This window comes from Metabacillus indicus, from assembly GCF_046603695.1.
In the GTDB taxonomy this organism is placed as follows: domain Bacteria; phylum Bacillota; class Bacilli; order Bacillales; family Bacillaceae; genus Bacillus_P; species Bacillus_P indicus.
Window position 1 is genome coordinate 1893383 of sequence record NZ_CP176757.1, and the last position, 57671, is coordinate 1951053.

Annotated in this window: 54 protein-coding genes (2 of these 54 running past the window's edge); all 54 read left to right on the forward strand. The window is 44.8% G+C overall.

Going from position 1 to position 57671, the window contains the following annotated elements:
- Positions 1 to 106 carry the 3' portion of a flagellar motor switch phosphatase FliY gene (gene fliY, locus ACK1LH_RS09480; protein ID WP_035206634.1) on the forward strand. It extends 983 nt beyond the left edge of the window, so only the last 106 of its 1089 coding nucleotides appear in the window; the start codon falls outside the window, past its left edge; its stop codon occupies positions 104 to 106.
- Positions 107 to 125: 19 nt separating this feature from the next.
- The gene (locus ACK1LH_RS09485; protein ID WP_029281312.1) at positions 126 to 488 is read left to right on the forward strand and encodes a response regulator; all 363 of its coding nucleotides are present in this window, start codon (positions 126 to 128) and stop codon (positions 486 to 488) included.
- Between the two features lie 17 nt (positions 489 to 505).
- The gene (locus tag ACK1LH_RS09490) at positions 506 to 1129 is read left to right on the forward strand and encodes a flagellar biosynthetic protein FliO (RefSeq protein ID WP_035319106.1); all 624 of its coding nucleotides are present in this window, start codon (positions 506 to 508) and stop codon (positions 1127 to 1129) included.
- Complete coding sequence (gene fliP, locus ACK1LH_RS09495) at positions 1126 to 1791, forward strand: flagellar type III secretion system pore protein FliP (protein WP_029281308.1); 666 nt, start codon at positions 1126 to 1128, stop codon at positions 1789 to 1791. The genes ACK1LH_RS09490 and fliP overlap by 4 nt, the downstream gene beginning before the upstream one ends.
- Positions 1792 to 1805: 14 nt before the next feature.
- The gene (gene fliQ / locus ACK1LH_RS09500) at positions 1806 to 2075 is read left to right on the forward strand and encodes a flagellar biosynthesis protein FliQ (RefSeq protein ID WP_029281306.1); all 270 of its coding nucleotides are present in this window, start codon (positions 1806 to 1808) and stop codon (positions 2073 to 2075) included.
- Between the two features lie 4 nt (positions 2076 to 2079).
- Positions 2080 to 2853: a flagellar biosynthetic protein FliR gene (fliR, locus tag ACK1LH_RS09505; protein WP_411334988.1), complete on the forward strand. Its 774-nt coding sequence runs from the start codon at positions 2080 to 2082 to the stop codon at positions 2851 to 2853.
- Position 2854: 1 nt separating this feature from the next.
- Positions 2855 to 3937, forward strand: a complete 1083-nt coding sequence (gene flhB, locus ACK1LH_RS09510) for a flagellar biosynthesis protein FlhB (RefSeq protein WP_411334989.1) — start codon at positions 2855 to 2857, stop codon at positions 3935 to 3937.
- A 42-nt stretch (positions 3938 to 3979) separates the two neighbouring features.
- Positions 3980 to 6010 carry a flagellar biosynthesis protein FlhA gene (gene flhA / locus ACK1LH_RS09515; protein WP_411334990.1) on the forward strand — a complete coding sequence of 677 codons (2031 nt, stop codon included), beginning with the start codon at positions 3980 to 3982 and terminating at the stop codon, positions 6008 to 6010.
- The gene (locus ACK1LH_RS09520; RefSeq protein WP_411334991.1) at positions 6007 to 7059 is read left to right on the forward strand and encodes a flagellar biosynthesis protein FlhF; all 1053 of its coding nucleotides are present in this window, start codon (positions 6007 to 6009) and stop codon (positions 7057 to 7059) included. Before flhA ends, ACK1LH_RS09520 begins: the two co-directional genes overlap by 4 nt.
- A gap of 3 nt (positions 7060 to 7062) precedes the next feature.
- Positions 7063 to 7926: a MinD/ParA family protein gene (locus ACK1LH_RS09525; RefSeq protein ID WP_411334992.1), complete on the forward strand. Its 864-nt coding sequence runs from the start codon at positions 7063 to 7065 to the stop codon at positions 7924 to 7926.
- Positions 7927 to 8973: a protein-glutamate methylesterase/protein-glutamine glutaminase gene (locus tag ACK1LH_RS09530; protein WP_411334993.1), complete on the forward strand. Its 1047-nt coding sequence runs from the start codon at positions 7927 to 7929 to the stop codon at positions 8971 to 8973. It begins immediately after the preceding gene.
- Between the two features lie 37 nt (positions 8974 to 9010).
- On the forward strand, positions 9011 to 10975 hold the full coding sequence (locus ACK1LH_RS09535) for a chemotaxis protein CheW (RefSeq protein WP_411334994.1): 1965 nt from the start codon (positions 9011 to 9013) through the stop codon (positions 10973 to 10975).
- A 41-nt stretch (positions 10976 to 11016) separates the two neighbouring features.
- A complete protein-coding gene (locus ACK1LH_RS09540) occupies positions 11017 to 11469 on the forward strand; it encodes a chemotaxis protein CheW (RefSeq protein WP_411335086.1) in 453 nt (150 codons plus the stop codon).
- A 21-nt stretch (positions 11470 to 11490) separates the two neighbouring features.
- Entirely contained in the window at positions 11491 to 11985 is a 495-nt protein-coding gene (locus ACK1LH_RS09545; RefSeq protein ID WP_411334995.1) for a chemotaxis protein CheD, read from the forward strand.
- A 36-nt stretch (positions 11986 to 12021) separates the two neighbouring features.
- Positions 12022 to 12789: a FliA/WhiG family RNA polymerase sigma factor gene (locus tag ACK1LH_RS09550; protein WP_029281286.1), complete on the forward strand. Its 768-nt coding sequence runs from the start codon at positions 12022 to 12024 to the stop codon at positions 12787 to 12789.
- A gap of 50 nt (positions 12790 to 12839) precedes the next feature.
- Positions 12840 to 13283, forward strand: coding sequence for a DUF6115 domain-containing protein (locus ACK1LH_RS09555; RefSeq protein WP_411334996.1), 444 nt, complete (start codon positions 12840 to 12842; stop codon positions 13281 to 13283).
- A 150-nt stretch (positions 13284 to 13433) separates the two neighbouring features.
- A complete protein-coding gene (rpsB, locus tag ACK1LH_RS09560; RefSeq protein WP_029281282.1) occupies positions 13434 to 14132 on the forward strand; it encodes a 30S ribosomal protein S2 in 699 nt (232 codons plus the stop codon).
- A 161-nt stretch (positions 14133 to 14293) separates the two neighbouring features.
- A complete protein-coding gene (gene tsf, locus ACK1LH_RS09565; protein WP_029281280.1) occupies positions 14294 to 15175 on the forward strand; it encodes a translation elongation factor Ts in 882 nt (293 codons plus the stop codon).
- 173 nt (positions 15176 to 15348) lie between these two features.
- On the forward strand, positions 15349 to 16071 hold the full coding sequence (gene pyrH, locus ACK1LH_RS09570) for a UMP kinase (protein WP_203290172.1): 723 nt from the start codon (positions 15349 to 15351) through the stop codon (positions 16069 to 16071).
- Positions 16072 to 16073: 2 nt separating this feature from the next.
- The gene (frr, locus tag ACK1LH_RS09575) at positions 16074 to 16631 is read left to right on the forward strand and encodes a ribosome recycling factor (RefSeq protein WP_029281276.1); all 558 of its coding nucleotides are present in this window, start codon (positions 16074 to 16076) and stop codon (positions 16629 to 16631) included.
- 130 nt (positions 16632 to 16761) lie between these two features.
- The gene (locus tag ACK1LH_RS09580) at positions 16762 to 17535 is read left to right on the forward strand and encodes an isoprenyl transferase (protein WP_203290173.1); all 774 of its coding nucleotides are present in this window, start codon (positions 16762 to 16764) and stop codon (positions 17533 to 17535) included.
- Positions 17536 to 17650: 115 nt separating this feature from the next.
- Positions 17651 to 18796 (forward strand): 1-deoxy-D-xylulose-5-phosphate reductoisomerase, encoded by a 1146-nt coding sequence (gene dxr / locus ACK1LH_RS09585; RefSeq protein WP_411334997.1) that lies wholly within the window; start codon positions 17651 to 17653, stop codon positions 18794 to 18796.
- 15 nt (positions 18797 to 18811) lie between these two features.
- Complete coding sequence (rseP, locus tag ACK1LH_RS09590) at positions 18812 to 20074, forward strand: RIP metalloprotease RseP (protein ID WP_411334998.1); 1263 nt, start codon at positions 18812 to 18814, stop codon at positions 20072 to 20074.
- A gap of 58 nt (positions 20075 to 20132) precedes the next feature.
- Positions 20133 to 21836: a proline--tRNA ligase gene (locus ACK1LH_RS09595; protein WP_411334999.1), complete on the forward strand. Its 1704-nt coding sequence runs from the start codon at positions 20133 to 20135 to the stop codon at positions 21834 to 21836.
- Between the two features lie 129 nt (positions 21837 to 21965).
- Complete coding sequence (locus ACK1LH_RS09600) at positions 21966 to 26273, forward strand: PolC-type DNA polymerase III (protein ID WP_411335000.1); 4308 nt, start codon at positions 21966 to 21968, stop codon at positions 26271 to 26273.
- Between the two features lie 312 nt (positions 26274 to 26585).
- On the forward strand, positions 26586 to 27059 hold the full coding sequence (gene rimP / locus ACK1LH_RS09605; protein ID WP_029281263.1) for a ribosome maturation factor RimP: 474 nt from the start codon (positions 26586 to 26588) through the stop codon (positions 27057 to 27059).
- Between the two features lie 69 nt (positions 27060 to 27128).
- Entirely contained in the window at positions 27129 to 28262 is a 1134-nt protein-coding gene (gene nusA, locus ACK1LH_RS09610; protein ID WP_282034544.1) for a transcription termination factor NusA, read from the forward strand.
- Positions 28263 to 28275: 13 nt separating this feature from the next.
- Positions 28276 to 28551 carry an RNase P modulator RnpM gene (rnpM, locus tag ACK1LH_RS09615; RefSeq protein ID WP_029281259.1) on the forward strand — a complete coding sequence of 92 codons (276 nt, stop codon included), beginning with the start codon at positions 28276 to 28278 and terminating at the stop codon, positions 28549 to 28551.
- Positions 28551 to 28853, forward strand: coding sequence for a YlxQ family RNA-binding protein (locus tag ACK1LH_RS09620; RefSeq protein WP_029281257.1), 303 nt, complete (start codon positions 28551 to 28553; stop codon positions 28851 to 28853). The genes rnpM and ACK1LH_RS09620 overlap by 1 nt, the downstream gene beginning before the upstream one ends.
- Before the next feature lie 18 nt (positions 28854 to 28871).
- Positions 28872 to 31025, forward strand: coding sequence for a translation initiation factor IF-2 (gene infB, locus ACK1LH_RS09625; protein WP_282034545.1), 2154 nt, complete (start codon positions 28872 to 28874; stop codon positions 31023 to 31025).
- The gene (locus ACK1LH_RS09630; RefSeq protein WP_282034546.1) at positions 31022 to 31300 is read left to right on the forward strand and encodes a DUF503 domain-containing protein; all 279 of its coding nucleotides are present in this window, start codon (positions 31022 to 31024) and stop codon (positions 31298 to 31300) included. The genes infB and ACK1LH_RS09630 overlap by 4 nt, the downstream gene beginning before the upstream one ends.
- A 19-nt stretch (positions 31301 to 31319) precedes the next feature.
- Positions 31320 to 31676 (forward strand): 30S ribosome-binding factor RbfA, encoded by a 357-nt coding sequence (rbfA, locus tag ACK1LH_RS09635; protein ID WP_029281251.1) that lies wholly within the window; start codon positions 31320 to 31322, stop codon positions 31674 to 31676.
- 66 nt (positions 31677 to 31742) lie between these two features.
- On the forward strand, positions 31743 to 32654 hold the full coding sequence (truB, locus tag ACK1LH_RS09640; protein ID WP_411335001.1) for a tRNA pseudouridine(55) synthase TruB: 912 nt from the start codon (positions 31743 to 31745) through the stop codon (positions 32652 to 32654).
- A 36-nt stretch (positions 32655 to 32690) separates the two neighbouring features.
- Complete coding sequence (gene ribF, locus ACK1LH_RS09645; RefSeq protein ID WP_029565626.1) at positions 32691 to 33641, forward strand: bifunctional riboflavin kinase/FAD synthetase; 951 nt, start codon at positions 32691 to 32693, stop codon at positions 33639 to 33641.
- 124 nt (positions 33642 to 33765) lie between these two features.
- Positions 33766 to 34035, forward strand: a complete 270-nt coding sequence (gene rpsO / locus ACK1LH_RS09650; RefSeq protein WP_029281245.1) for a 30S ribosomal protein S15 — start codon at positions 33766 to 33768, stop codon at positions 34033 to 34035.
- Positions 34036 to 34209: 174 nt separating this feature from the next.
- Positions 34210 to 36327: a polyribonucleotide nucleotidyltransferase gene (gene pnp / locus ACK1LH_RS09655; protein WP_029565627.1), complete on the forward strand. Its 2118-nt coding sequence runs from the start codon at positions 34210 to 34212 to the stop codon at positions 36325 to 36327.
- Positions 36328 to 36704: 377 nt separating this feature from the next.
- Positions 36705 to 37664 carry a polysaccharide deacetylase family protein gene (locus ACK1LH_RS09660; protein ID WP_029565628.1) on the forward strand — a complete coding sequence of 320 codons (960 nt, stop codon included), beginning with the start codon at positions 36705 to 36707 and terminating at the stop codon, positions 37662 to 37664.
- Positions 37665 to 37718: 54 nt separating this feature from the next.
- On the forward strand, positions 37719 to 38957 hold the full coding sequence (locus ACK1LH_RS09665) for a M16 family metallopeptidase (RefSeq protein ID WP_029281240.1): 1239 nt from the start codon (positions 37719 to 37721) through the stop codon (positions 38955 to 38957).
- 77 nt (positions 38958 to 39034) lie between these two features.
- Entirely contained in the window at positions 39035 to 39292 is a 258-nt protein-coding gene (locus ACK1LH_RS09670) for a YlmC/YmxH family sporulation protein (protein WP_411335002.1), read from the forward strand.
- Between the two features lie 155 nt (positions 39293 to 39447).
- On the forward strand, positions 39448 to 40350 hold the full coding sequence (gene dpaA / locus ACK1LH_RS09675) for a dipicolinic acid synthetase subunit A (RefSeq protein ID WP_029281236.1): 903 nt from the start codon (positions 39448 to 39450) through the stop codon (positions 40348 to 40350).
- Positions 40347 to 40946 (forward strand): dipicolinate synthase subunit B, encoded by a 600-nt coding sequence (gene dpaB, locus ACK1LH_RS09680; RefSeq protein WP_411335003.1) that lies wholly within the window; start codon positions 40347 to 40349, stop codon positions 40944 to 40946. The genes dpaA and dpaB overlap by 4 nt, the downstream gene beginning before the upstream one ends.
- A 138-nt stretch (positions 40947 to 41084) precedes the next feature.
- Positions 41085 to 42128, forward strand: a complete 1044-nt coding sequence (gene asd / locus ACK1LH_RS09685) for an aspartate-semialdehyde dehydrogenase (protein ID WP_029281232.1) — start codon at positions 41085 to 41087, stop codon at positions 42126 to 42128.
- A gap of 71 nt (positions 42129 to 42199) precedes the next feature.
- Entirely contained in the window at positions 42200 to 43414 is a 1215-nt protein-coding gene (dapG, locus tag ACK1LH_RS09690) for an aspartate kinase (RefSeq protein ID WP_029281231.1), read from the forward strand.
- A gap of 40 nt (positions 43415 to 43454) precedes the next feature.
- Entirely contained in the window at positions 43455 to 44327 is an 873-nt protein-coding gene (dapA, locus tag ACK1LH_RS09695; protein ID WP_029281228.1) for a 4-hydroxy-tetrahydrodipicolinate synthase, read from the forward strand.
- A 155-nt stretch (positions 44328 to 44482) separates the two neighbouring features.
- Positions 44483 to 46147: a ribonuclease J gene (locus tag ACK1LH_RS09700; RefSeq protein WP_029281226.1), complete on the forward strand. Its 1665-nt coding sequence runs from the start codon at positions 44483 to 44485 to the stop codon at positions 46145 to 46147.
- Between the two features lie 770 nt (positions 46148 to 46917).
- Positions 46918 to 47661 carry a ClpP family protease gene (locus ACK1LH_RS09705; RefSeq protein ID WP_029281224.1) on the forward strand — a complete coding sequence of 248 codons (744 nt, stop codon included), beginning with the start codon at positions 46918 to 46920 and terminating at the stop codon, positions 47659 to 47661.
- The gene (locus ACK1LH_RS09710) at positions 47658 to 47885 is read left to right on the forward strand and encodes a YlzJ-like family protein (protein ID WP_029281222.1); all 228 of its coding nucleotides are present in this window, start codon (positions 47658 to 47660) and stop codon (positions 47883 to 47885) included. Before ACK1LH_RS09705 ends, ACK1LH_RS09710 begins: the two co-directional genes overlap by 4 nt.
- A 110-nt stretch (positions 47886 to 47995) precedes the next feature.
- Positions 47996 to 50350 (forward strand): DNA translocase FtsK, encoded by a 2355-nt coding sequence (locus ACK1LH_RS09715; RefSeq protein WP_029281220.1) that lies wholly within the window; start codon positions 47996 to 47998, stop codon positions 50348 to 50350.
- A 330-nt stretch (positions 50351 to 50680) separates the two neighbouring features.
- Positions 50681 to 51406 (forward strand): GntR family transcriptional regulator, encoded by a 726-nt coding sequence (locus ACK1LH_RS09720; RefSeq protein WP_029281218.1) that lies wholly within the window; start codon positions 50681 to 50683, stop codon positions 51404 to 51406.
- A 96-nt stretch (positions 51407 to 51502) separates the two neighbouring features.
- Entirely contained in the window at positions 51503 to 52549 is a 1047-nt protein-coding gene (locus ACK1LH_RS09725) for a BMP family protein (protein WP_051827088.1), read from the forward strand.
- 226 nt (positions 52550 to 52775) lie between these two features.
- Positions 52776 to 54305, forward strand: a complete 1530-nt coding sequence (locus tag ACK1LH_RS09730; protein ID WP_411335004.1) for an ABC transporter ATP-binding protein — start codon at positions 52776 to 52778, stop codon at positions 54303 to 54305.
- Positions 54302 to 55348: an ABC transporter permease gene (locus tag ACK1LH_RS09735; protein ID WP_029281213.1), complete on the forward strand. Its 1047-nt coding sequence runs from the start codon at positions 54302 to 54304 to the stop codon at positions 55346 to 55348. Before ACK1LH_RS09730 ends, ACK1LH_RS09735 begins: the two co-directional genes overlap by 4 nt.
- Positions 55349 to 55363: 15 nt before the next feature.
- Positions 55364 to 56308, forward strand: a complete 945-nt coding sequence (locus tag ACK1LH_RS09740; protein WP_406817977.1) for an ABC transporter permease — start codon at positions 55364 to 55366, stop codon at positions 56306 to 56308.
- A gap of 197 nt (positions 56309 to 56505) precedes the next feature.
- Positions 56506 to 57671, forward strand: partial view of an EF-P 5-aminopentanol modification-associated protein YfmF gene (gene yfmF / locus ACK1LH_RS09745; RefSeq protein WP_029281209.1) — the 5' portion only. It continues 115 nt past the right edge of the window; only the first 1166 of its 1281 coding nucleotides appear in the window; the start codon lies at positions 56506 to 56508; its stop codon lies beyond the right edge, outside the window.

The window sequence follows — 57671 nt, forward strand, 5'->3', positions numbered from 1 at the left end:
CAATAAAATTGTTGCTCAGGGAGAAGTCGTAGTCATCGAGGAAAACTTCGGTGTGCGGGTGACAGATATCCTGAGCCAGTCCGAACGCTTAAACAGAATTAAGTAATTTTTAGGGAGAGACGAACATGGCACATAAAATTATGATTGTGGATGACGCAGCTTTTATGAGAATGATGATCAAAGATATTTTGACAAAGAACGGGTTTGATGTGGTTGCAGAGGCTGCTGACGGGGCGCAGGCAGTAGAAAAATACAAAGAACACCATCCTGATCTTGTCACAATGGATATCACGATGCCTGAGATGGACGGAATAACGGCTTTAAAGGAAATTAAAAAAATGAATCCTCATGCACGGGTTATCATGTGTTCTGCCATGGGTCAGCAGGCAATGGTCATTGATGCGATTCAGGCTGGCGCGAAGGATTTTATCGTGAAGCCGTTTCAGGCAGACCGGGTGCTTGAAGCAATCAATAAAACATTAAGCTAAAGGGAGAATATCAGCACGTGAATACAAAATGGCTATGGTTTTTGCTGTCCTTCTGTTTCTGTCTGCTTGTTAATGAGCCCGTTCAAGTTTTTGCCGGACAGGAATCAGGCACCGTTTCTGACTGGGTGAAAAACGACCGGCCTTCAAGTCCTGAAGACCAGAAGGAAGTCGCGGCTGCTCCCGGGGTATCAGCATGGGATTTTATTAAAATGATTCTTGCTACTGGTTTTGTCCTTTTCTTAATTTATATGCTTATAAAGGTTACAGCGGGAAGAAACAGGCTGAACGCTTCATCCAAATACATAGAGAATCTCGGCGGAACAAATGTTGGGCAGAACAGAAGTGTACAGCTGGTGAAAGTCGGCGGCAGTATTCTTGTCGTCGGGGTGTCAGAGAGTGTTCAGCTGCTGAAGGAAATAGATGACGAAGAAGAATGCAAAGAAATTGTCAGGCTCCATGAAGAAAAGTTTATGCAGCACAAGGTTCAGCCGGATTGGGTTAAAAATCTGTCCGGACTAACCGGGGCATCCGGTTCCCGGGAAGAAAAACCTTTGGCTTCATTTAAAGACCAGCTTCTTCGCTTGAGAAATGACCGGCATTCCGCATTTGAAGAAATAAAGAGAAAGGACAGCAAAGAATGAACGAATTTATAGAAATATTCAGCTCAAGCGATGCTGCGAATGTAAGCACATCTGTCAAGCTGCTGCTTTTGCTGACTGTCCTTTCTCTCGCTCCAAGCATTCTGATTTTAATGACATGTTTCACGAGAATCATCATCGTGCTTTCATTTGTCAGGACGTCTCTTGCCACTCAGCAGATGCCGCCTAATCAGATCCTGATCGGAATTGCTTTGTTTTTAACTTTTTTTATCATGGCCCCGGTTTTTTCTGATATCAATCAGCAGGCGCTGACACCTTTATTCAATGAAGAAATCGGTCTTGAGGAGGCATATGATAAGGCATCGCTTCCGCTCAAGGAATTTATGAGCAAACATACAAGGCAGAAAGACCTTGCGCTGTTTCTTCAATATGCCAATCTTGAAAAGCCCAAGTCAGTTGAAGATATCCCTTTGACTGCACTTGTTCCTGCGTTTGCAATAAGTGAGATCAAGACAGCCTTTCAAATTGGATTTATGATTTTCATTCCTTTTTTGGTCATTGATATGGTTGTAGCGAGTATTTTGATGTCTATGGGGATGATGATGCTCCCTCCCGTGATGATTTCTCTGCCATTTAAAATCCTTCTGTTCGTTCTTGTGGATGGGTGGTACCTGGTTGTGAAATCATTGCTTCAAAGCTTTTGAACAGGAGATAAAAGATGAGTTCTGAATTTGTAATTTCTATAGCAGAAAAAGCGATTTATACTACGCTGATTATTTGCGGGCCGCTGCTTGCCATTGCACTGATCATTGGACTTGCAGTAAGTATCTTTCAGGCCACAACTCAAATACAGGAACAAACGCTTGCGTTTGTTCCGAAAATTGTCGGGGTTCTTGTCGGGCTGATTTTTTTCGGTCCATGGATGCTGTCTACGATTATTTCGTACGCACAGGACATCTTGGGCAACCTTGACCGGTTTGTAGGATAAGAGAATGAATGCAATTGAGTATTTTCCGGCATTTTTGCTTATTTTTGCAAGAATGAGCGCTTTTTTTGTCACAATGCCGCTGTTTTCATACAGAACGATTCCGCAGCAGCACAAAATTGGTTTTTCATTCTTTTTATCAGTCATTGTTTTTTCATCTGTTCAGCCAGAACCTGTAGAAATAGGCGGAGAATTTGTTCTGCTGGTGCTGAAAGAAGTGCTTATTGGCCTCATGATCGGGTTTTCTGCTTACTTGATGCTCGCGGCTGTCCAAATCGCCGGAAGTTTAATTGATTTTCAGACGGGCTTTGCTATTGCAAACATTATCGATCCCCAGACAGGCTCTCAAAGTCCGCTGATCGGGCAGTTTCTGAATGTCTTGGCGCTTTTGTTCATGCTGAGCATAAATGCGCATCATCTGCTTTTGGACGGTGTGTTTTACAGCTATCAATTTATTCCTCTTAGAGGAGAATTGTTTCCTCTTGGTGATGGAAGTGCAGCACTATTAATCACGAAAGCATTCAGCGCAATGTTTCTGATCGCGTTCCAAATGTCCTTTCCGGTCGCTGCTTCTCTCTTTTTGGTGGACCTTGCCCTTGGAATTACTGCCCGGACTGTTCCGCAGCTGAATATTTTCGTCGTAGGTCTGCCTCTTAAGATCGGAGTCAGCTTTGTGATGCTTATTCTTGTTATGGGCTCTATTTTTATGCTCATTCAGCATGTGATGGAAATGATGATTGAAACGATGAGAAATTTGATGCAACTTTTTGCCGGAGGCTGACATGGAATTTATAAAACTGGACCTGCAGTTCTTTTCAGGAGAAAAAACAGAAAAAGCCACCCCGAGAAAACGCGAAGACGTCAGAAAAAAGGGGCAGGTTGCAAAGAGTGCAGATGTAAATACAGCCATCGGCCTTCTCGCGGTATTCCTTGCCTTTCTGTTTATTGGACCATATATGATGAAGCAGCTTCTTGCACTGATGAAATCTTCGCTGCAGGAGACATTGCTGCTTCAATTGTCGGAGAAAAATGTCCATGAATTAATGATGCAGATTGCTGTTCAGTCTGCGTATATGGTCGGACCGATCATGGGGGTTGCCCTGGTAGCGGGGATTGCGGGGAATTACTTGCAGGTCGGGTTTTTATTTTCAACTGAAGCGGTGCAGATGAAGCTGGAAAAAATCAATCCAATTCAAGGATTTAAGCGAATTTATTCGCTCAGAGCTGTTGTTGAACTGCTGAAATCCATTCTGAAAATCTCGTTTGTCGGGGCTGTCACTTTTTCCGTTATTTGGTTTCAGATGGACGGGATTCTGTCGCTTTCAAAGCTGTCAGTTGAAAAAGCGTTTCTATTTGTTTCAAAGCTTGCTTTTCAGATGGGGCTGTTCGCATCCATTGCCCTGCTTTTTCTCTCGCTTCTCGATTATTTTTATCAAAAATATGATTTCGAGAAAAATATCCGGATGTCAAAACAGGATTTAAAAGACGAGTTTAAAAAATCCGAGGGAGATCCGCTGATCAAGTCGAGAATTAAGCAAAAGCAGCGGGAAATGGCAACACGCAGAATGATGCAGGATGTACCGGGGGCTGATGTAGTGATTACAAATCCGACTCATTACGCAATTGCCCTTAAATATGACGAAGATAAAATGGATGCACCGTTCGTTGTTGCTAAAGGAGTCGATTTTGTCGCTCAGAAAATCAAAGAAACGGCGAAAACAAACAATTTGACGATGATTGAGAATCGTCCTTTAGCCAGAGCGTTATACGATCAGGTTGATATAGGCAGGGCTGTGCCGGAAGAGTTTTTTAAAGCGATAGCTGAAATTCTGGCTTACGTGTATCAGCTGAAAAATAAGGGATAAGAACCTGTCATGCCTGCGTTTTCATAGAAAGAGAGGTACCTGATGCAAGCAAAAGATCTGACTGTATTGCTTAGTGTTATTTTAATTGTTGCGATGCTCATTATTCCGTTTCCTACATGGCTGTTAAGCCTGATGATCATGCTTAATATTACGCTTGCTCTTCTAGTGCTGCTTACATCCATGAACATGAAGGAGCCGCTTGATTTTGCCATATTCCCATCTCTGCTTTTGCTGCTGACCCTCTTCAGGCTTGGGCTGAATGTTTCCACTACCCGTTCCATTCTCTCTAAAGGGGAAGCGGGAGGAGTTGTTGAAACGTTCGGAACCTTCGTTGTCGGAGGAAATGTCCTGGTCGGGTTTGTCGTGTTTTTAATCCTGATCATCATCCAGTTTGTTGTGATCACAAAGGGCTCTGAGCGTGTCTCAGAGGTAGCTGCCCGCTTTACGCTAGATGCGATGCCGGGAAAGCAGATGAGTATAGATGCAGATCTCAACGCTGGTGTCATCTCTGAACAGCAGGCAAGATCACGCCGCGAGAAAGTATCCAGAGAAGCTGATTTCTACGGGGCAATGGACGGTGCGAGCAAGTTCGTAAAGGGAGATGCGATTGCAGGCATCATCATTGTTATCATCAATATGATTTTCGGAATCATTATCGGCATGATGCAGCTTGGCATGGGATTTGGCGACGCTGCATCCCACTTTACAATGCTCACAGTCGGAGACGGGATTGTCAGCCAGATACCTGCGCTGCTTATCTCCACTGCAACGGGTATTGTCGTAACAAGAGCAGCTTCAGACGGAAATCTGGGATCGGATATTACAAGTCAGCTTTTCGCCTATCCGAAAATGATGTATGTAGCTGCAGGAACGATTTTGCTTCTTGGATTGTTTACGCCAATCGGATTGTTTGTCACAGTGCCGATCGCTGCCGCTTTTGGAGCAGGAGGTTACTTGATTTCCAAAAAAGAGAAACTCCCTGAAACAGAAGAAGCCGCTGAGGAAGAGATCGAACTGGATGAAATGAAATCACCGGAAAGTGTCGTGCAGCTGCTGAATGTGGATCCGATTGAGTTTGAATTCGGCTATGGCCTTATACCGCTTGCAGATGCAAATCAAGGCGGAGACCTGCTTGACCGGATTGTCATGATCAGAAGACAGCTTGCCATTGAACTGGGCCTTGTTATTCCTGTTGTCCGCATCCGTGACAACATTCAGCTTCAGCCGAATGAATACAGACTTAAGCTGAAAGGGACCGAGGTCGCGAAAGGTGAAATTCTTCTCGATCATTTCCTCGCAATGGCTCCAGGTATTGAAGATGATTCAATTGAAGGAATCGATACAATTGAACCTTCCTTCGGGCTGCCTGCAAAATGGATCACGGAAGAAAACAAAGATGCGGCGGAAATGTTCGGTTATACAGTTGTTGATCCTCCGTCCGTTGTATCGACTCATATGACAGAAACAATTAAAAGACATGCGCACGAGCTGCTTGGAAGACAGGAAACGAAACAGCTGCTGGATCATCTGCGGGAAACGTATCCTATTCTTGCTGAAGAGGTTACGCCTTCCCCGCTTGCCATTGGAGACATTCAGAAGGTGCTTTCCAAGCTTTTAAAAGAAAAAGTATCCATCCGCAATCTGCCGGTTATCTTTGAAGCACTTGCGGACTACGGGAAATTGACATCAGATCCTGATCTGCTCTGCGAGTATACGAGACAGGCACTTGCAAAGCAAATTACGGGACAGTATACAGCCGGAGATACTTTAAAAGTAGTCACTCTGTCAGGGAAAGTCGAAAAAGCAGTCGCTGACGGTGTTCAGCAGACCGAGCACGGGAATTATCTGGCAATGGATCCAGATCTTTCCCAGGCCATTATTGAATCTATTGCTAAAGAAGTAGAACAGCTTTCCCTGCAGGAGCAAACACCGATTCTTCTCTGTTCTCCTGCAGTAAGGATGTATGTAAGGCAGCTGATTGACCGTTACTTTCCTCAGCTTCCTGTGCTTTCTTACAATGAGCTTGAGGCAAATGTTGAAGTTCAGAGCGTTGGGTTGGTGAATATTGCATGAAGGTGAAAAAATTTCTTGCATCAAATATGCAGGAAGCCATGCAGCAAATTAAAAATGATCTTGGCAAGGATGCTGTTATCCTAAGCTCCAAGAATGTTTATAAAGGAGGAATACTCGGTTTCTTTGCCCAAAAAAAGGTTGAAGTCATCGCAGGGCATGATCCGGATCCTGTCTTCAGGACAATGCCGGCGCCGGAAATCCTTTCAGAAACCTCTCTGCTGAGCGAAATGAGAGAAGTGAAGAGCCTTGTAAAATCGCTCCGTGAACAAGAAGAAGCGGACAATCTGCCTCAAGAGCTGAAAGAGCTTGAACGGTTTCTGGCTGAAAAGGAAGTGCAGGGAAGAGCAGACATTCTCTCTGAATTAAGAGAATTGGAGGGGGAACGTTCCCTGCAGGACTTGGTGCTGAAAGCATCTGAAGTCATGGCCGAGAAACTGACGGCTTTCCCCTTTAATGGGATCTCTCATGAGAAAAAATATATTTTGGCCGCGGGTCCTACCGGAGTTGGGAAAACAACCACTCTTGCAAAGCTTGCAGCTGAAAGCATGTTAAAAGAAAAGAAAAAAATTGCCTTTATCACAACTGATACATACAGAATTGCGGCGATTGACCAGATCAGAACGTATGCAGGTATTTTAAATGCTCCGCTCAAAGTCTGCTATACCGCTGAAGATGTGAAGGAAGCAAAAGAAAGCTTTGCTGAAATGGATGCCGTATTTATTGATACAGCCGGAAGAAACTACAGGAACAAAGAGTTCGTTCAGGAATTAAAGGATCTGCTTGGAGCAAATGATGACACAGAAACCTTTCTTGTGCTCTCGGCTGCTTCCAAGTACAGCGACATGCAGGAGATCTACCTGAATTTCAGTGCAATGAATCCGGAAAAGCTGATCTTTACAAAAATAGATGAAACAGCCGCTAAAGGTTCACTGTATGATTTCGTTCAGTTTGCCGGGCTTGGCGTTTCATACATTTCAAATGGCCAGAACGTTCCTGATGACATTATGCCGGCTTCCGCAAAAATGATGGCAGAGGAGATTATGAGGTAGAAAATGGATCAGGCAGAGCAGTTAAGAAGACAGATATTTAAGACAGAAAACAAAACCGCCAAAGCAATTGCCGTGCTGAGCGGAAAAGGAGGAGTCGGAAAATCGGGCTTCACCGTAAATCTGGCAGCGCAGCTTTGCGGACGGGGAAAACGGGCGCTTATTTTAGATCTTGATATCGGTTACGGGAACATCGATCTCTTAATCGGTGAATCCAGCAGACATTCCATGATTGATTTTTTCCAGGGAGAAAAGAGGCTGAGTGAGATCATCTGCAAAAGCAGTGCCGGTTTTGACTACATTTCAGGAGGTACAGGGCTTTCGCATGTGGTTTCCCTAAATGAAAACCAGCTTTCGGCCTTTTCGCAAGAGCTTGACCAGGCATTTTGCACATACGATTATCTGCTGCTTGATCTTGGTGCAGGAATGACATCTGACAGCTTAAAGTTTGCCATGAGTGCTGATGAGCTGGCAGTTGTGACGACACCTGAGCCGACTGCGATAACAGATGCTTACTCAGCGATTAAGGTCATAAGCTTCCATGAAAAATCCATACCTGTTTCCATTGTTGTCAATAAAGCCGATGACGAAAAAACAGCCCGATTAACATTTGCCAGAATGCATTCGGCTGTCACCCGTTTTCTTGAAAGAGAGGTATCTTTTGCAGGCTGGATGCCCCAGGATCAATTCGTATCAGAAGCCGTAAAAAGGCAGGTGCCATTCAGCATATTGTTTCCTAAATGCCCGGCTTCGCGCGGAATTTGCAGGATTGCTGACAGCATGGTTTCTGCACCCTCTTCAGAGGCACCGAAGCAAAAATCATCATTTTTTTCCAGAGTGTCACAGCTCTTCAGGGGAGGCGGAGAATAAATGAATAAAACGTCTGTTCTAGTTGTGGATGATTCTGCATTTATGCGGAAACTGATTGCCGGTTTCCTGAATGAAAGCGGTACGTGCTATGCTGCCGGCACAGCAAGAAACGGAGAGGATGCACTCGAAAAAGTGAAGGCGCTGAATCCGGATGTAGTGACGCTGGATATAGAAATGCCTGGTATGGACGGACTTCAGACACTGAAGAGAATCATGGAGGGAACGCCAAAGCCGGTTATCATGTTTTCAGGCATGACGCAGCGGGGAGCGGATCTCACGATTCAATCTCTTCAAATGGGAGCGGTTGATTTTATACCGAAACCTTCCGGGGCAATCTCGCTTGATCTGCATAAAGTGAAGGACGACCTGATCCGAAAGGTTGAAATGGCTGGCCAGCTGAAAATGAAGTCCATCACTGTTAACGAAAGAAACAGGCCTTTTAACGAAAGGAAAACGTCCAGACTGAACAGCAGCATGAAAGTCATCTGCATTGGTACATCAACAGGAGGACCAAGAGCGCTGCAGCAGGTACTGCCGAAGCTTCCGGCCGATTTGAACGCACCGGTTTTTGTTGTGCAGCATATGCCAGAAGGCTTTACAGCCTCGCTTGCAGCGCGGCTTGACACGTTATCTCATCTTACTGTTAAAGAGGCAGAAGACGGGGAACTTGTTAAAAAGGCTACAGCCTACATCGCACCGGGCGGAACTCACATGAAAGTGGAAGAATCAAAGTCCGGGCTTATGATCAGACTCAGCAAGGAAAGCCTCAATACGGCTCACAGACCTTCTGTTGATGTATTGTTTGAATCGCTCAGCCTGATCAAAAATGTGCACAAAATTGCTGTGATCATGACAGGCATGGGTTCAGACGGATCGGAAGGACTGAAAAAATTAAAACAGTCCGGATCTCTTCATGCCATCTCAGAATCCGAAAAGACATCCGTTGTATTCGGAATGCCCAAAATGGCAGTTGAGACAAATGCTGTTGATGCAGTTGAACATCTGGAGGATATTGCTGATGCGATTCTTAAATCAGTTCAATCATAAACCGGAAATATTTGCAGTCTAAGGGGAGTAATTCAAAATGGATATGAATCAATATTTAGATGTCTTTATTGAAGAAAGCAAAGAGCATCTGCAGTCCTGCAGCCAAAAGCTCCTGGAACTTGAGAAAAACCCTGAAGATTCAGCGATTGTAAATGAAATCTTCAGGTCGGCTCACACGTTAAAAGGCATGAGTGCAACGATGGGATATACGGACCTTGCAAATCTGACTCACCATATGGAAAACGTGCTTGATGCCATTCGTCATGGAAGGCTGTCTGTTAAGCCTGCTGTCCTTGATGCCGCATTTGAAGCTGTTGATCTTCTTGAAGAGATGGTTCTTTCCATTGCAGGCGGAGGAAACGGAAAAAAAGACGTGCTCCAAATTATTGAAAAGTTTAAAAAGCTTGAAGGCACTGAAGAACAGGCTGTGCTTCTTGTTCCGACCGAACCGATGATCCTTGATGATTTTGAACGCACAGTCATCCAGCAGGGGGCAGAGCAGGGGTATCAGCCTTACGAGATTACTGTTTTTCTGAGAGAGGACTGTCTTTTGAAAGCAGCAAGGGTTTTCATGATTTTTGAGCTTGGTGAAAAACTTGGCGAGATCATTAAATCTGTTCCGGCAGCGGACATGCTTGAGGAGGAAAAGTTCGATTCAGCCTTCAGTTTGATTTTCGTTTCAAAAGAGCAGCCGGAAGACATTCAGTCGCAGATGATGAAAGTTTCAGAGGTTGAGAGAGTCGAAATCAGCCCGCTTGCACTTGATCAGTCCGTCTTTATTGAAAAGGACGCAGAGAAGCTTGCAGCAGAGTCTGAGGCAGAAGCTGAGACGGCAGCTGCAAAGGTTTCAGGAAGTTCAAAGACGATCCGTGTGAACATTGAGAGACTCGACAGCCTGATGAACCTGTTTGAAGAGCTTGTCATTGACAGGGGGCGCCTTGAACAAATTTCAAAAGATCTGAAAAACAGCGAACTCAATGAAACAGTAGAACATATGAGCCGCATTTCCGGAGATCTGCAGACCATTATTTTAAACATGAGAATGGTGCCTGTTGAAACAGTATTTAATCGTTTTCCGAGGATGGTCCGCCAGCTGGCGAAGGATCTGAACAAAAAAATTCATCTGTCTGTTACTGGAGCTGAAACAGAACTTGACAGAACAGTCATTGATGAAATTGGCGATCCTCTCGTCCATTTATTAAGAAATGCGCTTGATCACGGTATTGAAACACCTGAGCAGCGGAGAATGAACGGTAAACCTGAAGAAGGAAATGTCGCCTTAAAAGCCTACCACAGCGGTAATTATGTCTTTATTGACATAGAAGATGACGGGGCCGGCATAAGCAGGCAGAGGATTTTGAAAAAGGCATTAGAGCGCGGGCTTGTCACTGAAAGAGAGGCCCAAGACTTGTCTGATGAACAGGTTTATGACTTCATGTTTGCATCAGGATTTTCTACGGCAAGCACCATTTCAGATGTTTCAGGCAGAGGCGTAGGTCTTGATGTTGTCAAAAATACGATTGAATCACTTGGAGGCAGCATAACCATTCAGTCAAGGGAAGGATTTGGCTCACTGTTTTCCATCCAGCTTCCGCTGACTTTATCCATTATCTCAGTGCTGCTTGTGAAGCTTGCAAATGAAACATTTGCGATTCCAATTTCTTCTATTATTGAAACAGCGGTAATCAGAAGAGATGAAATCTTGAGTGCACACAATCAGCAAGTCATCGATTACAGAGGGAAAATTGTTCCGCTTGTTTCACTGAAGGAAATTTTACAGGTCCCTTGCGACCCGTATGATGACTCGCACCTGGCGATCGTCATCGTCAAAAAAGGCGACCGGCTTGCGGCCCTGATGGTGGATTCTTTTATTGGCCAGCAGGAGATTGTGCTCAAACCCCTTGGAAACTATTTGAATTCTGTTTTTGCTGTTTCAGGAGCTACGATTTTAGGAGACGGACAAGTAGCCCTTATTATCGACTGCAACGCCCTGATTAAATAGCCGGAAGGGAGAGAAGAAACGTGAATGATACGCTTGAGAAAATGATTGTTTTTCAGCTTAATAACAAAGAATACGGCATTGCTGTCGGAAAAGTGAGATCAATAGAAAAAATGCAGACGATCACGCGTGTGCCAGGAACTGATTCTTTTGTAAGAGGGGTCATGAACTTGAGGGGGATCGTTACTCCTGTGATCGATCTGAGAACGCGATTTGGGCTTGCGCAGGAAGAATTGTCTGAAAGCAGCCGGATTATTGTCGCTGCTCTTGATTTATATGAAGTCGGTTTTATCGTTGATTCAGCAAATGATGTCATTGATCTGTCGCCTGAAGAGCGTGAGCCTGCACCTGAAGTTGCAGGAGCAGAAGAGGCGGAATACATTGTCGGCGTTGCAAAATCCGGCAAACGCCTGATCATACTTCTGGATCTGAATAAGGTTTTAGCAGACACATCACATTCCCCTGCAAGTAACAAACGGAATGTTCAGCATGCATAATCCGCGATGGAAGCCTTTGGAATGGACAAACAGGAGCGAATGATCAAGGTGGGAATTGCTGAAAAAAACATCGTTTCACAGCCATATTTAATAAGAACTTCCGGACTTGGCTCATGTGTAGGACTTGTTTTGTATGATGAGGAAAAACTAACAGCCGGCCTCGTACACATCATGCTGCCTGATTCCTCTTTGTCCCGCACAGGAGAATACAGTCCTTCCAAATATGCGGATACAGCTGTAAAGGACCTGGCTGATAAACTGGCAGAAAGAGGGTGCAGAAAGGGCGCTTTGAAAGCAAAGCTTGCAGGCGGAGCGCAAATGTTCCCTTTTCAGCCTTCGGGGATGCTCAACATCGGGGCAAGGAACGTGGCCGCCGTTTTAGAGCAGCTGGATACAATGGAAATTCCTGTAATCAGCATGGATACCGGGGGAAGCAGCGGGAGAACGATCGAGTTTAATCCCGCTACAGGAAAGCTTTCTATTTTCACAGTCAATCAATCTGCAAAAACGATCTGACAGACACCGGAAATATCACAGCAGAAGGGGAGAAAAATGGAACAAGCTGCAAAACTCGAAGAACAAGAATATTGGAATAAATGGATTCACTGCCGTGACCATGAAGCTTGCAATGCGCTGATTCACCGCTATTTGCCCCTTGTCAGCTATCATGTACAGCGTATTTCAGTCAGTCTGCCCAAATCTGTCAACAAAGAAGATTTAAAAAGCATAGGCATGGTCGGTCTCTACGATGCTCTTGAAAAGTTTGACTACACACGCGACCTGAAATTTGAAACTTATGCATCTTTCAGAATCAGAGGAGCGATCCTTGACGGACTGAGAAAAGAAGATTGGCTGCCCCGCAGCTCAAGAGAAAAAGCAAAAAAAGTGGATGCCGCCATTGAACGGCTGGAACAAAAGTATTTGAGGAATGTTCAACCAAAAGAAGTGGCCGCGGACCTTGAAATGTCGGAAAATGAAGTTATTTCGATCATGAACGAAGGCTTCTTTGCCAATGTTCTTTCCATTGATGATCAAAATCATGAGCATGATGAACAGGACCATCAGAAATTTGTTATCCGGGATGAAAAAGCTGAAATGCCTGAAGAGAAAATGGTAAAGGACGAACTGATCGGACAGCTTGCAGAAGTCATTGTCAATCTGACTGAAAAAGAGCAGCAGGTCATCAGCTTATTTTATAAAGAGGAACTGACGCTGACTGAAATAGGACAGGTCTTAAGTCTTTCAACATCACGTATTTCGCAGATCCATTCAAAAGCTCTGTTTAAGCTGAAGCATCTTCTTGAAAAAATTAATTCTTGACGGGCAGCTTTTGTAAACAGGCGATATAAAAAGGTCAGGTGAAACGGTATATGACAGCAGCACTCCTGGCATTGAGCCTTATTCTGCACGCTGCATCACTTTATTTGATTGCACTTTTATTTTTACGTTATAAAAATGTGCTGCAGGCTGAAAAAAGACAGGCCGCCATGCTCCATGAAACAGAACAGGCGCTTGCTGCCTGCATGCTTGAGATGAGAGAAGAGAATGAAAAGCTTCTGGCTGCGCTTGACCGTTCATTTATAACGGACGAAAGTTCCGCAGAAGCTGATGAATGGGAAGGGGTTCAGCAAAAAGAGCTTTCGAATGGGGAAGCTCCTGCAGATGAATCCCCTCATGAAAAAGACCAGGCGGATCAATTTCGTCTGGATGTATTAAACCTATATCAAAGTGGCTATACAATAGAAGAAATAGCAAAAAAGCTTGATAAAGGAAAAACAGAAATCTCCCTTATGCTGAAATTCCGCCAATTCTAGTCGAATTTTGCTTGCGAATGATTTTTCATTGTGATATATTAATTTTTGGTGTTAATACACACGCCATAGATTCAGGCATTGGTGCTGTTTAGACAGTTTTGCCTGAAGATGATATGTGCGGAGGAGAAAAAACCATTAGGAGGAAATACCATGTCAGTCATTTCAATGAAACAACTACTTGAAGCAGGTGTTCATTTCGGCCATCAAACACGCCGCTGGAACCCTAAGATGAAGCGTTACATCTTCACTGAGCGTAACGGCATCTACATCATCGACCTTCAAAAAACAGTTAAGAAGGTTGAAGAAGCTTACCAGTTCACGAAAGAACTAGCTGCAAACGGCGGCACAATTCTTTTCGTAGGAACTAAAAAGCAAGCTCAGGATTCAGTTAAAGAAGAAGCTGAGCGTTCAGGAATGTACTTCGTTAACCAACGCTGGTTGGGCGGAACGCTTACAAACTTTGAAACGATTCAAAAGCGCATCAAACGTCTGAAAGACATCGAAAAAATGCAAGAAGACGGCACTTTCGAAGTTCTTCCAAAGAAAGAAGTTGTTCAGCTTAACAAAGAGCTTGAGCGTCTTGAAAAATTCTTGGGCGGAATCAAAGACATGAAAGGTCTTCCTGATGCACTATTCATCATTGACCCTCGCAAAGAGCGCATTGCCGTTGCTGAAGCACGCAAATTGAACATTCCAATCGTTGGTATCGTTGATACAAACTGCGATCCGGATGAAATTGATTACGTAATTCCTGCAAATGATGATGCAATCCGTGCAGTTAAGCTTTTAACTTCTAAAATTGCTGATGCAATTCTTGAAACAAAACAAGGTGAAGAAACAACTGCTTAATCAAGTTAAGGTGATAAGAGGGGAATGCCTTTTATCACCTTTTTTAAAGAGGCTTTTTCCTGATGGGAAAAGCCCCCTTTAACAAAACGAAAAACATTCTCATTCAGAATGAAACCAATACATAATGGCGGAACCGCCAAAAATTAAGGAGGAAAACTCTCATGGCAATTACAGCTCAAATGGTAAAAGAATTACGCGAAAAAACTGGTGCAGGCATGATGGACTGCAAAAAAGCACTAACTGCAACAGAAGGCGATATGGAAAAAGCGATTGATTTCCTTCGCGAAAAAGGAATTGCATCTGCATCTAAGAAAGCAGACCGCGTCGCTGCTGAAGGTCTTGCTCTTGTTAAAGCGGAAGGCAACGAAGCAGTTATCCTTGAAGTAAACTCTGAAACGGACTTTGTTGCTAAAAACGAAGGCTTCAAAGAGCTTCTTGAAACACTTGCTTCACATCTTCTTGCTAAAAAGCCTGCTGATCTTGAAGCGGCTCTTGCTTCAGAAATGGACAACGGCACAACTGTAAATGACTACATCAACTCTGCAATCGCTAAAATCGGCGAGAAAATCACTCTTCGCCGCTTTGATATCGTATCAAAAACTGACAGCGATGCATTCGGTTCTTACCTTCACATGGGAGGCCGCATTGCCGTTCTTACTGTTCTTGAAGGAACAACTGACGAAGAGACTGCTAAAGACGTTGCTATGCACGTAGCGGCAGTTAACCCTAAATACATCGGCCGTGACGCTGTAAGCGAAGAAGAAGTAACTCGCGAGCGCGAAGTTCTTTCTCAGCAGGCTCTAAACGAAGGCAAGCCAGCTAATATCGTTGAAAAAATGGTTGAAGGCCGCCTTGGCAAATTCTTCGAAGAAATCTGCCTTCTTGAGCAGAACTTCGTTAAAAACCCTGATCTTAAAGTAAAACAATTTGTTGAGTCTAAAGGCGCAACAGTAAGAAGCTTTACTCGCTTTGAAGTAGGCGAAGGCATTGAAAAACGCCAGGATAACTTTGCTGAAGAAGTTATGAACCAAGTCAAAAAATAATTTAGTCCGACATAAGAGAAAACAGCTGTTTTCCTTAATGAAGACGAGTAAATGAAAGACAGGGAACACACTTCTGTGTTCCCTCTTTTTGAAAAAGCCTGTTTCCCCGCGGGGTGAATACAGCTTGAATCATTTACATGCAACGATTTACCCGAAAAGACTTGGAGGTCATTATGAGTAAACCTAAATATAATCGTATCGTACTTAAATTGAGCGGAGAAGCATTAGCTGGAACCGACAGCTTTGGGATTAAGCCTGCTGTCATTCAGTCCATTGCCAAACAAGTGAAAGAAATTGCAGAGCTTGGTGTTGAGGTGGCTGTAGTTGTAGGCGGCGGCAACATCTGGCGCGGCAAAATCGGCAGTGAAATGGGCATGGACCGTGCAACTGCTGACTATATGGGAATGCTTGCAACGGTGATGAATTCACTTGCTCTGCAGGACAGCCTTGAAACGTTCGGCATTCAGACCCGCGTTCAGACTTCCATTGAAATGAGACAGGTTGCAGAGCCGTACATCAGAAGAAAAGCAATCAGACACCTTGAGAAAAAACGAGTTGTCATTTTTGCTGCAGGTACGGGAAACCCATACTTCTCCACTGATACAACAGCGGCGCTCCGGGCAGCAGAAATCGAAGCAGATGTCATTCTGATGGCTAAAAACAACGTTGACGGCGTCTACACAGCTGATCCAAAGAAAGACGCAGCCGCTGTAAAATACGAAACACTGTCTTACCTTGATGTATTGAAAGAAGGTCTGGAAGTGATGGATTCTACTGCTTCATCACTTTGCATGGACAATGATATCCCGCTGATTGTCTTCTCTGTTATGGAAGAAGGCAACATTAAACGTGCAGTACTGGGCGAAAATATCGGAACAATTGTAAGGGGGAAATAATGATGGCAAAACAAGTTCTTGCACAAGCAAAAGATAAAATGGAAAAAGCGGTATCTGCCTATAACAGAGAGCTTTCAACCGTTCGCGCAGGCCGTGCAAATGCATCTCTTCTTGATAAAATTGTCGTAGATTACTACGGTGCGCCTACACCGGTCAACCAGCTTGCTTCTATTAACACACCTGAAGCAAGACTGCTTGTGATCCAGCCTTATGACAAAACAGTACTCGGCGAAATCGAAAAAGCGATCCTTAAATCTGATCTTGGATTAAATCCTACAAACGACGGCTCTTTAATCCGGCTTGCTATTCCGGCCCTTACTGAAGAGCGCCGCAAAGAGCTTGCTAAACTTGTAAAGAAGTATGCGGAAGAAGCGAAAGTTGCCGTCCGCAATGTGCGCCGTGATGCAAACGACGATTTGAAAAAGCTTGAGAAAAATGGCGAAATCACAGAAGATGAGCTTCGCACAAACAATGATCAAGTTCAAAAAACGACGGATGAGTTCATCAGCAAAATTGACGCTATTGCAAAAGATAAAGAAAAAGAAATCATGGAAGTTTAAGTTAAAAATCTGTACAATGGAATTGTGCTCAAAAGACCCTCTAATGTTTACAGGGGGTTTTTTTGTTAATACTGTTAACACCGCTGCAGTATATGAGACCGCAGAATGTTACGGGTGATGGAGGAATCACATGCTGGGCAAACTGAAAAATTGGAGAAATCCTAACCGGGAACTGTCTGTTACCTCAAAAGATGACTTGATCAAACGGGGAATACCTGAACATATTGCCATTATTATGGACGGAAATGGGAGATGGGCCAAAAAACGCGCACTTCCAAGGATTGCCGGACACCATGAAGGCATGAAGACAGTAAGAAAAATCACAAAGCTTTCCAACGAGCTCGGTGTTAAGGCTCTTACTCTATATGCTTTTTCAACGGAAAACTGGAAACGCCCAAAGTCTGAAGTCGATTACCTGATGAAGCTGCCTGAAGAGTTTCTCGGAACTTTTTTGCCTGAGCTGATTGAGGAAAATGTACAGGTCAGAATTATTGGCGACGAATCCAAAATACCGGCGCATACGCTGCGCGCTGTGCAAAAAGCAAAAGAGGAAACAGGATCCAATAACGGACTTATTTTAAATTTTGCCTTGAATTACGGAAGCCGGGCGGAGATGATTCATGCTGTCCGCGGCATTGTTGAAGATGCAGAAAACGGCGAATTAAAGATTGAAGACATAAGTGAAGAGCTGTTTTCAAGTTATTTAATGACAAGCGGAATGAAAGATCCTGATTTGCTGATCCGGACAAGCGGGGAAATCAGGCTGAGCAACTTCATGCTATGGCAGCTTGCCTACTCGGAATTCGTCTTTACGGATGTTCTCTGGCCGGATTTCAGCGAAGATCACCTTCTTTCAGCCATCGATGAGTATCAGCACAGAGGCAGAAGGTTTGGAGGATTGTAAAGGCAATTTCCCTGGTTTATCATCCAGGGATTATACATAATTGATAGGTGCAGGCGCACGTTATTTGCACAATCCAGATATACAGAGCTGCAGCAGACGAATGGGGAGTGACATGGTGAAGAGAATCAGTTTATTGGGGGCAACAGGCTCGATCGGACAGCAGACACTTGATGTCATCAAAGCTCATCCGGAACAATTTCAGCTAGTTTCCATGTCTTTTGGAAGCAACCTTACTTTAGGCAGAAAAGCTATTATTGAGTTTTCGCCCCGTTTAGTAGCTGTAAATGATTTTGAAGCATATTCACAGCTAAAAAGTGAATTTCCGGACGTGTCCTTTGCTTTTGGCGAAGAAGGCCTGATTGAAGCTGCCGTTTTGCCTGAAGCTGACATCCTGGTCAATGCTGTTATGGGTAGTGTCGGTCTTCTGCCGACATTAAAAGCAATTGAATGCAAAAAAACAATCGCCATTGCCAATAAAGAAACACTTGTAACGGCAGGCCATCTTGTAACAGCTCATGCAAAAACATACAATGTGGAGCTCTTGCCTGTAGACAGCGAGCATTCAGCTATTTTTCAGTGTCTTCAGGGCGAGAATCCAAAATCTTTGGAGCGGCTTATTATTACTGCCTCTGGAGGGAGCTTCCGCGACAGGAAGCGAGAGGACCTTGAAAATGTCACTGTGGAAGAAGCCCTTAACCATCCGAACTGGTCGATGGGAGCTAAAATCACGATTGACTCTGCAACAATGATGAACAAAGGTCTTGAAGTCATTGAAGCGCACTGGCTGTTTGACCTGCCATATGAAAAGATCGATGTGCTGCTGCACAAAGAAAGCATTATCCATTCCATGGCTGAATTCCATGACCGGAGCGTCATTGCCCAGCTTGGAACACCTGATATGAGAGTGCCGATTCAATATGCCCTGTCTTATCCTGAACGATTGCCGATGCCGGATACGAAACAGCTGAATTTATGGGAAGCGGGCAAGCTTCACTTTGAAAAAGCCGATTTTGAACGGTACCGCTGCTTACAATTCGCTTATGATTCAGGTAAAATTGGAGGAACAATGCCGACTGTCCTGAACGCTGCAAATGAAGAAGCTGTGGCCGCTTTTCTGAAAGGGAAAATTAAGTTTCTTCAAATTGAAGACCTGATTGAGAGGGCACTTTCAAAACATTGTGTGATAACAGACCCGAATCTGCATATCATTCAAGAAGTGGACAAAGAGACAAGAGAATTTGTTCAATCATTCTATTCATAAAGGTGGTCATGAAACGTGAATACCGTTTTGGCGTTTGTTGTTATTTTTGGGGCGCTCGTTTTCTTTCACGAGCTGGGACATCTCGTTTTAGCTAAACGTGCGGGTATTCTTTGCCGTGAGTTTGCGATCGGATTCGGCCCGAAAATCTTTTCTTTTACAAAAAATGAGACGGTCTATACGATCAGACTTCTTCCTTTAGGCGGATTTGTCCGGATGGCCGGCGAAGACCCTGAAATGATAGAGGTTAAGCCCGGCTATAACGTCGGACTGCTCTTTAACAAACAGGATCAAGTTGAAAAAATCATTCTCAATAATAAAGAAAAATACCCCCGTGCAAGAGTCATAGAAGTCGAACAGGCAGACCTTGAGCACAAAATGTTCATCTCAGGGTATGAACAGGGCGAAGAAGATGAAGTGCTCAAGCATTTTGATGTCAGTGAGCGTTCATTTTTTATCGTAGATGGTTCAGAAGTTCAAATTGCACCGTATAACCGCCAGTTCGGTTCAAAAACACTCGGTCAGAGAACGGCTGCGATTATTGCAGGCCCGCTGATGAACTTTATCCTTGCGTTTGTCCTGCTTTTCTCTCTAGGTTTTATTCAGGGGGCTCCAATAGACGAGCCTATCCTTGGAAAATTGACAGAAGACGGCTCTGCCGCTGAATCAGGTTTAAAAGAGGGCGATGAGATCACGGCCATTGAGGGCAAAGTGATGTCTTCCTGGAAGCAGGTAGTATCTGTTATTCAGTCAAATCCTGAACAGGAGCTTACCTTCAGCGTGAACCGCGGCGGGCAGGATCTTGAAATCGAGGTCATCCCTGAAGCGAGCAAAGTCGGTGAGGAAACCATCGGCAGAATCGGAGCCTACAATCCGGTTGAAAAATCGTTTATCGGTTCACTGACTTACGGTTTCACAGAAACATTTAACTGGACAAAAGAAATTGTCCTCGGTCTTGGCAAGCTGATCACAGGCCAGTTTTCCATTGATATGCTTTCAGGCCCAGTCGGCATTTATGACATGACAGATCAAGTAGCAAAAACAGGCGTCATTAATTTGATGAGCTGGGCTGCGATCCTGAGCATTAATCTCGGTATCGTCAACCTTCTTCCAATTCCTGCTCTTGACGGCGGAAGACTGCTCTTTTTCCTTGTTGAAGCGCTTAGAGGGAAACCGATTGACCGCCAGAAAGAGGGCGTTGTCCACTTTATCGGGTTTGCTCTGCTGATGCTCCTGATGCTTGTCGTAACGTGGAATGACATTCAGCGATTCTTTTTATAAAACGGCTGCAGCCAGCTGAAAAAAGCGAGTTTTAATTACTTAAATAGAGGTGCTTTAGATGAAACAGAGTATGACGTTTATTCCTACTTTAAGAGAAGTGCCTGCAGATGCGGATATTAAAAGCCACCAGCTTTTGCTCCGGGCAGGCTACATGCGGCAAAATGCGAGCGGAATCTACAGTTATTTGCCGCTTGCCTCTATTGTTCTTAAAAAAATTGAGCAGATTGTACGCGAAGAGATGAACCGTGCAGGCTCAGCCGAACTGCTTATGCCTGCACTCCAGCAGTCAGAACTTTGGCAGGAATCCGGCAGATGGTACACATACGGCCCTGAGCTTATGAGAATGAAAGACAGACACAGCCGTGAATTTGCGCTTGGCGCCACACATGAAGAGGTTATTACATCTCTCGTGCGCGACGAAGTTAAGTCCTATAAAAGACTTCCTTTAAATCTGTATCAGATTCAGTCAAAATTCAGGGATGAAAAGCGTCCACGCTTCGGACTTCTGCGCGGACGCGAGTTCATTATGAAAGATGCCTATTCTTTCCATGCTTCATTTGAAAGTCTTGATGAAGTGTATGAAAAGATGTTTCAGGCATACAGCAATGTGTTTTCACGCTGCGGCTTAAACTACCGAGCAGTTATTGCTGATTCAGGCGCCATGGGCGGAAAAGACACCCATGAGTTCATGGTTTTGTCTGACGTCGGCGAAGATACAATCGCCTATTCAGACACATCGTCCTATGCTGCCAATGTAGAGATGGCTCCTGTTATTACTCAATACGAGAAAAGCAGTGAAGAACAGCAGGACCTTGTCAAAACAGAAACACCGGATCAAAGAACGATTGATGAGGTAGCGGAGTACCTGAACGTTGAAAAAGAGAAGCTGATTAAATCTCTTGTGTTTAAAGTGGACGAGAAATTTGTGATGGTGCTTGCACGCGGCGATCACGAAATCAATGATATTAAAATCAAAAACCTTTACGGGGCATCAGTTGTTGAACTTGCGACACCTGAAGAAACGAAGCAGGCGGCAGGAGTTCTGCCAGGTTTTGTCGGCCCGGTGGGAGCAGATTCGAAAATTGAGATTATTGCCGATCATGCGGTTCAGTCCGTTGTAAACGGCGTGTGCGGCGCCGGTGAAGAGAATTATCACTATACAGGCGTTAATCTCGACCGTGATGCAACTGTCAGCCAGTATGCTGACCTTCGTTTCATTGAAGAGGGAGACGCTTCACCGGACGGAGAAGGAACGATCCAGTTTGCCAAAGGAATTGAAGTGGGACATGTATTCAAACTTGGAACCCGCTACAGTGAAGCAATGAATGCGACGTTCCTTGATGAAAACGGCAGAGCGCAGCCGATGATTATGGGCTGTTACGGCATTGGAGTTTCAAGAACACTCGCTGCTATTGTTGAGCAGTATAATGACGATAAGGGGATTGTCTGGCCGGCTGCTGTAGCGCCGTTCCAAGTCCACCTGATCACAGCAAATGCAAAACAGGATGCGCAGTCTTCACTCGGCGAAAAACTGTATGCGGAGCTTTTGGAGGCTGGATTTGAAGTTCTTTATGATGACAGAATCGAGCGCGCAGGGGTTAAATTTGCCGACTCTGACCTGATAGGCATTCCTGTCAGAATCATAGTTGGAAAACAGGCCGAAGACGGCATCGTGGAAGTAAAAGAGCGGAAAACAGGAGAGGGTATGGACGTTTCTCTCGCAGATCTGCATGAAACGATTTCACGGCTGCTTCAGAAGTAAAACCTGTGATACCAATTGTTCATCTATGGTATGATAGAGTAAGTGAATAACAAATTGACAAGGTACCCCGCTTCGTGCGAGGTACCTTCAATTATGATGGAAAAAGTTTCAAGGAGGGAAAAATCAGACATGCAAGAAGAGCGTCTCAAGGCTCAAAAAGAACGATTTCACCTTCTGCTTCAGCAAATCGGGCTGACAGAAGATACGGTTTACCCGTTTTTCTCTGAAGGTGCCATTACAAAACTGACTGTTTTAAAGCAGCAGAAAAAATGGGAGTTTCAGTTTTCCTTTCAAAAAATCCTCCCATTTGATGCATACCGCCTTTTTCAGGCAAAGCTGACAAAAGCATTTTCTCATATTGCAGATGTAACCTTTCAGCTGACGGTCCAAGATCAGTCGTTCAATGAAAAACTCGTTGCAGACTACTGGTCGGTTTGTGTTCAGGAGCTTGAGGGAATCTCTCCTCCCATGCTGTCTCTTTTAAATGAACAGACTCCTGAAGTGCAGGGGGTCAAACTGATCATTAAAACGAAAAATGAAACAGAAGCAATGGCCATTAAGAAAAAATATACACCGCTGCTTCAGGACAGCTTTTCGCAGTACGGGTTTCCGTCCCTGCAATTTGATACGAAAACGACTATTTCAAAAGAAGAAATAGCTCAATTCCAGGAAAAGAAAAAACTCGAGGATCAGGAAAAAGTCATGCTCGCCATCACCGAAATGGAGAAGAAAGACAAAGAGCAGGATGAAGCTCCGCAAGGTCCGCTGATGATCGGATATGCGATAAAAAATGACGAAGAAATTAAGCAGATTGATACAATCGAAGATGAAGAGCGCCGCATCACCGTACAAGGCTATGTGTTTGATGCAGAAACAAGAGAATTAAGGAGCGGCAGAACGCTCAGCACCTTTAAAATAACAGACTACACAAACTCCATACTCGTGAAAATGTTTGCCCGTGATAAAGAAGATGCGGCACTCCTTCTAACATTGAAAAAGGGCATGTGGGTGAAAGTGCGCGGAAGCATCCAAAACGATACGTTTGTAAGAGATCTTGTCATGATTGCAAATGATATCAACGAGATCAAACCGGAAGTCAGACAGGATACTTCGGAAGAAAAGCGGATTGAACTTCATCTTCACAGTCCGATGAGCCAGATGGATGCTGTATCATCAGTCGGCTCGCTTGTCGGACAGGCTAAAAAGTGGGGCCATCCCGCAATTGCGATTACAGATCATGCAGTGGCGCAGTCTTTCCCTGAAGCCTATTCGGCAGGAAAGAAAAACGGCATCAAGATTTTGTACGGCGTGGAAATCAATCTGGTGGATGACGGAGTTCCGATCGCCTACAATCCGCAGGACCGCTTTTTGCCTGAAGCAACCTATGTAGTTTTTGACGTTGAGACGACAGGTCTTTCCGCTGTTTATGACACAATTATTGAACTCGCTGCTGTCAAAATCAGAAACGGAGAAATCATTGACCGGTTTGAGTCATTCGCCAATCCCCATCACCGGCTGTCGGCTACTACGATTGATCTGACGGGGATCACCGATGATATGGTGGCAAACGCCCCGAATGTGGATGAAGTGCTTCGCCGGTTTAAAGAGTGGACCGGGGATGACATACTCGTTGCGCACAATGCAAGCTTTGATATGGGCTTTTTGAATGTAGGCTACAAAAAGCTGCTTGGCACCGGGAAGGCTGCAAATCCGGTCATAGATACGCTTGAACTTGGACGCTTCCTTTATCCCGAGATGAAAAGCCACAGGCTGAACACACTTGCCAAGAAATTTGACATTGAGCTTACTCAGCATCACCGTGCCATTTATGATGCTGAAGCAACTGGATATCTGCTGTTGCGCATGCTCAAGGATGCAGCTGAAAAGGGAATTGAAAATCACCTTCAGCTTAATGACAATATGGGCCAGGGCAATGCTTACCAGCGGGCGCGTCCGTATCATGCCATCCTTCTTGCCCAGAATGAAACGGGACTGAAAAACCTGTTTAAACTCGTTTCCATGTCGCATATAGATTACTTCTACAGAGTTGCGCGCATCCCGAGATCTCAGCTTGTCAAACACCGGGAAGGGATTATTGTCGGATCGGCGTGCGACCGCGGTGAAGTATTTGAAGGCATGATGCAAAAATCGCCTGAAGAAGTGGAAGACATTGCAGCATTTTATGACTACATTGAAGTTCAGCCGCCAGAGGTATACCGTCATTTAATCCAAATGGAATATATAAGGGATGAAATGGCGCTGAAAGAGATCATCTCAAATCTTGTCAGCCTTGGCGAAAAGCTTGAAAAGCCTGTTGTTGCAACAGGAAACGTACATTATCTTCAGCCGGAGGACAAGATTTACCGGAAAATCCTCGTAAGTTCGCAGGGCGGGGCAAATCCGCTTAACCGCCATGAACTTCCGAATGTGCATTTCCGTTCAACGAACGAGATGCTTGACTGCTTTGATTTTCTCGGAAAAGAAAAAGCGCGTGAAATTGTCATTGACAACACTCATAAAGTATCAGCTATGGTGGATGACATTAAACCGATCAAGGACGACCTGTATACGCCAAAAATTGAAGGTGCAGACCAGGAAATCCGCGATATGAGCTACGGCATGGCGAGAAGCATCTATGGAGACGATCTCCCGGAAATTGTGGAAGCCAGGCTTGAAAAAGAATTAAAGAGCATCATCGGCCATGGGTTCGCGGTTATTTACCTCATTTCCCATAAACTTGTTAAAAAGTCGCTTGACGACGGCTATCTAGTAGGATCCAGGGGTTCCGTCGGATCGTCGCTCGTTGCGACGATGACGGAAATTACCGAAGTGAATCCTCTGCCGCCGCATTATGTCTGCCCTGACTGCAAGCACTCGGAATTTTTCAATGACGGATCTGTCGGATCGGGTTTTGACCTTCCGAACAAAGATTGTCCGGAATGCGGGGCAAAATACCATAAAGACGGCCATGACATCCCGTTTGAAACGTTCCTTGGATTTAAAGGAGATAAAGTTCCTGATATCGATTTGAACTTTTCAGGAGAATACCAGCCAAGAGCCCACAACTACACAAAAGAACTGTTTGGCGAAGATAATGTTTACCGTGCAGGAACAATCGGCACCGTGGCAGAGAAAACGGCTTACGGCTATGTCAAGGGATATGCGGGTGATAACAACCTCATGCTCCGTAATGCAGAAGTTGACCGTCTCGTGCAGGGCTGCACAGGCGTAAAACGAAGCACAGGGCAGCATCCGGGCGGTATTATCGTAGTTCCTGACTATATGGACATCTACGATTTTTCACCGATTCAGTTTCCGGCAGATGCCACCGGTGCGGAATGGAAAACAACTCACTTTGACTTCCATTCCATTCACGACAATCTTCTGAAGCTCGATATCCTCGGACACGATGATCCGACGGTAATCAGAATGCTTCAGGACCTGAGCGGGATAGATCCCAAAACGATTCCGACTGACGACAAAGAAGTTATGAAGATCTTCAGCGGGACAGAATCACTCGGCGTAACGGAAGAGCAGATTATGTGCAAAACCGGCACCCTTGGCATTCCCGAATTCGGAACAAGGTTTGTCCGCCAGATGCTTGAAGATACGAAACCGACAACCTTTTCAGAGCTTGTCCAAATATCGGGCCTTTCTCATGGAACAGATGTATGGCTAGGAAATGCGCAGGAGCTTATCCATGACAACACATGCACCCTGAGCGAAGTAATCGGATGCCGTGATGACATTATGGTTTACTTGATTTATCAGGGGCTTGATCCATCTTTTGCTTTTAAAATCATGGAATCTGTCCGAAAAGGAAAAGGACTGACGCCTGAGATGGTTGAAGAGATGAAAAAAAACAATGTGCCTGACTGGTATATTGGCTCCTGCCTGAAAATCAAATATATGTTCCCTAAGGCCCACGCAGCTGCCTATGTATTAATGGCAGTCCGCATCGCCTACTTTAAAGTCCATCATGCGCTTCTTTATTATTCTGCGTATTTTACCGTCCGTGCAGATGATTTTGACGTAGAAAGCATGGCAAAGGGCTCTGCTGCAATCAGAGCGAGAATTGAGGAGATCAACCAGAAAGGGCTTGAAGCATCTCCTAAGGAAAAAAGTTTGCTGACTGTCCTTGAACTGGCTCTTGAAATGTGCGAACGGGGGTACTCCTTCCAGAAGGTCGACCTTTACCGCTCAAGTGCAACAGATTTCCTGATCGACGGCAATTCGCTCATCCCGCCTTTTAATTCCATTCCGGGACTTGGGACAAATGCCGCCATCAACATTGTAAAAGCAAGAGAAGAAGGGGAGTTTCTTTCAAAAGAAGACCTTCAGCAGCGGGGAAAAGTATCCAAGACAATCATTGAGTACCTGACGAACCAGGGATGTCTTGAGTCGCTCCCTGACCAGAATCAGCTTTCGCTGTTTTAATGACAAGCCTGAAACAGGAGAAAATTACCGGTGCTGTACCAGCGTTTTTTTCTTGCAATTTGGCTCAGAACCTTGAACGGTCTATGATTTTAATTTGCAATAAATGGCCGGTTATGTTATATTCTTTATGGAAATGCTAACGATAGTTAGAGGCAGAGAGTGGGGAAACCCACTCTTTCGTATTGAGTAGAGATATTTTGTGTCTCTTCATTCGGATCGCGTGTTTAGTACATACATTCCCTGCTCAATATGAAGCAGGGTTTTTCAGCAGCTAAAAGCTATATTTGCTTCTATTTCACAAGGAGGAACGGGATGAGCAAAAAAGTTACTGAAATCGTTGCCGAACTAGTGACGCCGATTTTAGATGAATTAACATTGGAATTAGTGGATATTGAATTTGTTAAAGAAGGAAAAGAATGGTTTCTTCGCGTATTCATAGACTCAAGCGATGGAATTGATATTGAGCATTGTGCGATTGTCAGCGAGAAGCTCAGCGAAAAGCTGGATGAAACAGATCCGATCGAACAAAATTATTTCCTCGAAGTTTCATCTCCCGGTGCAGAACGCCCGCTAAAAAAAGAAGCTGACTTCGAAAAATCGATTGGGAAAAATGTGTACATCAAAACATATGAACCTTTCGAAGGCTCAAAAGTTTTTGAAGGCGAGCTGACTGGATTTGACGGAGAACACGTCGTTGTAACAGTCACAATTAAGACCCGGAAAAAACAAATTCAGATTCCATACGAAAAAGTTGCCAGCGCAAGACTCGCTGTCACCTTCAATTAACTTGTTTTTATGAAATGAAAAGCAGGATGCAAGTATTTCTGCTATATGGATAAGGGGGAAACCGTTAAAATGAGTAATGAATTACTGGATGCCTTAACCATCCTTGAAAAAGAAAAGGGCATCAGCAAAGAAGTGATCATTGAAGCAATTGAAGCTGCTTTGATCTCTGCTTATAAACGAAATTTCAATCAGGCGCAGAATGTGCGCGTGGATCTTAACCGCGACACAGGAACAATGAGAGTCTTTGCAAGAAAAGATGTCGTGGATGAAGTGTATGATCCAAGACTTGAAGTTTCTGTTGAAGAAGCCCAAAGCGTCAATCCGAGCTTTCAGGTAAATGATGTGATGGAAATGGAAGTAACACCGAAGGATTTCGGCCGCATAGCAGCCCAAACAGCGAAGCAGGTCGTCACTCAGCGCGTGCGCGAAGCAGAACGCGGAGTCATTTACTCTGAATTCGTAGACCGCGAAGAAGATATTATGACAGGAATCGTGCAGCGCATCGATTCTAAGTTCATCTACGTCAGCCTGGGCAAAATTGAAGCGCTCCTTCCTGTCAGCGAACAGATGCCGAACGAAAAATACAAGCCTCATGACCGCATTAAAGTTTTTATCACGAAAGTGGAAAAAACAACGAAGGGTCCCCAAATTTTCGTTTCGCGCACTCATCCGGGCCTGCTGAAGCGCTTATTTGAAATTGAAGTTCCGGAGATCTATGACGGAACCGTTGAAATTAAATCTGTAGCCCGTGAAGCAGGCGACCGTTCGAAAATCTCTGTTTACTCCGAGAATTCCGAAGTTGATCCAGTCGGCTCATGTGTCGGACCTAAAGGCCAGCGTGTTCAGGCGATTGTAAACGAGCTGAAGGGTGAAAAAATCGACATCGTCAACTGGTCGAATGATCCGGTCGAATTTGTTGCCAATGCCCTAAGCCCTTCCAAAGTTCTTGACGTCAATGTAAACGAGGAAGAAAAGGCGACAACAGTTGTTGTGCCTGATTATCAGCTTTCCCTTGCAATTGGCAAAAGAGGCCAGAATGCCCGCCTTGCAGCCAAACTGACAAACTGGAAAATTGATATTAAGAGTGAATCAGATGCTGTTCAAATGGGTATCTACCCTCGTGCCGGAGCAAATGTTCCGCTTGAAGACAGCGAAGATGACGAGCCGCTTTTTTCCTTCAATGATGACGAACTAGACAAGTAAGAGGTGAGGCAATGTGAACAATCAAAGAAAAGTTCCGCTCCGCAAATGCGTGGCAACTGGAGAAATGAAACCTAAAAAAGAACTTGTTCGTATTGTCCGTTCAAAAGAAGGCGAAGTCTCCGTCGATCCCACAGGGAAGAAAAACGGGCGGGGAGCATACCTCTCTCTTGATAAAGACGCTATTTTGCAGGCGAAGAAGAAAAATGTCCTCGCAAACCACCTGCAAGTGAAAATTGAAGACAGCATCTATGAAGAATTGCTTCAGCTGGCTGAAAAGGAGAACCATTAATGTCGAAACAGCAATGGATGTCCTTACTGGGCCTTGCAAATCGGGCAAGAAAAATTGTTTCGGGGGAAGAGCTTGTCATTAAAGAAGTGCGGCAGTCCCGCGCGAAACTCGTTCTTCTCTCTCTGGATGCATCAGATAATACGGCCAAAAAGGTACATGACAAATGCAGCTATTATCGTATTCCTGTTGTTTCGGTCCCGGACCGGCATATGCTGGGCCAGGCGATTGGCAAAGATGCCCGGGTCGTTGTGGCAATCGTCGATTCAGGCTTTGCCTCTAAAATGAAAACCTTGCTCGATTAATTTCCTGGGGGTGACCATATGACGAAAATGAGAGTATACGAATATGCAAAAAAACAGAACATCTCTAGCAAGGATGTCATAACAGCCCTGCAGAGCATGAATGTAGAAGTCAGCAACCACATGTCAACGATTGACGATCATGTAATTGTTAAACTGGACGGAAAATACAAGGCAGATAAAAAAGAACCATCAAAATCAATTTCTGTCAAACAAAGGGAAGATCACAAAACGCCTATGCAAAAACAAGAGAATACTAACAACAAACCAGCCAATACAAATAAACCAGCAAACAAAGGCGGCAACAAGCCTTTCAATAAAGGAAAAACAAACAATCAAGCAAAAAAACCCGGCGGCAACAAGCGCGGAGGCAATCAGCGCAGACCTCAGGGAGCAGCTCCGGTTCAGCCTAAAAAAGAACTGCCGAGCAAAATTACGTTTACAGGCAGCCTGACAGTAGGCGAACTTGCTTCAAAGCTTCATAAAGAGCCTTCAGAAATCATCAAAAAGCTCTTTATGCTTGGAGTAATGGCCACAATCAACCAGGATCTTGACAAAGATTCAATTGAGCTGATTGCGGGTGAATACGGTGTAGAAGTCGAAGAGATCATTGTATTCGACGTAACAGAATTTGAAGGATATGAAACGGAAGATCAGGAAGAACAGCTTCAAATCCGTCCTCCTGTTGTAACGATCATGGGTCACGTTGACCACGGTAAAACAACGCTTCTTGACTCGATCCGCAACACAAAGGTAACAGCAGGCGAGGCTGGCGGAATCACACAGCATATCGGTGCATACCAGGTTGTTGTCAACGATAAGAAGATTACCTTCCTTGATACACCGGGACATGCGGCGTTTACAACGATGCGTGCACGCGGAGCTCAAGTAACGGACATCACTATTCTTGTTGTTGCAGCTGATGACGGTGTTATGCCTCAGACAGTTGAAGCAATCAGCCATGCAAAAGCAGCTGAAGTGCCGATCATCGTAGCAGTAAATAAAATGGATAAAGAAGCAGCAAATCCTGACCGCGTGATGCAGGAGCTGACTGAATACGGTCTGGTTTCTGAAGCATGGGGCGGAGATACGATTTTTGTTCCGCTTTCAGCACTGTCCGGTGACGGTATCGAAGAATTGCTTGAGATGATTCTTCTTGTAAGTGAAGTAGAAGAATGGAAAGCAAATCCAAACCGTTCTGCAACGGGTACGGTTATTGAAGCGCAGCTTGATAAAGGCCGCGGTTCTGTTGCCACTCTGCTTGTACAGAACGGCACACTCCGTGTTGGGGACTCCATTGTAGTCGGCAACACATACGGACGCGTCCGTGCGATGGTCAATGATCTTGGAAGACGCGTGAAAGAAGTCGGACCATCGACTCCTGTAGAAATTACCGGCTTGAACGATGTGCCTCAGGCTGGCGACCAGTTCATGGTATTTGCAGATGAGAAAAAAGCGCGCCAGGTCGGTGAAGCCCGTGCCAGCAAGCAAATTGACGAGCAGCGCAGAGAAGGCGCAAAACTAAGCCTTGACGACTTGTTTGAGCAAATCAAGCAGGGAGATATTAAAGATATCAACCTGATTGTCAAAGCTGACGTACAAGGTTCTGCCGAAGCACTTGCAGCATCTCTTAATAAAATTGATGTTGAAGGCGTAAAAGTGAAAATCATCATGACCGGAGTAGGTGCGATCACAGAATCCGATGTGATTCTTGCATCGGCATCAAATGCCATCGTCATCGGATTTAATGTCCGCCCTGATGGAAATGCTAAGAGAACGGCCGATGCCGAAAATGTTGACATTCGCCTTCACCGCATTATTTATAAAGTCATCGAAGAAATTGAAGCTGCCATGAAGGGTATGCTTGATCCGGAATTTGAAGAAAAAGTAATCGGCCAGGTTGAAGTCCGCCAGACGATTAAAGTTTCTAAAATCGGCACCATCGCCGGTTCATATGTAACGGACGGCAAAATCACACGTGACAGCAGCATCCGCGTAATCCGCGATGGCATCGTCGTATTTGAAGGCGAAGTGGATGTCCTGAAACGCTTCAAAGATGATGTGAAAGAAGTAGCACAGAACTACGAGTGCGGTATTACCATCAAAAACTTCAATGACATTAAAGAAGGAGACGTCATTGAAGCTTACGTAATGGAAGAGATCGAACGCAAGTGATTGGATATGCGGAGTGCGAATGCATCATTTATGACGCACGGTCGCTGAAAGACAAACGGGCCGTTTTACAGCGTGTTTTAATGAGACTGAAGCAGAGGCTGAATGTCTCTGTTTCAGAAATTGATTTTCAGGATACATGGCAGAGGACAAAGATTGGCATAGCTGCCGTGACATCAAGTAAAGTTCAGACGGAAAAAGAAATTCACAAGGCTCTTGCCATGATTGATTCGTTTCCGGAAATTGAGCGCACTGTAACCTCGTTTGATTGGTTTTAACGGTGAGGTGAAAGAAAGCATGAGTTTAAGAGCAAACAGAGTCGGCGAGCAAATGAAAAAAGAGCTTGGTGAGATCATCAGCCGCAAAATCAAGGACCCGCGCATCGGTTTCGTCACTGTAACAGATGTTAGAGTTTCGGGAGACCTTCAAATTGCAAAAGTCTATATTTCAGTTCTTGGGGACGCGGAAAAGAGAGAAAACACTCTTAAAGGCCTCGCAAAAGCCAAAGGGTTTATCCGTTCTGAAATCGGACAGCGCATCAGGCTCCGAAAGACACCTGAGATACTTTTTGAATTTGATGAATCGGTTGACTATGGCAACCGGATCGAAACGCTGATTCACGAAATCAACCAGGAAAACAAGCAGGAAGACTGAAAGAAAGGATAGACATCTGTCTATCCTTTTCGTTTAGCCTGCAGACAGAAAGGCGGAACATGTTTCATGGAAGGTGTTTTATTAATACATAAGCCTGCAGGAATGACATCCCACGACTGTGTCGCGAAAATGAGAAGAATTGCAAAAACGAAAAAGGTGGGGCACACCGGCACGCTTGACCCGGATGTAACAGGCGTTTTGCCTGTGTGTCTTGGCCGCGCAACAAAGATCGTCGAGTATTTGACGGCAGAGTCAAAAACATATGAGGCAGAAGTGACCGTCGGCATATCAACCGAAACAGAAGATGCGTCCGGTGAAATAGTCGAAAGAAAAGCCGTCAATGAAACGATTACAGATGAAATGGCCCTTGAGGCCCTCCGCAGCCTGACGGGTGAAATTGATCAAGTGCCCCCCATGTATTCTGCTGTCAAAATCGGAGGCAAAAAGCTTTATGAATACGCACGCGCCGGACAGACAATTGAGCGCCCTGCAAGAAAGATTACCGTTCATGAGATGACATTGCTGTCCAGTGTGCAGTCAGGCGGGGAAACAGCCTCTTTCCGCTTCAGAGTTTCATGCTCTAAAGGAACGTATGTGAGAACCCTTGCTGTCATGATCGGCGAACACCTCGGCTATCCGGCCCACATGTCCCATCTCGTTCGGACAGGCTCAGGCTCATTTACCATTGACCAGTGCCATACCTTTGAAGAAATTGAAAAGGCGGCAGAAGAAAACCGTCTGCAGGAGCTTTTAATCCCGATTGGAACAGCTTTAAATCATTTGCCGAAACTTTCAATAAATGATACATTAGCAAAGAAAGTGAAAAACGGCACACTGCTTGAGGTTCCGGCAGGTTTAAACCCCGGTGCGGAATCCATTGCTGTGTACGGAGAAGACGGGACATGTCTTGCTATATACAGGCAGCATCCTGAAAAGCCTCACTTCCTAAAACCTTCCAAAGTCCTTGCAATTGACTGATGTGAAGAATGCTGATACAGAAAAGGTGAACCAGGCGTGAAGACGATTAAACTGACACATCCGCACTCTTTAAACAGTACTGAACTTCCTCCGCTTGCGATGGCCCTTGGCTATTTCGACGGGGTGCACCGCGGGCATCAGGAAGTCATCACCGCTGCCAGAAAACTGGCTGAAGAAAAAGGATTGAAAAGTGCGGTCATGACGTTTGATCCCCATCCTTCGGTGGTGCTTAGAAAAAATACGCAGCATGTAGAAGCCATTACGGCAGTTTCGGACAAAATCGAACTGATCGAGGATCTGCAGATCGACTATCTTTTTATCGTGAATTTTTCAGAAGCTTTTGCCGCTCTGCAGCCGCAGGAGTTTATTGACCAGTATATTATCAATCTGAATGTGAAACATGTGGTAGCCGGCTTTGATTACTCTTACGGGAGACTCGGAAAAGGCACAATGGAAACAATGCCGTTCCACTCGCGCAGCGCTTTTGACCAGACAGTGATCAGCAAGCAGACAGACCGCGACCGAAAAATCAGTTCCACCCTCATCAGGGAGGTTCTGAGAAACGGAGACGTTGAATATGCCTGCGCGCTTCTGAACAGGCCGCACAGGGTAAAAGGAACGGTTATTCACGGGGATAAGCGAGGTAGAACAATCGGCTTCCCGACAGCCAATATCGAGCTTGACAATGCCTATATCATTCCCCCGACAGGTGTATACGCTGTTCAATTCGAACTCGACGGGGAACGCTTTAACGGAGTCTGCAACATTGGCTACAAGCCAACATTTTATGATGATAAAAAACTCAAGCCCAGCATAGAAGTTCATATTTTCGAGTTTAATAATTCGATATATGGGAAGAATGTAGCTATATTCTGGTATAAACGGATCAGGAGCGAGCAGAAATTCGGTTCAATTGACGAACTGATTACGCAGATCGGAAAAGATAAAGCTTCCGCTGAGCAATTTTTTCAGAAACTGCAAGATTAATGCTTGCCTTCTGGCCCGAATAATAGTATTCTAATACTTGTAACTTTTATAACCATTGCTTGGCAAAACGATTCACCAACGTTTGCTCGGTAATTGGGGTTTTTAAATGAAGGAGGTGAATAGGATGGCAATCACTCAAGAACGTAAGAATGAAATTATCGCTGAGTACAGAACGCATGATACGGACACTGGTTCTCCAGAGGTTCAAATCGCTATCCTAACTGAGGATATTAACAATCTTAACGGACATTTGCGTGTTCACAAGAAAGACCACCACTCACGTCGCGGTCTTTTGAAAATGGTAGGTAAACGCCGTAATCTTTTGACGTACCTGCGCAATAATGACGTAACTCGTTATCGTGACCTGATCAACAAGCTTGGTCTACGCCGATAATCTTTTGAAAAAGCGGGAGAAATTCCCGCTTTTTTAGTGTACGAAAATAAAAATACCAGGATTTGCACGTGACCTATTTACATACCGGAATAACATTGATATGTTGAATTTAAATCGTTCATAATAATACATACCAGTATGTTGTGACATATGATGAGAGGAGTTCATTTTTATATGGGACAAGATAAACAAGTGTTCTCCATTGACTGGGCAGGCAGAGAACTGACTGTTGAAGTCGGCCAGCTTGCAAAGCAGGCAAATGGAGCGGCCATGATCCGCTACGGAGATACTGCCGTACTGAGCACGGCAACTGCATCAAAAGAACCAAAGACTGTCGACTTTTTCCCGCTGACTGTCAACTACGAGGAGCGTCTTTACGCTGTCGGTAAAATTCCGGGGGGCTTTATTAAAAGAGAAGGACGTCCGAGCGAGAAAGCAATTCTTGCAAGCCGCCTGATTGACCGTCCCCTTCGTCCTCTGTTTGCAGATGGATTCCGCAATGAAGTTCAGGTTGTCAGCATCGTCATGAGTGTGGACCAGGACTGCTCATCTGAAATGGCAGCCATGTTCGGATCTTCTCTGGCACTGACGGTTTCAGACATTCCGTTTGAAGGCCCGATTGCCGGCGTCGTTGTCGGCCGTGTAGACAGCCAGTTTGTAATCAATCCAACGGTTGAGCAAATGGATAAAAGTGATATCCACCTTGTTGTTGCCGGAACGAAGGATGCAATCAACATGGTTGAAGCAGGTGCGGATGAAGTACCTGAAGAAATCATGCTTGAAGCGATCATGTTCGGCCATAATGAGATTAAGCGCCTTATTGCTTTCCAGGAAGAAATCGCTGCAGCTGTAGGAAAAGAAAAATCGGAAGTAAAGCTTTACACACTTGATGCAGAGCTTGAAAAAGGCATTCGCGAAATGGCTGAGAAAGATCTGCTTTCAGCTATTCAGGTGCAGGAGAAGCATGCCCGCGAAGAAGCAATCAATGAAGTCAAAAAAACAGTGGTTGCACACTTCGAAGAGCAGGAAGCTGAAGCTGACACTTTAAAACAGGTAAAAGAAATTCTTTCTAAATTAGTGAAGCAGGAAGTCCGCCGCCTGATCACAGAAGACAAAGTGCGCCCGGATGGCCGTAAGGTTGATGAAATCCGTCCTCTTTCTTCTGAAGTCGGCATGCTATCCCGGACACACGGTTCCGGCCTGTTTACACGCGGACAGACGCAGGCTCTCAGCATTTGTACTTTAGGTGCACTTGGAGACGTTCAAATTCTTGACGGTCTTGGCCTTGAAGAGACGAAGCGTTTTATGCATCATTACAACTTCCCTCTGTTCAGCGTAGGGGAAACCGGATTTATGCGCGGTCCCGGACGCAGGGAAATCGGACATGGAGCACTTGGTGAAAGAGCCCTTGAACCTGTTATTCCGTCAGAAAAAGACTTCCCTTATACAGTCCGTCTCGTATCAGAGGTTTTGGAATCAAACGGTTCTACTTCACAGGCAAGCATCTGTGCAAGCACGCTTGCCATGATGGATGCCGGTGTTCCTTTGAAAGCCCCTGTAGCAGGTATTGCGATGGGTCTTGTTAAATCAGGAGATCATTATTCTGTTCTGACTGATATTCAGGGCATGGAAGATCATTTAGGCGACATGGACTTTAAAGTGGCCGGAACTGCAAAAGGCGTTACCGCTCTTCAAATGGATATTAAAATCGACGGACTTTCCCGCGAAATTCTTGAAGAAGCGCTTCTGCAGGCGAAAAAAGGACGCATGGAGATTCTTGAGTCAATGCTTGCAACAATAAAAGAGCCGCGTACAGAGCTTTCACCATATGCACCAAAAATTCTGATGATGGCCATTAATCCTGATAAAATCCGTGATGTCATTGGACCAAGCGGAAAACAAATCAATAAAATCATCGAAGAAACTGGCGTGAAAATTGACATTGAACAAGACGGAACAGTCTTCATCTCTTCAACAAACGAAGAAATGAACCAAAAAGCGAAACAGATTATTGAAGACATTGTCCGCGAAGTAGTCGTAGGACAGCTGTACTTGGGTAAAGTAAAACGCGTTGAAAAATTTGGTGCGTTCGTTGAAATTTTCAATGGCAAAGACGGTTTAGTACACATTTCTGAACTTGCAGAAGAGCGCGTCGGAAAAGTTGAAGATGTTGTTAAAATCGGTGATGAGTTGCTTGTCAAAGTAACTGAAATTGATAAACAGGGTCGCGTCAACCTTTCAAGAAAAGCCGTTCTCCGTGAACAGAAAGAAAAAGAAAAGCAAAATTCTTAACGTGTAGAAGCCAGAATATCCAGTCTGGCTTCTTTTTGCTTTTTGGCTTTAATGAACGAAAAAGGCGATTCCGCTTTTCGTGGTGTCCAGCTCCGCCTCCCAGTCCTTCCGTCAGAACAAAATCCCCCAAAAAGTCAAACCCGGACTTTTCGGGTGATTTCTTTTCTGCCTGTCAGGACTAAACGGTCGGCTACGCATTTCTGGTGTCCAGCTCCATCGCTCAGCTCTTCTGTCAGAACAAATCCGGCTAAAAAGTCAAACCCGGACTTTTCATCCGGATTCTTATCTGACTCCCGGAGCTAAACGAGCGATTCCGCTTTTCTGGTCTACCTCGTCCCCCCGATACATATTTTCTAGTAAAAAGGGGGAAGACATACATGAAGAGGTTCCGATTGCTTGGCATAATCATGCTGATGCTGCTGACAGCAGCTGTCATACAGAATCCGTTTACGTCTGCCTATGTGACGACGATGAAACAGGAAAACGTCGCTGCTGTAAAGCAGCAGGATGAATTGTATGAAACGATTGCAGCCAAAATGAAAGACTATGAAAAGCCTGCCCAGGATGCCGTCATACATACCGTCTGGAAAGCTACACCGGGCTATAACGGGCTGTCTGTAGATGCAGAAGCCTCGTACAAAAAAATGAAAAAAAATGGCGTCTTTGATGAAAAGCTTCTTGTTTTTAAACAAGTCAGCCCCCGGGTTCACTTGAACGATCTGCCTCCTGCGCCTATTTACAGAGGCCATCCTGAAAAGCCCATGGTTGCTTTTCTGATTAACGTCGCATGGGGAAATGAATACTTGCCGGACATGCTGCGCGTTTTAAAAAAGCATGGGGTAAAAGCTTCTTTTTTCCTCGAAGGAAGATGGGCTGAACAGAATCCTGACCTCGTCGCGCAACTTTCAGACGGAGGCCATGATATCGGCAACCATTCCTATTCCCATCCTGATATGGCCAGACTGACTTCAGACGAAACGAAGAGGCAGATAACTAGGACTAATGAAATCATCAAAGGACAGACAGGAAAACAGCCTGTCTGGTTTGCGCCCCCAAGCGGAAGCTTCAGGCAGGAAACCATTGCAGCTGCCGCAGAATATAACATGAAAACCGTCCTTTGGACCGTAGATACGATTGACTGGCAAAAGCCTGCGCCAAATGTTTTAGTTGAACGTGTCATGAAAAAAGTCCATAATGGGGCTATGATTCTCATGCACCCGACAGAATCTTCTTCGAAAAGCCTGGAAACGCTGATTACATCCATTAAGCAAAAGGGCTACAGCTTTGGAAATGTAACGATGCTGATGGACGAAAAGCGGATTCGGGCACCTGAATGATGACAGAGGAGTGCATAATGCGGATCCTTGGAAGCATTGATAGGAGGAACAAGCTTGATAAAAAAATATACATGCCAAAACGGCGTAAGAGTTGTGCTCGAAAATATTCCCCATGTGAGATCAGTTGCAATCGGGGTATGGATCGGCACAGGATCAAGAAATGAAAATGAAAAAAACAACGGCATTTCACACTTTTTGGAGCACATGTTCTTTAAAGGGACAAAAACAAGATCAGCACGTGAAATTGCTGAATCTTTCGACAGCATCGGCGGTCAAGTAAACGCTTTTACTTCTAAAGAGTACACTTGCTATTACGCCAAAGTGCTTGATGAGCATTCTGATTTCGCGCTAGAAGTGCTTTCTGACATGTTTTTCAACTCCACTTTTGATGAGATTGAACTTAAGAAAGAGAAAAACGTCGTTTATGAAGAAATTAAAATGTATGAAGATACGCCTGATGATATCGTTCACGACCTTCTCAGCAGAGCAACCTACGGCAATCATCCCCTGGGATATCCGATTCTCGGAACGGAAGAAACCCTTGCTAAGTTTGAGAGCGACACATTAAGAGACTATATGGAACAATACTACACTCCTGAAAATGTGGTCATTTCTGTTGCCGGAAATATTTCTGAGAGCTTCATTAAAGAAGTTGAAAAACAGTTCGGGTCATTTGAAACATCCAAAAAAGGAACCGAAATTTCAGCTCCTGCTTTTATGACCGAGAAACTCGCACGGAAAAAAGATACAGAGCAGGCTCACCTTTGCATTGGTTTTGACGGCCTTCAGGTCGGACATGAAAAGATTTATGACCTGATCGTACTGAACAACGTTCTTGGAGGCAGCATGAGCTCAAGACTTTTCCAGGATGTAAGAGAGCAAAAAGGCCTCGCATACTCCGTGTTCTCATACCATTCATCCTATCAGGATAATGGTATGCTGACGATTTATGGAGGAACGGGCCGGGCGCAGCTTGATGTCCTGTTTGAAACCATTCAGGAAACACTTGAGGTCCTTAAAAGAGACGGCATTACGCAAAAAGAGCTGACAAACAGCGTTGAGCAAATGAAGGGCAACCTCATGCTCAGTCTTGAAAGCACAAACAGCCGCATGAGCCGAAACGGCAAAAATGAGCTCCTTCTTGGACGCCACAGAAGCTTGGATGAAATGATTGAAAAAATTAATGAAGTAACAGCTGATAACGTAAATGCTCTTGCAAAACAGCTGTTTACAGATGAGTATTCCGTTGCGCTTATAAGCCCTGATGGAAAGCTTCCTTCTTCTCTTCGTTAACTTCCCGGACCTGCCTTCAAAGCAGGTCTTTTTTTTGTGTGCGGGGATATATATGTTAAAAAGGAGGCTTCCTGAACATGAGACTGAGCGAGCTTAGCGGAAAAGAAATCGTCGATGTTAAGAGAGCGGAAAGACTCGGCATTCTGGGGCAGACCGATCTTGAAATCAATGAAAAAACCGGCCAAATAACCGCCCTAGTGATTCCGTCCGTTAAATGGTTTGGATTCAGAAAGCAAGGTGACGAAATTAGGGTTCCGTGGAACCACATTAAAAAGATTGGCTCAGATATGATCATTCTGGACATAGAAGATCATCAGATCAAGCTTCTTGAGTAAAAGCGATTGGCGTGCCAATCGCTTTTTTTTATGCGTTTTAATGCTTCAAAGACTATCACCCTGCATGGCGTTTTGACATAAGATGCTTAAGTAAGTTCACTATGAGTTTATTTATTTGAATATAGACATCGCGAAAAAGTAGGTGAAAGGGTCGTATGTTAACAGGACTTAATATAGCAGTCATTGGGGGAGATGCCCGGCAGCTTGAGGTGATCAGAAAGCTTACAGAACTGGATGCAAAACTGTTTTTAATCGGTTTTGATCAGCTGGACCATGGCTTTACCGGTGCCGCAAAGCTTAAGCTTGCCGAACTGCGGTTTGAAGAAATAGATGTGATCATTTTGCCTGTTCCCGGAACAAACCTTGAAGGCCATGTCGATACCATTTTCTCTAATGAAGAAGTCGTGCTGACGGAGGAGCTTATTGCAAGGACGCCTCCTCACTGCGTCATTTATTCCGGCATCAGCAATTCATACTTAAACGGAATAATCCAGGAAACGAAAAGAGAGCTGGTTCAGCTGTTCGAACGTGATGATGTGGCCATTTATAATTCCATTCCCACCGTAGAAGGAACCATCATGATGGCCATTCAGCACACGGATTTTACCATTCACGGTTCGAAAATTGCGGTCCTCGGACTCGGACGCGTAGGCATGAGTGTAGCACGGACATTTTCAGCTTTGGGGGCTAAAGTAAAGGTCGGGGCAAGAAAATCGTCGCATATTGCACGGATTATTGAAATGGGGCTGCAGTCCTTTAAACTTGAGGATTTGGAGAAGGAAGTAACAGATGCCGATATTTGCATCAATACGATTCCCCATCAGATTGTTACGGCAAAAGTAATTTCAAAGATGCCTCCACACACGCTGATTATCGACCTTGCTTCAAAGCCGGGCGGAACGGATTTTAAATATGCTGAGAAAAGAGGCATTAAAGCACTGCTTGCACCGGGACTTCCGGGGATTGTTGCCCCAAAAACAGCCGGTCAGATTGTTGCCAACGTCCTCTCATCATTGCTTTTGGAGGAGTTTTCTAAACGAAAGGGGCCATCATCATGAAAGTACAAGGCAAACGGATCGGATTCGGCCTGACTGGTTCACACTGCACCTATGACGCTGTTTTCCCGCAGATAAAACGGCTGATTGACGAGGGAGCGGATGTGATGCCGGTCGTCACAAACACAGTGAAAATGACAAATACGAGATTCGGCGAAGGAGCCGAGTGGATCAAAAAAATCGAGGAGCTTACTGGCCACAAAGCCATTGATTCTATTGTAGGGGCTGAGCCGCTTGGCCCGAAGATTCCTCTGGACTGTATGGTTGTCGCACCGCTTACAGGCAATTCCATGAGCAAACTCGCAAACGCAATGACAGAATCTCCTGTCCTTATGGCAGCAAAAGCAACTCTCAGAAACCATAAACCGGTTGTTCTCGGCATTTCAACAAATGACGGTCTTGGACTGAACGGTGCGAATTTAATGCAGCTGATGGCTTCCAAAAATATTTATTTTATACCGTTCGGCCAGGATGCGCCATTTCAAAAGCCGAATTCGCTTGTTGCTAAAATGGATCTGCTTTTGGAAACAGTAGAGGCAGCACTTGAGCATACACAGTTTCAGCCGGTCATTATTGAAAAATTCCGGGATGACGAATAAGCCTCTTCCTGCTAGAATAGAAGGCAAGAAAAATCATGGTTGTATAATGTATACACCTGGTCTATGATAAACTAATACACAATATGACATGAAGTTATTCCGGAAACCGCCGGATATTCGCGGAAGGGGCTATGATTGATGAGTACAAATGGTTATCACGTTGCTGTCCTCGGTGCAACAGGGGCTGTAGGCCAGCAAATGCTAAAAACGCTTGAAGAACGGAACTTTCCGGTATCAAAGCTGACGCTGCTGTCGTCAGAACGGTCTGCAGGCAAAAAAGTCCTCTTTAGAGGAGAAGAACATATTGTTCAGGCTGCATCTCCCGAAAAATTTGAAGGAGTTCAAATTGCTCTTTTCAGCGCTGGCGGAAGCATTTCCAAAATCTTTGCTCCAGAGGCTGTGAAGCATGGTGCGATCGTTGTGGACAATACGAGTGCATTCCGCATGGCTCAAGATGTTCCTCTTGTTGTGCCTGAAGTAAACGAAGAAGACCTTAAATTACACAAAGGCATTATTGCTAATCCGAACTGCTCAACGATTCAAATGGTTGCTGCGCTTGAGCCGCTGAGAAAAGCCCACGGATTAAACAAAGTAATCGTATCGACTTACCAGGCTGTTTCAGGATCAGGCGCTGCTGCGATTGAAGAGCTGAAAACACAGTCAGAGGCGATTCTTTCCGGAAAGGATTTCACACCGGAAATCCTTCCTGTTAAAGGCGATAAAAAACATTTTCAGATTGCGTTTAATGCGATTCCGCAAATCGATAAATTTGAAGACAACGGATTTACGTTTGAAGAAATGAAAATGATGAACGAAACAAAGAAGATCATGCATATGCCGGAGCTTGAAATTGCTGCAACTTGTGTGAGAATTCCGGTTGAAACAGGACACTCTGAATCTGTCTATATTGAACTTGATTCAGATACTGTTGGAGTGTCTGACATCCGTGAGCTTTTAAAAGAAGCTCCGGGAGTAACGCTTCAGGATGACCCAAGTGCACAGCTGTATCCGATGCCAGCTGATTGTGTCGGCAAAAATGATGTGTTTGTAGGGCGCATCCGCAAAGATCCGGACCGTGCAAACGGCTTCCATTTATGGATTGTGTCTGATAATCTTTTAAAAGGCGCTGCATGGAATTCTGTGCAAATTGCAGAAAGCCTTGTTCAGCTGAAGTTAGTATAAGAAGGTTCAGGAGAGAGCAAGGGTACATAATGCCTGCTCTCTTCTCTTACGTATAGAGTCGGGGTGTTAGGATGAAATTGATCGTACAAAAATTCGGCGGGACGTCAGTAAAAGACGATCACGGCCGAAAAATGGCTTTGAATCATATAAGAGAAGCGTTAAAAGAGCAGTATAAAGTGGTCGTTGTCGTCTCGGCAATGGGCAGAAACGGTGATCCGTATGCAACGGATTCCCTTTTAAATCTGCTTTACGGAGGCAGTGCATCGATTTCAAAGCGCGAACAGGATATGCTCCTATCATGCGGGGAAACGATTTCTTCCGTGGTATTTACGAGCATGCTGAAATCAGAAGGCATTGCAGCTGCCGCTTTAAGCGGGGCACAGGCAGGCTTTTTAACAAATGAAGACTTTACGAATGCAAAAATTCTCGACATGAAGTGCGAACGTCTGAGAAGAGAGCTTGACCGTCACGATGTGGTTGTCGTTGCAGGTTTTCAGGGAGCGGCAAAATCCGGTGACATCACAACCATCGGCAGAGGCGGAAGCGACACATCTGCAGCTGCACTTGGAGCAGCCTTGGATGCGGATTTCATCGATATTTTTACAGATGTAGAAGGGGTTATGACGGCTGATCCTAGAATTGTTGAATCAGCAAAGCCGCTGACCACAGTCACATATACGGAAATCTGCAATCTTGCTTATCAGGGTGCTAAGGTCATCCATCCAAGAGCGGTGGAGATTGCCATGCAGGCGAAAGTACCAATCAGAATCCGTTCCACGTACTCATCCGGTCAGGGAACACTCGTGACCTCCCATCATTCTGAAAAGCTCGGCAGTGATCTTCAAGAGAGGTTGATTACCGGCATTGCCCACGTTCCGAATGTGACGCAGCTGAACGTTACGGCAAAAGATGGACAGTATGAGGTGCAGACAGAAGTATTCAAAGCAATGGCACGCGCAGGCATCAGCGTTGACTTCTTCAACATCACACCAAGTGCAGTCATCTATACGGTTTCTGAGGACGTAACGGATGACGCAGTAAGAATACTGAAAAGCATGGGATATGACCCTGCTGTTAAACGCCACTGTGCGAAAGTTTCCACAGTTGGAGCAGGCATCGCAGGAGTACCGGGAGTAACAGCGAAAATCGTGACGGCCCTGTCGGAAGAAGGTATTCAAATTCTCCAGTCGGCAGATAGTCATACTACAATTTGGGTATTAGTAAAAGAGGAAGATATGATCAGCGCTGTCAATGCTCTGCATAGCGCATTTGATCTCTCTGAATAAAAGACAGAAACTTAGAAAGAAGAAGAGGAGTGGCACAATGATTGACTTTGGCAGTATTTCAACAGCCATGGCAACACCATTTGACAAAAACGGCAACATTGATTTTCAAAAGACTACCCAGCTAGTTGATTACCTGATCAATAATGGGTCAGATTCACTTGTTGTGGCAGGAACGACAGGAGAATCTCCTACTCTGACATCTGAGGAAAAAATGGCACTGCTTAAGCATGTCGTTCAGGCTGCCGGCGGAAGAGTTCCTGTTATAGCGGGAACAGGAAGCAATAACACCAAGGATTCCATTGATCTGACCAAAAAAGCGGAAGCAGCAGGCGCCGACGCCATTATGCTTGTCGCACCATATTATAATAAACCAAGCCAGGAAGGGATGTATCAGCATTTCAAAACGATTGCAGCATCCACAAAACTTCCTGTCATGATCTATAACGTCCCCGGCAGAACAGTTGTCAGCATTTCACCTGCAGTGATCGCAAGACTTGCTGAACTTCCAAATGTCGTTGCAGTAAAAGAAGCAAGCGGGGATCTTGAAGCAATGGCAGAAATCATTTCATCAACGCCTGAAGATTTTGCTGTATATTCAGGAGATGACGGTTTAACGCTTCCGGCACTTGCAATTGGAGGCAGAGGGGTCGTATCTGTTGCGTCCCACATTATCGGAAATGAAATGCAGGAGATGATCTCTGCATTCAGAAGCGGTGAAACAGTACGTTCAGGAGCTATTCACAGAAAACTGCTGCCGGTTATGCAGCAGCTGTTCAAAGCGCCTAGCCCTGCTCCTGTAAAAACGGCTCTTCAGCTAAGAGGCCTTGACGTCGGCCCCGTCAGACTTCCGCTTTTGGCGCTGACTGAAAGTGAAAGAAACGAACTTATTGCCGTGCTGTCTAAATTAAAGTAAGCATGAGAAGATCGAGTCTATAACAAGGACTCGGTCTTTTTTTGGTTCTTTTCGCAGTTTTCGTCAGCGCGTCAGATTATTTCCTTGTATTCCAATTCTTTCTTCAGTTATAATAGGCATTAGTTGTATTGGACGGGTTCAGGGAGGATTACCAATTGAATATACAGACAGAAAACATCAAGATCATTGCCCTAGGCGGAGTTGGAGAAATAGGCAAGAACTTGTATGTCATTGAAATCGATCATAACATCTTCATTGTCGACGCTGGATTGATGTATCCAGAAGCCGGGATGCTGGGGATTGATATGGTCATTCCTGACATTACATACTTGCGGGAAAATGCAGATCGGGTAAAGGGCATCTTTTTAACCCACGGTCACGACGAGAATATTGGCGGAGTTTTCTATGTTCTCAGACATTTGTCCATACCGGTCTACGGAACGAAACTGACTCTTGCACTGGTTTCCCAGAAAGTAAAAGAACTTAACCCTAAGCAAAAAGCAGAATATGTCGAAGTTGATTCATCAACTGTTCTGGATTTTGAAGGAGTAAAGGTTTCTTTCTTCAGAACCATACACAGCATTCCTGACTCTGTCGGTGTTTGCTTCCATACTTCACTTGGAGCGATCGTGCACACAGGTGACTTTAAATTTGATACAACTCCTGTTTTGAATGCACGCACTGATTTAGGGAAAATGGCCATGATCGGCGAAGAAGGCGTACTTTGTCTTCTTTCAGACAGCACAAATGCAGAAAGACCCGGATTCACAGCCTCTGAAACAGGTGTCGGACAAGAGATATCTGATGCGATGTACAGTGCAAAAGGCAGAACGATTGTTGCCATCTACGCATCAAACATCAACCGGATTGTTCAAGTCATTCATGCAGCCGCTGAAAATAACAGAAAGCTTGTCCTGCTTGGAAACTCAATTAAAAATGTTTATGAAATGGCAGAAAAATTAGGATACATCACCGAAAGTGAGAATATCATCATACCCGTCCAAGAGATCGATACCTATCCTAAGCATGAGGTTGCCGTCCTTACAACAGGTCATCAGGGAGAGCCGTTAACGGTTCTTAACCGCATGGCAAAAGGCGCCCATAAACAAATAAAGATTGAAGCAGATGATACAGTTATTATTTCTGCTACACCAGTACCAGGTAATGAGCTTCATTTTTCAAAAACAGTCGACCTGCTTTACCGGGCAGGCGCAAGCGTAGTATTCGGCCAAAAACAGATTCATGTATCAGGACATGGAAGCCAGGAAGAGCTGAAACTTATGCTGAACATCATGAAGCCGAAGTATTTCATGCCTGTTAATGGCGAGTTTAAAATGCAGAAAGCTCATGCAAAGCTTGCCGTATCTGCAGGGATTGATGAAGAAAACATCTTTCTTGTTGAAAAAGGCGATGTAGTTGAATTCAGTGAACATAAAGCGAAATCTGTTTCGAAGGTTCCTGCAGGGAACGTTCTGATTGACGGCTTAGGTGTCGGAGACATTGGAAACATCGTTCTCAGAGACCGGAGACTTCTTTCACAGGACGGCATCCTGATTGTCGTCGTTACGCTGGACAGAAGCAAAAAAACGATGATATCAGGACCTGAGATCATCTCAAGAGGCTTCGTCTACGTAAGAGAATCAGAAGAGCTGATCCAAAAAGCATCAGGCATGGTAACGGAAATCGTTGAAAAAAGCATGCAGGGCACAGGCATCGAATGGTCAGCCCTCAAGCTCAACATCCGCGAATCACTGAACCGCTTCCTCTTCGAACAAACGAAGCGCAGACCGATGATTTTGCCGATTATTATGGAAGTTTAATAAAGAAGAGGCTGAAATTTAAGTGTTTCAGCACTTTAAAGATCCGAACTGGGGATTAACTAGTTCGGATTTTTTCTGTGTTAAAGACTTTTCACCTGAAATATTCGGTTATTTAATGCTTTTATTAGTAATGTCATGGACCTATGTGTGATGCAGCTTCCTAGAAAGCAACCACTTCTATTTAAAATGGTTCATCATTTGTTGGTCTTTCCCCATAGAACCGAGTTTTCTGGATAAGTGCCTTCAACTTGATAATTCTTCTGTTTGATGGTTTAAATCATTCGGATAAGTGCCCTCAACCTGAGAATCCTTCAGTTTGATGGTTCTAGACTTCCTGATAAGTGCCCTCAACCTGAGAATCCTTCAGTTTGATGGTTCTAGACTTCCTGATAAGTGCCCTCAACCTGAGGATCCTTCAGTTTGATGGTTCTAAACTTTCTGATAAGTGCCCTCAACGAAGAAAACTCCAGTGGACTGAAGCGGAAGGCACTTGACTCCTGCGGGATGAAGAGCGCAAGGAAGATCCCGCAAGCGCAGCGAGGAAGCTTCCGGCGCTCCCCGCGGAAAGCAAGTGACTGGAGCGCAAGGGAAAGGGGTACGATTTGAAATTTCTTTCACCCTGGTGCCGAAAGAAACGGGTATTAACGATAAATCACCTTTCACAAGATAAAACTATAAACATTCAAAACACCGCTTCCGCTTTACCGAAGAATGTTTTTCCCTCTTCCTGCTCATAATAAAAGCATTCATAACAGGAAGGAAGAATGCAGATGAACCGCTACATACAGGAAAATTCCGAACAAAATCCGGATAAACAGGACGGAAAAGAACCAAGCCTTGTCGAAAAAATCCAGCAGCTCGGATCAACAAATGTTCCTCAGCTCTCACAGGACTCAAGAATACACTGCCTCACCATTATCGGACAGATTGAAGGCCACATTCAGCTGCCGCCGCAAAACAAAACAACAAAATATGAGCACGTTATTCCGCAAATCGTTGCAATCGAGCAAAACCCTAAAATCGAAGGCCTCCTGATTGTGCTGAATACGGTTGGAGGGGATGTTGAAGCCGGCCTTGCAATCGCTGAGATGCTTGCTTCCCTGTCAAAACCTACTGTATCCATCGTCCTTGGCGGAGGCCATTCCATCGGCGTACCAATTGCCGTTTCCTGCGATTATTCGTTTATAGCAGAAACCGCAACGATGACCATTCATCCCGTTAGGCTCACAGGCCTTGTAATCGGTGTGCCGCAGACGTTTGAGTACCTTGATAAAATGCAGGACAGGGTCGTGAATTTTGTAACAAAGCATTCAAATATCACTGAAGAGAAATTTAAAGAGCTCATGTTTTCTAAAGGCAATTTAACCCGTGACATCGGAACGAATGTAGTCGGCAACGACGCGGTTCAGTACGGGCTGATCGACGGAGTGGGCGGAGTCGGCCAGGCGATCATGAAGCTGAATGAACTGATTGGTAAGGATAAAGGCAAGGAAGAGGAGAAGATGCTGCAATGATCCTATATACTTCTATGCCGGAGGAGCTGATTTTCCCGGCAGAGGCAAAAGAGTACAGCGCATTTTCCTTTGTTGAGTGCAACGGCGTGCAAATGCAGGTGAGACAGACAGAAGGAAATGAATATGAAGTAGTCCGTATCCTCAGCACCAATCCGGAAGACTATTTAAATGAACAGTACTCTCCCGGACAAAAAATTACGATGTCATTCTCGTTTTCTCCATAATATGCTATACTTAAGCTACACAAACATGTCCGCAGCCCTCAGTTGGCTGCTTTCTTTGTTTGCAAGAGGGCGAATGCCTTCGGCAAATTTTCTGCACAGGTGATAATGAAATGGCCAAACAAAAAAGAAGACAAAAGAAAAAAAATGACAACTGGCGCGAAACACTGAAATTTGAGCTGATTGGGCTTGGTATCCTCGCGATAGCGCTGATTGCCATATCAAGCCTGGGATTTGTAGGAAAGACAGTGGTCTATGTGTTCAGGTTTTTCATCGGAGAATGGTTTATGGCAGCTTTAATCGGCATGCTGATCCTGGCGGGCTTTATCATGTGGAACAGAAGATGGCCGCATTTGGTTTCAAGGCAGATGGTCGGACTTTACTGTCTGCTTGCAGCCATCCTGCTTCTCAGCCATGTCACGCTGTTTCAAATGCTCACCAAAAAGGGAGCACTTACTTCTCCCAGTGTCATAACAAACACATGGGAACTGTTTTTCATGGAAGTAAACGGACAGATCCGAACGCCGGACCTTGGAGGGGGCATGATTGGAGCCATCCTTTTTGCAGCTTCCTTTTACTTATTTGCAGCAGCAGGTTCAAAGATCATTTCGTTCATACTGATTCTTGTCGGAATTGTCCTGATTACAGGAAGATCGCTTGGAACTACGCTCGGAAAAATAGCCGTGCCATTTTTCCGCTTTATGAAAAATCAGGCCATTGCTTTTATGGAGGACATGAAGAACCTTCCGCAATCAATAAAAAATGCAAGACAGCAAGAAGAAGCAAAACCGAAGAAAGCCAAAAAGCAGCGCAGGCATGAGGAAGAAGACGATGCTGAGGAAGAAGAAGCAGAAATCGTGCATGTAGAACCCATCATCTCAAGTTTCGCAGACAAAGATGAACGCGAGCCTGAGCCGGCAGTACATTTTCAGGAGGAAGCAAAGCCTGAACAGACGAGAACACCTAAAAAGAAGCCGGATGCAGAGTCTGCAGAAGAATTGTCAGGACCTCCAATTACCTTCACGGAGGTAGAAAACAAATCGTACGCACTTCCTTCCCTTGACCTGCTTTCGCAGCCGAAGGTGAACAGCCAGCAAACCGATAAGAAAAACATCTATGAAAATGCGCGTAAGCTGGAAAAAACCTTTCAAAGCTTCGGGGTAAAAGCCAAAGTAACGCAGGTTCATCTCGGACCGGCAGTAACGAAGTACGAAGTCTATCCTGATGTTGGCGTAAAGGTAAGCAAAATTGTGAACCTGAGTGATGACCTTGCTCTTGCGCTTGCAGCGAAAGATATCCGCATAGAGGCGCCGATTCCAGGCAAATCCGCCATCGGGATAGAGGTCCCCAATTCAGAAATTGCGATGGTATCCCTGCGCGAGGTGCTTGAATCAAAAGCGAACGACCGCCCGGATGCCAAGCTTCTCATGGGTCTTGGCCGCGATATTTCAGGAGATGCTGTACTTGCTGAAATGAACAAAATGCCTCATCTGCTCGTTGCCGGATCAACCGGAAGCGGAAAGAGTGTCTGTATAAACGGCATCATTACAAGCATTCTGATGAGAGCGAAACCGCATGAAGTAAAAATGATGATGATTGATCCGAAAATGGTCGAGCTTAACGTTTACAATGGTATTCCTCACCTGCTCGCACCAGTGGTGACAGACCCGAAAAAGGCATCACAGGCACTCAAAAAGGTCGTAAACGAAATGGAAAGAAGATATGAGCTGTTCTCTCATACAGGCACGAGAAACATTGAAGGATATAACGAATATATCCGCCGGTCAAACCTTGAAGAAGGGACGAAAAATCCGGAATTCCCTTATATTGTTGTCATCGTTGACGAGCTTGCGGATTTGATGATGGTTGCCTCATCTGATGTGGAGGACAGCATTACCCGCCTGTCGCAAATGGCGCGTGCTGCAGGCATTCACCTGATTATCGCCACGCAGCGGCCGTCAGTGGATGTCATCACCGGTGTCATTAAAGCAAATATTCCTTCAAGGATTGCCTTCAGCGTATCTTCTCAGACCGATTCACGCACAATACTCGACATGGGAGGCGCTGAAAAGCTTCTTGGCCGGGGGGACATGCTCTTCCTTCCGGTTGGTGCATCCAAGCCTGTAAGGGTACAGGGTGCTTTTCTGTCCGATGAAGAAGTGGAGAAAGTCGTTTCGTACGTGATTTCCCAGCAGAGAGCACAATACCAGGAAGAAATGATGCCGTCTGAGACACCGGAAGTAAAAGAAGAAGTGAACGATGATCTGTATGACGATGCTGTTCAGCTCGTTCTTGAAATGCAGACGGCTTCTGTATCCATGCTGCAAAGACGGTTCCGTGTCGGCTATACCAGAGCGGCAAGACTGATTGATGCAATGGAAGACAGAGGCGTTGTCGGACCATACGAGGGCAGCAAGCCGAGAGAGGTCCTGATCTCTAAAGATCACTATGATGAAGTAAGCTCGTAAAGAAAGGCAGCCAGTGCCTTTCTTTTTTTGTGCTCTCATCATCGTAATGTAACTGCCGTTAATGGAAACGGAAAAGCGCGTTTTGAAAGCCGGAAAACAGCATTCTCTTCATAAATAGGAAATAACGAACAGAAAATAACGAATCTTATTTGTGAGCATTTCTCTATAAATGTTATACAGCTAGTGAGAAAGTGCTATCTCTTTTTCGACAAATTTATCAATTTTCTATTTATTTATTTTAAAATACATGGTATATTATTTTCGATTAGAGAAAGGGTATAACATCAGATGTCTGATCTCTTAATTGGAACGATTGGACGGAGGCTAAGTATGACTATTAAAACAGATAACCGTCATTTATATTTGCAGGTCATAGATCGCATTAAAGAAGATATTGAAAATGGAACATACGTAGAAAAAGAAAAGCTTCCTTCTGAATTTGAGCTTTCCAAAAAGCTTGGAGTAAGCCGCGCGACCCTCAGAGAAGCGCTCCGCATACTCGAAGAAGAAAACGTCATTATCCGCCGCCATGGTGTAGGGACCTTCATAAACTCCAAACCTCTCTTTACTTCAGGCATAGAACAATTAAACAGTGTGACTCAAATGATTGAACAGGCCAATATGCAGCCTGGCACCATTTTTCTTTCATCACAAGTCAACAGTCCGTCAGAGGACGATGTTAAGCGGTTTAAATGCCGTGCAAGCGATGACATTTTTCTTCTCGAGCGGGTTAGAACGGCAAATGGAAAACCGGTCGTTTATTGCCTGGATAAAATTCCGAGGCATATCCTTCCGGCGTCTTTTGTACATGAACAGGAATCATTGTTTGAACTGCTTGATGAAGAAGCAGGACGCTACATTTCTTATGCGGTCACACACATTGAACCGATCGGTTACCACGAAAAGATTTCCCCAATCCTTGAATGTGATCCTGAAACCGCACTGCTTTGCCTGAAACAAATGCATTTCGATGAAAACGATCAGCCCGTGCTGTATTCACTTAATTATTTCCGCGCAGACCAATTCAGCTTTCATGTTGTAAGAAAGCGCTTGTAAAAACGTTTGCAGCTATAAGGAGGTGGTTCCAAGGTCGAAGGTGTTTCAAAGTTCTTATAGCAAATGATTTTAAATGAATAATAGGGGGAAGAAAACGTGAAAAAACGCTTTGGTTTAACAATGTCACTTGTCCTTGCTGCCGGTACTCTTCTAAGTGCATGCGGATCATCTGGAGAAAAAGACAATGCAGGTGAAGACAAAAAAGAAGGCTTCTCGGTTGCGATGGTAACGGATACAGGCGGTGTTGATGATAAGTCATTCAACCAGTCGGCATGGGAAGGCATTCAGTCATACGGCGAGGACAACGGGCTTAAAAAGGGACAAGGCGGCTTTGACTATGCACAGTCTCAGAGTGACGCAGATTATGAAACGAACTTAAATAAGCTTGTCAGACAAAAATTTGATCTTGTTTATGGAATCGGATATTTGATGACTGACGCGGTTACAAAAATTGCGGATCAGCAAAAAGACGCTAAATTTGCAATCGTTGACAGTGTAGTGGACAAGCCGAACGTGGCAAGCATCACATTCAAAGAACATGAAGGCTCATACCTTGTAGGTGTAGCTGCCGGACTTTCAACAAAATCAAACAAAGTCGGATTTGTCGGCGGTATGGAAGGCTCACTGATCAAGAAGTTTGAAGTTGGTTTTGTTGAAGGCGTAAAAGCAGCTAATCCTGATGCAGAAGTAATTGTACAGTATGCAGGTACATTCAGCGATGCGGCAAAAGGACAGCAGGTTGCTGAAATTATGTACGGCCAGGGCGCTGACGTAATCTACCATGCAGCGGGCGGAGCAGGAAACGGCGTCTTCACTGCAGCTGTTGACTTGAAAACGAAAAGCCCTGATAAAGATGTATGGGTAATCGGTGTTGACCGCGACCAGCATGAGCTTGGAGAAGGCGACGGCTTCAACGTAACACTTACATCAATGGTTAAAGGCGTAGATGTTGCTGTTAAAGACCTTGCTGAAAAAGCTAAAGGCGGAGACTTCCCAGGCGGAGAAATCATTGAATACGGCCTGAAAGAAAATGGCGTAGGAATTGCTCCGACACAGGACAACCTTTCTGAAGATGTCATTGCTAAAGTAGATGAGTACAAGCAAAAAATCATCGACGGTGAAATTACTGTACCATTCGAATAAACTGTAACCAATAACTCTGATAAAAAGGCTAGGCATATTCTAGCCTTTTTATTAGCCTGTAAAGTCGCCTGACTAAAAGTCTATAAGCTGAATGAGAGATTTATAGATTTTTAGTTGGTGATTTTCTAAAGCAATAAAAGGAGTCAATGAATAGAGAGAAAACATAAATTCCTGACATCAATCATCACAATCATCAATGAGCTTCATGGGAAAAGGAGTGATCATGTTGGAATATGTCATTGAAATGCTCGGAATCCGCAAAGAATTTCCGGGAATCGTTGCGAACGATAACATTAATCTTCAAGTGAAAAAGGGCGAAATCCATGCGCTGCTCGGCGAAAACGGCGCTGGTAAATCTACACTGATGAACGTACTGTTCGGTTTGTATCAGCCTGAAAAAGGCGAAATTCGCGTAAAAGGCAAACCAGTCAGCATTACTAACCCAAATATCGCGAATGATCTGGGAATAGGTATGGTACACCAACATTTTATGCTTGTCAATAATTTTTCTGTTACAGAAAATATTATTCTTGGAAACGAGCCGACTCAATCTGGAAAAATAAATTTAAAAGATGCTGAGAAGCAAGTGAAAGACATTTCCGAGAAATACGGGCTCGCTGTTAACCCTTCTGCTAAAATCAGCGATATCTCTGTCGGCATGCAGCAGCGTGTCGAAATTCTGAAAACGCTTTACAGGGGTGCGGAAATCCTTATTTTTGATGAACCGACGGCCGTTTTGACACCTCAGGAAATCAAAGAACTGATCAGCATTATGAAAACGCTGATAAAAGAAGGCAAATCCATCATCTTGATTACACACAAGCTGAAAGAGATTATGGAAGTGTGTGACCGTGTGACTGTCATAAGAAAAGGCGAAGGAATCGGCACTGTCAATGTAAGTGAGACAAATCCGAACGAGCTTGCATCTCTAATGGTCGGACGCGAAGTTCTTTTTACGACTGAAAAGACGGAACCGAAACCTGCCGCTGAAGTTCTGAAAATAGAAAATCTGACAGTGAAAGACAGCCGGAATGTCACGGTTATTGATTCTCTTAATCTGTCTGTAAGAGCAGGGGAAATTGTCGGCATTGCTGGAGTCGACGGAAACGGCCAGTCTGAATTGATCGAATCCATCACCGGGCTTATGAGTTCTGAATCAGGCTCCATTCTGCTGAACGGAAAAGATATCCGAAATCAGCGGCCGAGAAAAATTACAGAAGCCGGGGTTGGACATATTCCGCAGGACAGGCACAAACACGGGCTGGTTCTTGATTTCCCTGTCGGTGAGAACATGGTGCTGCAAACGTATTATCAAAAGCCTTTTTCAAAAAGAGGTGTTCTGAATTTCAAGGCCATTTACGAAAAAGCCGAGAAGCTGATTAAGGAATTTGATGTGCGAACACCCGGCAGTTCAACACTTGCCCGCTCACTTTCTGGCGGTAATCAGCAAAAGGCGATTATCGGACGCGAAATTGACAGAGATCCGGATCTCCTGATCGCTGCACAGCCGACTCGGGGACTTGATGTCGGAGCCATTGAATTTATCCACAGACGCTTGATTGAGCAGCGGGATAAAGGAAAAGCGGTCCTCCTCCTATCATTTGAGCTTGAAGAAATCATGAACGTCAGTGACAAAATTGCCGTTATTTATGAAGGGAAAATCGTTGCGATTGTGAATCCGAAAGAGACAACTGAACAGGAACTTGGATTGCTCATGGCAGGAAGCAGCCGCAGGGAAGCAGGTGCCACAACATGAATTTAACTCGCTATTTCAACATCATTGTCCCCGCCATTGCGGTTTTGCTTGGTCTAATTTGCGGTGCAGTCATTATGCTTATTACCGGATATGATCCGGTTGCAGGGTACGCAGCTTTATGGAACGGTATTTTCGGCGAAACGTATTACATCGGCGAAACAATCCGCCAGCTGACCCCTTATATTCTGGCAGGTCTTGCTGTTGCTTTTGCTTTCCGTACAGGTCTTTTCAATATCGGAGTAGAAGGACAGCTGATTGTAGGCTGGTTTGCAGCTGTATGGGTCGGGGTGGCATTTGAGCTGCCGAAGATCATCCACCTGCCGCTTGCGATACTCGCTGCGGCTCTTGCAGGGGCGCTTTGGGGATTCATTCCGGGTCTGTTAAAAGCCCGGTTCAAAGTGCATGAGGTTATCGTAACGATTATGATGAACTACATTGCGCTTTATTTAACGAATCATTTGATTCAGTATGTTCTATCAGATAAAGGGGATAAGTCGGAGACCATCTTCGCGTCTGCTTCACTCAGCTCGCCTTTATTCCAGGAACTAACGGATTACTCAAGAATGCATTACGGGATATTCCTTGCATTAATTGGTGCTCTTGTTATGTGGTTCCTGCTTGAGAAAACGACGAAGGGCTATGAGCTTAGATCTGTGGGCTTTAACCAGGATGCTGCACAGTATGCAGGAATGAACGTCAGCAGAAACATTATTCTTTCCATGGTTATTTCCGGTGCATTTGCAGGGATAGCCGGAGCAATGGAAGGACTTGGAACGTTCCAGTATGTATCTGTGAAAAATGGATTTACCGGAGTAGGATTTGACGGAATCGCTGTTGCGCTTCTTGGAGGAAATACAGCGATCGGCATCATTTTCGCTGCAGCCCTTTTCGGCGGACTGAAAGTCGGGGCGCTGAATATGCCATCTGAAGCAGGAGTTCCATATGAACTTGTTGAGATCGTCATTGCATTGATCATCCTGTTCGTTGCATCAAGCTACTTTATCCGCTGGATATTGCTGCGTTTCAAAAAGGAGGGGAAATAAGTGAGCATACTTCACATGTTAGAACTCATCATCCCAACGGCTTTATTTGTTGCCGCTCCGCTTATTTTCACTGCACTTGGAGGCATGTTCAGTGAACGTTCAGGCGTTGTTAACATTGGTCTTGAAGGATTAATGGTCATCGGCGCATTTGTCGCCATCGTATTCAATTTGACATTTGCCGATCAGTTCGGGGATGCAACACCGTGGCTTTCTATTCTTGCAGCGCTTGCAGCGGGTGCTTTGCTGTCTGTGCTTCATGCAGTAGCATCCATCACATTCCGGGCAGACCAGGTAGTAAGCGGAGTTGCCATTAACTTCCTTGCAATCGGACTATCTCTTTTCTTAGTCAAGCTTTTTTACGATAAAGGCCAGACAGACCGGATTACGGAAAGCTTCAGTAAAATCGACATCCCTGTTTTAAGTGATATCCCGGTTATCGGACCTCTTTTCTTCTCAAACGGTTATATTACAACGTATATTGCCATCCTGACGGCATTTGCTGTTTGGTTTGTTATGTACAAAACGCCGTTTGGACTGCGGCTGCGTGCTGTCGGGGAGCATCCGATGGCGGCAGACACAATGGGAATTAACGTGACGAAAATGCGCTATATCGGAGTTATTCTGAGCGGTGCGTTCGCAGGTGTTGGCGGAGCCGTTTATGCAACGATTATTGCCCGCGACTTCAGTCACGCGACAATCAGCGGCCAGGGCTTCATGGCGCTTGCTGCCCTGATCTTCGGAAAGTGGCATCCGCTTGGCGCCATGGGAGCGGCCATCTTCTTCGGACTGGCACAGGGTTTGAGCGTTATAGGCGGACAGCTGCCTCTTCTTGAGGACATTCCGACCATGTATCTTCTGATTACACCTTATGTGCTCACCATTCTTGCGCTCACAGGATTTATCGGACGCGCAGATGCACCGAAGGCACTTGGAACACCTTATGAAAAGGGAAAAAGATAGGAACAAAAGCGGCCCCGCCATATGGCGGGGCCGTTTTTGCATGAATGCATATCGTGGACAGCGGCAAACTAATGGTATATAGCGGGTTATCATTTCCTTAATTATCCTAAAGTTGATATAATTACTAGAATGGTTCCATACGCTAATGTAGAAAACAGGTAAAAATAAAAGAGAATCTGCTTGTTAGGAGGGTCATAATGAGTTATTTAAAAGAAGAAATTGAAACAATCAACGGCTTGACGCTTCATACCGTTCAAACGGATAAATTTAAGACAAATTCACTTGTATTCAAAATGCTTGCACCGCTCAATGAAGAAGACGTGACATTCCGAGCGCTCCTGCCTTACGTACTTCAAAGGGGGACAAAAACGTTTCCGACAAGCACAGAACTCAGAAAGCACCTGGATGAACTTTACGGTGCAACACTTTTTGTGGACCTGTCGAAAAAAGGCGACCATCATATTATTTCCATCCGCATCGAGGTTGCCAACGAACGCTTTTTGTCAGATCAGACTCCGCTTCTTGAAAAAGCGATGAAGCTTCTGTCTGAGATTGTTCTTTCTCCTGTTGTAAAAAATTCCTCTTTTCCTGATGAGATCATTAATCAGGAAAAACGGACGCTTAAGCAGAGAATCCAAGCGGTTTATGACGATAAAATGAGATATTCCAATCTGAGGCTTGTGCAGGAAATGTGCAAAGATGAGCCATACCGCCTGCATGTGAACGGAGAGATTGACCATCTTGACCGCATTACATCTGAGAGCCTTTATGAGTACTATAAAAAAGCATTAAAAGAAGACAAAATGGACCTCTACGTAACAGGTGACGTCTCGAAGGAAGAGGTAAGCAAATATACAAAGCAGTTTTTTGTGTTTGGTGAAAACGCACACAAATCAGCTGAGAAATCCATCACCGAAAAAAGACAGTCTGAGCCAAATGAAGTAATTGAAAAGCAGGACGTGAAGCAGGGCAAGCTGAATATCGGCTACCGCACCCATTGTACTTACGGGGATAAAGAGTATTATGCGCTTCAAGTTTTCAACGGAATTTTTGGAGGGTTTTCCCATTCAAAGCTGTTTATCAATGTCCGCGAAAAAGAAAGTCTCGCTTATTATGCCGCTTCAAGAGTTGAAAGCCACAAAGGACTTCTGATGGTCATGTCCGGCATTGAATTTGCAAACTTTGAACGGGCTGTAACCATTATAAAAGAACAAATGGAAGCGATGAAAAACGGTGATTTTGAAGAAAAGGAAATTGATCAGACGAAAGCGGTTATTAAAAATCAGCTTCTTGAAACCATTGATACGTCATACGGAGCTGTAGAAGTGCTGTATCACAACGTCATTTCGAACATTGACGAGCC

Excerpts from the sequence above, each read along its gene's own strand:
- ACK1LH_RS09485 (WP_029281312.1), top strand. The coding sequence starts at position 126 with ATGGCACATAAAATTATGATTGTGGATGACGCAGCTTTTATGAGAATG.
- fliP (WP_029281308.1), top strand. The coding sequence starts at position 1,126 with ATGAACGAATTTATAGAAATATTCAGCTCAAGCGATGCTGCGAATGTA.
- fliQ (WP_029281306.1), top strand. The coding sequence starts at position 1,806 with ATGAGTTCTGAATTTGTAATTTCTATAGCAGAAAAAGCGATTTATACT.
- fliR (WP_411334988.1), top strand. The coding sequence starts at position 2,080 with ATGAATGCAATTGAGTATTTTCCGGCATTTTTGCTTATTTTTGCAAGA.
- flhB (WP_411334989.1), top strand. The coding sequence starts at position 2,855 with ATGGAATTTATAAAACTGGACCTGCAGTTCTTTTCAGGAGAAAAAACA.
- flhA (WP_411334990.1), top strand. The coding sequence starts at position 3,980 with ATGCAAGCAAAAGATCTGACTGTATTGCTTAGTGTTATTTTAATTGTT.
- ACK1LH_RS09520 (WP_411334991.1), top strand. The coding sequence starts at position 6,007 with ATGAAGGTGAAAAAATTTCTTGCATCAAATATGCAGGAAGCCATGCAG.
- ACK1LH_RS09525 (WP_411334992.1), top strand. The coding sequence starts at position 7,063 with ATGGATCAGGCAGAGCAGTTAAGAAGACAGATATTTAAGACAGAAAAC.
- ACK1LH_RS09530 (WP_411334993.1), top strand. The coding sequence starts at position 7,927 with ATGAATAAAACGTCTGTTCTAGTTGTGGATGATTCTGCATTTATGCGG.
- ACK1LH_RS09535 (WP_411334994.1), top strand. The coding sequence starts at position 9,011 with ATGGATATGAATCAATATTTAGATGTCTTTATTGAAGAAAGCAAAGAG.
- ACK1LH_RS09540 (WP_411335086.1), top strand. The coding sequence starts at position 11,017 with ATGATTGTTTTTCAGCTTAATAACAAAGAATACGGCATTGCTGTCGGA.
- ACK1LH_RS09545 (WP_411334995.1), top strand. The coding sequence starts at position 11,491 with ATGGACAAACAGGAGCGAATGATCAAGGTGGGAATTGCTGAAAAAAAC.
- ACK1LH_RS09550 (WP_029281286.1), top strand. The coding sequence starts at position 12,022 with ATGGAACAAGCTGCAAAACTCGAAGAACAAGAATATTGGAATAAATGG.
- ACK1LH_RS09555 (WP_411334996.1), top strand. The coding sequence starts at position 12,840 with ATGACAGCAGCACTCCTGGCATTGAGCCTTATTCTGCACGCTGCATCA.
- rpsB (WP_029281282.1), top strand. The coding sequence starts at position 13,434 with ATGTCAGTCATTTCAATGAAACAACTACTTGAAGCAGGTGTTCATTTC.
- tsf (WP_029281280.1), top strand. The coding sequence starts at position 14,294 with ATGGCAATTACAGCTCAAATGGTAAAAGAATTACGCGAAAAAACTGGT.
- pyrH (WP_203290172.1), top strand. The coding sequence starts at position 15,349 with ATGAGTAAACCTAAATATAATCGTATCGTACTTAAATTGAGCGGAGAA.
- frr (WP_029281276.1), top strand. The coding sequence starts at position 16,074 with ATGGCAAAACAAGTTCTTGCACAAGCAAAAGATAAAATGGAAAAAGCG.
- ACK1LH_RS09580 (WP_203290173.1), top strand. The coding sequence starts at position 16,762 with ATGCTGGGCAAACTGAAAAATTGGAGAAATCCTAACCGGGAACTGTCT.
- ACK1LH_RS09595 (WP_411334999.1), top strand. The coding sequence starts at position 20,133 with ATGAAACAGAGTATGACGTTTATTCCTACTTTAAGAGAAGTGCCTGCA.
- ACK1LH_RS09600 (WP_411335000.1), top strand. The coding sequence starts at position 21,966 with ATGCAAGAAGAGCGTCTCAAGGCTCAAAAAGAACGATTTCACCTTCTG.
- rimP (WP_029281263.1), top strand. The coding sequence starts at position 26,586 with ATGAGCAAAAAAGTTACTGAAATCGTTGCCGAACTAGTGACGCCGATT.
- nusA (WP_282034544.1), top strand. The coding sequence starts at position 27,129 with ATGAGTAATGAATTACTGGATGCCTTAACCATCCTTGAAAAAGAAAAG.
- ACK1LH_RS09620 (WP_029281257.1), top strand. The coding sequence starts at position 28,551 with ATGTCGAAACAGCAATGGATGTCCTTACTGGGCCTTGCAAATCGGGCA.
- infB (WP_282034545.1), top strand. The coding sequence starts at position 28,872 with ATGACGAAAATGAGAGTATACGAATATGCAAAAAAACAGAACATCTCT.
- rbfA (WP_029281251.1), top strand. The coding sequence starts at position 31,320 with ATGAGTTTAAGAGCAAACAGAGTCGGCGAGCAAATGAAAAAAGAGCTT.
- truB (WP_411335001.1), top strand. The coding sequence starts at position 31,743 with ATGGAAGGTGTTTTATTAATACATAAGCCTGCAGGAATGACATCCCAC.
- rpsO (WP_029281245.1), top strand. The coding sequence starts at position 33,766 with ATGGCAATCACTCAAGAACGTAAGAATGAAATTATCGCTGAGTACAGA.
- pnp (WP_029565627.1), top strand. The coding sequence starts at position 34,210 with ATGGGACAAGATAAACAAGTGTTCTCCATTGACTGGGCAGGCAGAGAA.
- ACK1LH_RS09660 (WP_029565628.1), top strand. The coding sequence starts at position 36,705 with ATGAAGAGGTTCCGATTGCTTGGCATAATCATGCTGATGCTGCTGACA.
- ACK1LH_RS09670 (WP_411335002.1), top strand. The coding sequence starts at position 39,035 with ATGAGACTGAGCGAGCTTAGCGGAAAAGAAATCGTCGATGTTAAGAGA.
- dpaA (WP_029281236.1), top strand. The coding sequence starts at position 39,448 with ATGTTAACAGGACTTAATATAGCAGTCATTGGGGGAGATGCCCGGCAG.
- dpaB (WP_411335003.1), top strand. The coding sequence starts at position 40,347 with ATGAAAGTACAAGGCAAACGGATCGGATTCGGCCTGACTGGTTCACAC.
- asd (WP_029281232.1), top strand. The coding sequence starts at position 41,085 with ATGAGTACAAATGGTTATCACGTTGCTGTCCTCGGTGCAACAGGGGCT.
- dapG (WP_029281231.1), top strand. The coding sequence starts at position 42,200 with ATGAAATTGATCGTACAAAAATTCGGCGGGACGTCAGTAAAAGACGAT.
- ACK1LH_RS09705 (WP_029281224.1), top strand. The coding sequence starts at position 46,918 with ATGAACCGCTACATACAGGAAAATTCCGAACAAAATCCGGATAAACAG.
- ACK1LH_RS09710 (WP_029281222.1), top strand. The coding sequence starts at position 47,658 with ATGATCCTATATACTTCTATGCCGGAGGAGCTGATTTTCCCGGCAGAG.
- ACK1LH_RS09715 (WP_029281220.1), top strand. The coding sequence starts at position 47,996 with ATGGCCAAACAAAAAAGAAGACAAAAGAAAAAAAATGACAACTGGCGC.
- ACK1LH_RS09720 (WP_029281218.1), top strand. The coding sequence starts at position 50,681 with ATGACTATTAAAACAGATAACCGTCATTTATATTTGCAGGTCATAGAT.
- ACK1LH_RS09735 (WP_029281213.1), top strand. The coding sequence starts at position 54,302 with ATGAATTTAACTCGCTATTTCAACATCATTGTCCCCGCCATTGCGGTT.
- ACK1LH_RS09740 (WP_406817977.1), top strand. The coding sequence starts at position 55,364 with ATGTTAGAACTCATCATCCCAACGGCTTTATTTGTTGCCGCTCCGCTT.